The organism is Microbacterium sp. Y356 (assembly GCF_059445355.1).
In genome coordinates this window covers 225,746-282,390 of sequence record NZ_JCAIUE010000003.1, presented here as the reverse complement: position 1 = coordinate 282,390, position 56,645 = coordinate 225,746, and the positions used below count along the sequence as shown (strand labels likewise).

The following is a 56,645-nucleotide window of genomic DNA, read 5'->3' as shown; positions in this document are numbered from 1 at the left end:
GGGCTAGACGGCCTACTCCCCGAAGGGTGCACGCGTGGCAATGACGGTGACCATGCGCTCCAGCGCGAAGATCGGGTCGCGCGCAGCGCCCTTGACCTCGGCATCTGCCCTCGCCGTGGCCTGGATGGCAAGGCCCAGCGATCGCTCATTCCAGCCACTCAGGTCGCGACGGGCTCGATCTACCTGCCAGTCCTTCATCCCGAGGCGCTGCGCGAGACTGCGACTGGGCTCGCGCTGACCAGCCACGCGGGCCATGGTGCGCAGCTTCATCGCGAAGGCAGCGACCATCGGCACAGGGTCGGCGCCGGAGTCGAGCGCGTGGCGCAGTGCCACCAGCGCTTCGCCATACCGGCCAGCGATGGCCGTATCGGCAACGACGAAGGCGGAGATCTCGACGCGGCCACCGTAGTACTTGGTGACGGTGTCTTCACTGATGTCGCCCTCGATATCGCGGATCAGCTGCTGGCAGGCCGACGCCAGCTCGGTCAGATCATCCGCGAAGGCCGATACCAGCGCACGCAGAGCCTGAGGCGCGATCCGTCGCCGAGCCGCTGTGAACTCCCCCGCGGCGAAGTCAACACGGTCGCCATCGCGTTTGATCGTCGGGCACGCGATCTCGATGCCGCCGCCGGTGCCGTTTCGCAGTGCGTCCAGCAGCTTCTTCCCCCGCACGCTCGCGCCAGTGTGCCGCAGCAGCACCGTCGCACCGTCCTGCGGATGCTCAAGGTAGGAGACGGCCTCCTGCAGGAACGCATCCGAGCACTTCTCGACGCCGGACACGCGGACGAGTCGCGGTTCGCCGAACAACGACGGCGAGGTCAGCGCGAGCAGGGTGCCCGGCGCGTAGTCATCGGCTCGCACATCGCTGACTTCGAGAGCCGGGTCTTCCGCACGCAGGTAGTCGCGGATGCCGGCAATCGCGCGCTCTGCACACACTTCTTCCGGACCGAAGACGAGCACGAGCGGGGCCGGACGCGGCTCGCGCCACGACACCTGCGGAACCTTCGTCGCTTTCGCACCACCACGGGCTGAGGAACGAGGAGCGGCCATGATTCGAGCCTACCCGGGGTCGTCGACATCGGCGGCGCCGACCGGGCAGTCATCGCGCTCGGCCCGCACTTTCGGCAGCAACTTCCTGAAGCCACTGCTCCGCCGACTGCGTCCTGCGTCTGGGTAACGCCGCGCGTGGGCCTGCGGCCGCGCACTACAGGCCTCACTCGACGGACAGTGTTCTCGGGACTACTCAGGCGCGGCGGAGGCCGACGGTTCAGGCGTGCTGGCCGGGGGCGCCGTTGGCGCCGTCGGCTCCGTCGGGGCCGGTGGCGCCGTCGGCTCTTGCGGGGCCGGAGGCTGCGTCGGGGCCGGAGGCTGCGTCGGCTCAGGTGAGGCAGGGGGCTCCGTCGGCTCAGGCGAAGCCGGAGGATCCGTGGGTTCCGGCGTGGCCGGCGGATCCGTGGGAGTCGGATCCGGTGTCGGCGTTCCCGGTGGGTCCGTCGGCGTCGGCGTCGGGTCCGGAGTACCCGTCGGAGACGGGGTCGGCGTGCCAGACGGCTCCGGCGTCGGTGTGCCACTCGGCGTGGGCGTGGGTGTGCCACTCGGCTTCGGCAACGGTTTGGGCTCCGAAGACCCGGGAACCTGCGCTGGCATGCCGCCCCCCGGCCTCGGGGTCCACGGTGCGACCTCGACGGGATCGCCTGCGCCGTCGAGGTAACCGCGCGGATCGACGGCCACACCGTTGACCCGTACTTCGAAGTGCAAGTGGTTTCCGAAACTGCGGCCAGTGTTTCCCACGAGGCCGATCGGATCTCCCGCTTCTACCCAGTCGCCCTCTTCGACGACGCGGCTGCCGTAGGTCATGTGTCCGTAGAGCGTCTGCACGCCGTTGACGTGTTGGATGATGACTGCGACGCCATACCCGGAGTGCGACTCGCTCGAGAGCACGACGATGCCGGGCGAGGCGGCAGTGATCGGCGTTCCTCCTGCTGCGGCGAGGTCCATGCCGGCGTGCCGCCCCCCGCGCGTGCCGAAGTTATCCGAGATTCTGGCGTTCGCGACAGGCCAGATAAATTTACCGACGGACGACATTGCGGCATCGTCTTTAAACCGTGAGAGGTCGACATCCATACCCGACTCGATGGCCGACCGGATGAGCGCTTCACGGGCATCTCGACCCATCGCGGCGAGCTCGTTCTTCGTCGTCGCCGAGTAGATACTGGCGGTGCGCGGTGACACCTGGACGAGCGCGCTCTCGGCGAATCGTGTCGCCACGTCGGAGAACCCCGCGGTGGGCGACTCGAGCGCCTCGATGTGATCCGACTCGTCGTGCACTCGTATCGAGGCGGCAGCCTCCGGCGGGTTCTCGTCGGAGTCGATGATGACTATGCCCGCTCCGGTTGCCGCGATGACGAGCGCAGCCGCCGCCACGCACGCATAAAAGACGCGCATCAACCGCTTGACGCGGGTGGATGCGACGTCCTTTTCTCGATTTGATTCGTCCGCCTGCATATTTCCCCTGCACTCATCCTGAGCGCTCCGGGCGGATCGCGCAAGGTCAACAGCACCTCCCGCACGCCGCGGTCGCCCTCCCGGGCGCCCCACCGCTGACTGCGCAGTGTTCGTCACCTGTCCGCATCGGCGGCGTCGTTCAGGCTATCATCGCGCTCGGTCCACACAGTCAGCTCACCATTCTTCAGCCCGATCAAGATGCGTCCCTGCAGATCTGTGCGCACGGTGAGTGCACCTGCGGCCTGTGCGAGCTCTATCGTCTCTGCACGCGGGTGACCGTAGTCGTTGCCCTCCCCTGCGCTCAAGATCGCCACCGCGGGTCTCAGAAGTGCGTACAGGCCAGGATCTTGGTCGGCGCTGCCGTGATGGGCGACCTTCACGACTGCATACGGCCCGTGCAACTGTGGACTGAGCATCCGCTGTGGCACCGCCGAGAGGTCACCGAGGAAGATTGATCGCGGCACGTCTCCGCCTGCGAACTCCATCACGACGCTGGCATCGTTGCCCGCCGGAAAGGCCACCGAGTCTTTGCGCGGCCACAACACGTTCCATGAGGCGGCCCCCAACGTTCCATGCATGCCCGCGGAGGCCGTGACCAACTGGGCGCCAGCCCGAGCCAGGCCTGCCAGCAGTTCCGTCTGCTGCACCGAATCGGTGGGGCCATGCAGCACCGTGCCCACGCGGCCCTCGACAACAGACACCGCGCCGACATGATCGGCATCGAAGTGGGTGAGCACGAGCAAGTCGATCCGGTCGACCTCGAGCGCATTCAGGCACGTCGAAAGCAGATCCGGCTCCATACCGGTGTCGATCAGTGCGATCTGGTCATCAGAGCGCACGAGAAGCGCGTCGCCCTGTCCAATGTCGCACGCCGCGACAGTCCATTCGTTTGGCACCGTCGTTCCGACCAGAGGGCCGGTCAGAAGCATCCGCGCACCAACAAGCGCCATGGCGACAACGAGCACAGCGAACGACGCTCCGCGCACCCACCGAACGGCCGCGAACCTGCCAGTGCACAACACCACTCCGAGCGCCACGCTCAGCACAGTGACGAGCAGCGCCGCGCCGATCCCCGGGATCACGAGCATCGTCGCTCCCGGCAGCCCTGCAGATACCGTCGCTGTGGTCGAGATCCACGCCGCAGGAAGCCATGCGGATGCCGCGAACAGATCCGCCAGCGGAGGAATCGGAGCCGCAAGACACGCGAGCAGTCCGAGGACCGTCGCGATGGGTGCGGCCGGGCCCGCCAGCATGTTGGCCGGGATGCCGATGATCGACTGCTGCTCAGCGAACAGCGCGATGATCGGGCCACAGGCGAGTTGAGCGGCGAGAGGAATGCCGATCGCTAGAGCCAGCGGCTGTGGCATCCATCGGGACAGACCGCGAGACAGCGGCGGAGCCAGCACGATCAGTGCGGCGGTCGCCGCAGCGGAAAGCGCGAACCCCGGGGTTGCCGCCAGCCACGGGTCGGCGATGAGGATGCCGACTACCGCGAGGCAGAGCACACCCACTCCTGCGCTTGGGCGGCCGCACAACAGTGTCAGCATCGCAAGGCCAGCCATCACCCCAGCGCGAATCACGCTCGGCTCTGGAGTGACCAGCACGACGAATGCTGCCAGCGCCGTCAGCGCCAGCACGACGCGCAGAGCGCGGCCACCGCCACACAGCGATACCAGCCAGAACACGGCTCCGACGACTATTGCGCAGTTCGCCCCGCTGACAGCCGTGAGGTGACTGAGTCCTGAGCTGAGCATGGCAGCGTTGAGCTCCTCCGAGACGGCCCTGGTGTCGCCGACCGCGAGTCCTGGCAGCAGGCCTGCGCCGGGCTCAGGCAGTGACCCGGCGCGCGCGACAAACTCCTCCCGCACGTGCTCGGCAAGGCCGAAGACGCCGCGCGCGGGTTCCACGATCTCCACCGTCGTGCCGAAGACGACCAGCGCGGAGCGCTCCCCCGGATCCGTGATCTTCGCCTGTCCGAGGACGCGAATGAGAGCGCCCAGCTCGATGCCGGGGATGCGTTCGACGCCTACACGCATGGGCACGGACAGTGCGTCGGGTGAACCAGGAGTTCCGGCAAACTCGGACTGCACATCGAACCACAGGCGCCCGTCACTGCCCACCGACGATGACGACGAGACTTCCGCCAGGACTTCGATGACGCGGCCGTCAAGTTCTGCCGCTGCGGCACGTTCGGGTCCAGCGAACCCCGCCGTCATGGCAGCCGCAGCCATGGCCAGAGACAACACGACCAGCAATCCGCCCCTCGCCTGGTCCGCTGGCCCTGGCTGGGGTGCGCGCCCGGTCTGTCGAACCATCACGATGAGCATCACCAGCCCGCCCACGGTGATGACCCCCGCGCACCACCACGCCGCTGCAGGCAGGAAAACGCAGACGAAAGCTACGCCCCACACCGCCAGCGCGAGAGGCACCAGGCGCAGGTCCCGCACGCGGGTGGATCCGTTCACACGCGCACCAGGTCTTTCAAACCAGCGAGCATCTTTTCGCCGATTCCCGGCACTGCGAGTAGATCTTCCACCGACTGAAAGCGGCCGTTCTTGTCGCGCCAGTCGATGATGCGCTGGGCCAACGCGGGCCCGATTCTCGGCAGCTCCTCAAGCGCCGCCTGACCGGCGTTATTGAGGTCGATCAGGCCATCGCCGACCTGCGGAGCACCACCGCCTTCTGCAGCTGCCCCGACCGCGGGGACGATCAGTTGCTCGCCGTCGCTCAGCGGCCGAGCGAGGTTCACCGCCTGCAGGTCGGCATCGTCAAGCGTGCCCCCGGCCGCCGCAAGAGCATCGACGACGCGGGCGTCGGTCTCGAGCACGTAGAGCCCCGGATGCGTGACCTGCCCGAGCACGTGCACGTAAAGCTCGCCGGCGACCGACAGCTCATCAGACGATGCGTCGGTCGGAACAGTCTGCACTGGCTGCGCCTGCCCGCGCATGATGCCGAGCCCCACGGCGGCTGACAGCACGACAAGACCGAGCACGACAGCTGCGCCGATACTCAGCCGCAGGCGCGAGCGTGCCGGGACTGCGGGGGCCGGTTCAGTCGCTGACACTCCGCCACGTTAGGCACTTTGACGCCCCGCAGGATGCCGGAATCACGGCATCCGTGCACAACTCACTCCGGCGCTGAGCTGTGCAGACGAAGAAGAAGAACTACCTGCGACAGACTCAGCCCTTGACGGCGAAGCTCACGATCTTCGGAGCGCGAACAATCACCTTCACGATCTCCTTGTCGCCGATCGCGCGGATGACACGCTCGTCAGCACGCGCAAGCGCTTCCAGCTCCGCCTCGCTGATCTTGGCCGACACCTCGAACTGTGCCCGCACCTTGCCGCCGACCTGCGCCACAGCCGTGACCGTGTCTTCGACCAAAAGTGCGGGGTCTGCCTGACGCCAGGTCACCAGTCCGACAGACGGCTCGTGTCCGAGCGCCTCCCACATCTCCTCCGCGGTGTGCGGAGCGATGAGGTCGAGCATCACAGCGATCGTCTCCACCGCTTCGCGGACGGCCGGGTCTGCCGCGCCGGCACCGGAGTCGATCGTCTTGCGGGTGAGGTTCACCAGCTCCATCAGGCGAGCCACAAGCACATTGAACTTTGTCTGCTCGACCAGTGCTGGAGCCTCAGCAAGCAGGTGATGCGTGCCCCGCCGCAGCACGGCATTGCCGTCCTTGAACAGCACGTCGACCGGGCTCGACACCTCGTTACTCAGACGCATTGCACGAGCGAGGAACTTCTGGGAGCCCGTCGTCGAGACGTCCGCCCAGTCCTTGTCATCCTCCACCGGACCGGCGAAAGCGAGGCTCACGCGCACCGCATCGGCCCCGTGCTTGTCGAGTTCGTCCTCGAACAGCACCAGGTTGCCCTTGCTCTTCGACATCTTCGCGCCGTTGAGAATGACCATGCCCTGGTTGATCAGGCTGCTGAACGGCTCTGTGAAATCGATCAGCCCCATGTCGAACAGCACCTTCGTGATGAAGCGTGCGTACAACAGGTGCAGAATCGCGTGTTCGACGCCACCGACGTACGAGTCGACCGGCGCCCACCGCGCGGCCTCGGTCGGGTCAAACGCAAACTGGTCGCTGTTCGGCGAGAGGAAACGCAGGAAGTACCACGAGCTGTCGACGAACGTGTCCATCGTGTCGGCATCGCGCAGCACAGGGTCGCCGCTGACGGGGTCGACCGTGCGTATCCATGACTCTGCCGCGCCGAGGGGCGAGGTGCCCTTGGGCGAGAGATCCAGACCGTCCACGCTCGGCAGCTTCACCGGCAGATGGTCCTCGGGAACCGGAGTGACGTGGCCGTCTTCGTGGTGCAGCATCGGGATCGGCGTACCCCAGAACCGCTGCCGCGAGATCAGCCAGTCACGAAGGCGGTAGTTCTTCGCCGCGCGGCCGGTGCCATTGGCAACCAACTGCTCGATCGCGCGAGCGACGGCATTGCGCTTGGACAAACCGTTCAGGTCGCCTGAGTTGATCATTCGGCCATCGCCGCTAAGCGCGACGCCCGTGACAGACGGATGCTGGTCATCGAAGTTCGCAGCGCCGGTGTCGATCGGCACGCCATCCTCGTCGACTTCGATGACAGGCATCGCACCGGTGACGGGAGCCATGGTGTCGACGACGACCTTGACGGGCAGGTCGAAGGCACGCGCGAAGTCGAGGTCACGCTGGTCGTGCGCAGGCACAGCCATGACCGCGCCGGTGCCGTAGTCGGCCAGCACGTAGTCTGCCGCCCAGACCTGCAGCTTCTCGCCGTTGACCGGGTTGATCGCGTAGCGCTCCAGGAAGATACCCGTCTTCGGTCGGTCAGTGGCCTGACGATCGATGTCGGTCGTCTTCTGCACCTTCGCCAGATACTCCTGGAAAGCCGTCTGCACCGCGGGCGACGCGCCAGCAGCGAGCTCCGTGGCCAGGTCGGCATCCGGAGCCACCACGAAGAACGTCGCGCCGTGCAGGGTGTCTGGGCGCGTGGAGAACACCGTTACCGGTTCTTCGCGTCCCTCGATGAGGAAGTCAACGTCGGCACCGATCGAACGGCCGATCCAGTTGCGCTGCATCTGCAGCACCTTGTGCGGCCAGCGGCCCTCGAGCTGGTTCAGGTCATCCAGCAGGCGGTCGGCGTAGTCGGTGATCTTGAAGTACCACTGCGTGAGCTTCTTCTTCACGACCTCGGCACCGCAGCGCTCACAGCGACCGTCGACGACCTGCTCGTTCGCGAGCACCGTCTGATCATTCGGGCACCAGTTGACCGGGCTCTTCTTCCGGTATGCCAGACCGCGCTCGTGTAGCTGCAGGAACAGCCACTGGTTCCAGTGGTAGTACTCAGGGTCAGAGGTGTGCAGCTCGCGCGACCAGTCGAACGAGGCGCCGTAAGCTTTGAAACTCACCTTCTGCTGGGCGATGTTCTCGTACGTCCACTCGCGCGGATCGGCGCCGCGACGGATGGCTGCGTTCTCGGCGGGCAGGCCGAAGGAGTCCCACCCGATCGGGTTGAGCACGTTGTGCCCGCGGTGACGCCAGAAGCGCGCGACGATGTCGGAGTAGAGGTAGTTTTCGGCATGCCCCATGTGCAGGTCGCCCGAGGGATAGGGGAACATCGCCAACACGTACTTGCGCGGGCGGGTGTCTTCCACACCACCGGCGAGGAACGTCTCGTTATCGGCCCAGTACTTCTGCCACTTGGCTTGGATGGCGTGCGCCGACGGGGACTCGTCGGCGAGCTCAGTGGAGGAAGACAGATTTTCAGACAACGAACGGCCAATCTCAGGAAGCGGACTGCACAGATTCATTTGAACTGCAGAAGTCAGGAACTTCCAGGATATCGGATCACCCGCGGCGCCAGGCCTCTGGTAGTTCTGCACCGAGCGCGGCCAGCGGCGCTCGCGCCTTCGTGGCGACTTCATCGACTTCTGCGCCCGCCACAGAGCCCCAGGTGATCCCGCCGCCCGCGCCGATCACTGCACGTTCCGCGTCGATCAGGATGCTGCGGATCACCATCGCCAGATCCAATGCGCCGTCCACGCCCACATAGCCGAAGCATCCGCTGTACACGCCACGCGGAGCATCTGCCTCGAGCTCGTTCAACACCGTCATCGCCGAGAGCTTGGGCGCCCCGGTCATGCTCCCGGCGGGAAACGCGGCGTCCCACAGCGTCCGAACAGTGAGTCCAGCCGCCGCCTGGCCACTCACCGTGCTGACCAGCTGGTGCACGGCCGGATATGACTCCACCTCCCAGAGCCCGTCGACGCGGATCGTGCCCGGCACGCACACTCGCGAGAGATCGTTGCGCATCAGATCGACGATCATGACGTTCTCGGCGCGCTCCTTCGCACTGTCCAAGAGCTCTGCGGCGAGCGCCGCATCGGTCTCTGCATCCGCTCCGCGGGGACGGGTTCCCTTGATCGGTCGAGTCTGGATGCGCCCACCGGACGCGTGAAGGAATGTCTCCGGGCTGGCGCTGAGCAGCGCTCTGTCACCGATCCGGACGAATCCGCCATGGTGGGCGGGGGTCGCTGTGCGCAGCCGTAGATAGGTCTGCACCGGATCATGACGCCCCACCACGTCGAACCGTGTCGTGAGGCAGAGCTGGTAAGCGGTTCCGGCTCGGATCGCCTCGCGACATCGCTCGATGAGCACCGCGTACTGATCTGGGTCGTGTCGAGCGGTGGCCCGAGTGCGCGCGGGAGCCTTCACCGCAGAAAGCGCCATGTCTCCATCGGATGCCGCCGCCGCGTGCAGCCAGCCCTCGATCTGGATTGCAGAGCCCAGCATCCATGCGGCCCCCGTGGCGTGATCTAGTGCGACAGCACCCTGGACCCGCATCCAAGCGGGACCGCCCTCGGAGGTGGCAGCGGGCGCACCAGCCGCCTCGGCACCGGATTCGTAGTCCAGCCACCCGACCCAGCCGCCGCGGAACGGCGGAGCGTCCTTGAGCCCCGGTGAAGGCACATCAAGCGTCACACCACCTGGGCCCTCGGCATCCATCTCCCCCACCCCGAGAATGCTCCATCCCGTGGCGGCGCCATCCCCGGCATCCAGCCAGAAAACGTCGTTGAACCGGGCCTCGAGAACACCGAATAGCGCTTTGACGTCAACCGGCAAATCCGTACGTCGAAGGTCCAGGGGCAAATGGTGCGGCACCCTCTCAGCGTAAGGTGCGGCCGAGCACGTATTCTCGGGTGCGTGGACGACTTTCTCCAATGGCTTCTCGATGCCGTGCAGGCTGTTGACCCGGTCGCCCGCACACTGATCGCCGGTGTCGCCGTCATGCTGGAGACCAGCATCCTGATCGGACTGATCGTTCCCGGCGACACCATCGTGATCATCGCCTCCATGGGCGTCGAAGGTTGGACTGAGGCGATCGCGATGGTCGTCGCCGTCGTGATCGGCGCCCTCATCGGCGAGAGCATCGGTTTCTGGCTTGGCCGCTGGCTCGGTCCGCGCATCCGACACTCCTGGGTAGGACGGAAAATCGGCGAGAGGCACTGGCAACAGGCAGAGCGATATCTGCAGCGCCGGGGCGGTGTAGCGATCTTCATCTCCCGGTTCCTGCCTGTTCTGCACTCCCTCGTTCCTCTCACCGTAGGAATGAGCACATACTCGTACCGCCGTTTCCTGGCATGGACGGCACCCGCCTGCGTACTCTGGGCGACCGCGTATGTCAGCGTGACGTCACTGGCTGCCGGGACGTTCCGTGAACTCGTCGACCGAGTGCACTTCGCCGGGTACGTGTTCGTCGGCGTCATCATCGTTTTCCTGTTGCTGGTCTTCTTCGGCAAGAAACTGCTTACCCGCTGGGAAGCTCGACACATGCACGTCGGCGATGAGGGCGAGGATGCCGCGTCAGGCATGAAAGACTGAGCTGATGCCTGAAGACAGCGCTAACACCACCAGGATCCACTGGTTCGCGCGCCTGGAGCACCGCCTGCACGTGTGGCGAGAGAGCCGGGCGCGTCGTCGTGGACGCACAGCAACGATGCTGCCGTTCGCCGGCTATGGCGGCAGCGGCTGGGTTCGCGTCGTCGGCCGCGTGCTGATCGTGCCGCCGCAGCGCCACACCGAGAAGGGTGGCCAACCCAGTGTGCGCGGGTGGAGAAGCTTCGTCGGCATCCCGGTGAGCTTCGCCAAGGTGCACGTCACGATCTCCGGTCGCACACACGATGTCATCGCCGACCGCGGTGGCGTGATCGACACAGTGATCAAGGCTGACCTCGCCGCCGGCTGGCAGACGTTCACCATGACCGTCGAGAACCAAGACCCGGTCGAGGCGACCGCATTCATCGTCGGCGATGACGTGAGATTCGGCGTGCTCTCGGACATTGATGACACTGTCATGGTCACGGCGCTGCCTCGTCCGTTCATCGCCGCCTGGAACTCTTTCGTCGTCGACGAGCATGCCCGCCTTCCGGTGCCAGGCATGGCGGTGCTGCTTGAGCAGCTGGTGCGTCAGCATCCAGGAGCACCGATGGTCTATCTCTCCACCGGCGCGTGGAATGTCGCCCCGACGCTCAGCCGCTTCATGAACCGCCACCTGTTCCCCGACGGTTCCATGCTGCTCACCGACTGGGGGCCCACGCACGATCGCTGGTTCCGCAGCGGCCGAGAGCACAAGCTCAGTAACCTGCGCCGACTCGCAACCGAGTTCCCGCAGGTACGGTGGCTGCTGATCGGCGACGACGGACAGCACGACGAGTCGATCTACAGCGAGTTCATGCAGGAGCACCCGGATGCCGTCGCAGGCGTCGCCATCCGACAGCTCTCCGCAACCGAGGCCATCCTGGCCGGTGGTCGCGCCACCGACGACGACCATCCAGAAGGCACCACCCCGTGGGTCGAGGCGTCCGATGGTGCAGGCCTCCGCGAACGGCTGACCGAGGCAGGCATCCTGCGCTGATGTCTGCGTCCTCCCCGCTCGATCGCACGGCCTGGCACCTACGCGAGAGCGCTCATCACGAGCGTGCGGATGCGTTGACCTCCGCGCACCGTGAGCGCGCGGCGCGCGGTGAAAAGCATCCGGTCTGGGACTTTCTGCACACGTACTATTCCTACTCGCCCGCGCAGCTGCGGCGCTGGCATCCCGGCGCCGGAGTGCAGCTGGATGATGCATCGGAGCGGAGCGACTGGCGCTGGTACTCCCCCGGCCTGGTACCGAACTCAGTCATTCCCGACGCCAGCGCATTCGGACGAGAGAAAGCGCAGCTAGCGGAGCTTGTGGAGCGGATACTGCGTCGCACTGCAGCGCGACCAGGACAGTTCGGTTGCTTCGGCTTGCACGAGTGGGCAATGGTCTACCGTGACGATGCGCACCGGCATCCTGCACCCCTGCGCCTCGGTCAGGACGGCACTGACGCTGTCGTCGAGTCGAATGACCTGCGCTGCACGCACTTCGACGCGTTCCGTTTCTTCACACCGGATGCAGTGCCACGCAATCGCCAGCTGCTGAGCCGGGCTGACCAGCCGGAGTTCGAGCAACCTGGATGTCTGCATGCCGGCATGGACCTCTACAAGTGGGCGATGAAGCTCGGGCCTCTCATCCCCGGCGAACTGCTGCTTGATACCTTCGAGCTGGCGCGGGATATCCGCCTGCTCGATATGGAGGCGGCGCCGTACGATCTCTCCGCCTGGGACGTGGTGCCTGTGCCGATCGAAACGGCCGAAGGCAAGGCAGAGTATGTGCGCAGACAGCGTGGTTTCGCCGAGCGCGGCAACGCGCTGCGCACGCGGATGCTGGATGCCTGGCTGGGTTCGGCTCAGGATGCTGGCGCGCAGTCCGCGCAAGGCGACCAGACGGCACTGGATGCTGCGCGCGCCAGCCGCAGTGTCATGACGCGCTCTGCGGCGTCCTGAAGGCGCTCCGAGGGAAGTTCTCCGGTCTCAACGGCAGCGACAATCCCCGCTGTCAACTGCGCTGCGCTCTCTGGCGTGGAGTGCGCGATCGCCAGTACGAGGTCGTTTCCCGCAGCGACTGCTGCCACGGCATTGGCGACAGGATCGGCATACTCCGGGATGCCGGTGGACTGCAGCATCCCCAGGTCATCAGTCACGATGACCCCTTCGAAGCCCAGTTCATCGCGGGCGATCTCATGCCAGCGCGCGGAGAGGGAGGCGGGTGCGGAATCGACCGCGGTGTACGACAGGTGACCGAACATCAGCAGCGAAGCCCCAGCGTCGGTGCCCGCGATGAACGGCAGCGCGTCTGATTGCTGCCACTGTTCGAAGGATTTATCGGTGCTGGGGATCAGCTCGTGCGAGTCACCGGGTGCGGCGCCGTGGCCGGGAAAGTGCTTGAGCGTGGAGGCGACGAACGGCTCTTCAGCCGTGACGGCGGCGGCCACACGATCCGCCGCCGCCGCAGGGTCAGCGCCGAGCGAGCGCCCGAAGATGAACGACGACGTGTCTGCGGTGGTATCGGCGACGACGCCGAAGTTCACATTCGCACCGCCGCGTGCCACCAGTGAGGCTCGCGCGGCGAATGCCGCTGAGGTCTTGGCGGCAGGTCGGTCTTTCAACGTGGATGACGCGGCGAAATCGTCCCATGGCAGACGCGAGACGTAACCGCCTTCCTGATCTATCGCGATCAGTGGGGGCAGTTCCTCATCGACAGTGAGTGAGGCAGTCACCGCCTGCAACTCCGCCTCGCTGCCCGGCACGTTCGCGCCCATGAGGATGAAACCGCCGATACCGGTGCTCGACATGTACGCCGACAGCGCCGAGGGATCGGTCGATGGGATGTGACCCATCACGATGCTCGCGGCTTGCTGTGCGGTGGTCATCTCAGCGACGACTTCCTCCGCCCGTACCGCCGGCCCGCCCGGTTCAGCCGGCTGCACGACTGCCGGCTGCACGACTGCGGGACGGATCTGCGCGACGGGTTGTGTCCGCGCGCTGGCAACGCCCGCTGTCGAGAGAACGACGATGCACGCGAGTGCACCTGCGACCCGGAGCGGGATATGACGGCGCATGCCTCCACCCTACGACGTGCCCTCGCACTGTCTCTCGCGGGATGGGATCCTCAGCGTGCCAGCGCCGTCGCGATGTCCTCGGATGACTCGGCAGTGCCATTTCCGAACCGAATAGTGCGTCCGATGGTGAGCGGCTCGTGCAGAGTTGCGGCAATCACCGCTGCGACATCGGCGCGCGAGACGGCACCATTGTCCGGCGCATCCAGATCGATGCGGCCGGTCGGATCGTCGAAGGTCAGGGTCCCCGGGCCGAGGATGGTGCCCTCGAGCGCTGTGCCGCGCAGATGCTCGTCGGCCGCCCATTTCGCGTCGGCATAGGCGAAGAAGGAGTCTTCAGGTGCAACGCCGTGGTCGGCGGTGGATCCCAGCCAGGAGACCATGACGTATCGTTTGACTCCGGCGAGCGCAGCAGCATCCATCGTGCGGATGGCCGCGTCGCGATCGACCGCGTAGGTGCGTTCCGGCGCCCCACCGCCCGCACCAGCCGACCACACCACGGCGTCATGCCCGCGGATGATCTCGGCGAGTGCCGCCACATCCAGCGTCTCAACATCGGCGACGAGAGCAGTGGCCCCGCCTGCCTCCACATCGGCGACGTGGTCTGGGTTGCGGATGACCGCGGTGACCTCGTCGCCACGAGCGACGAGCAGCGGAGCGAGCAGAAGTGCGATGCGGCCGTGGCCGCCGAAGACGATGACGCGGGACATGATGTTCTCCTTGCTTGTGACGGGGGCGACGCGAGTTACTGCGGCGATTGAGTGGTGTCGATGACGTAGGCCTGAGGGTGCGAGGGAAGGTAGCGGATGACCACCGGTTCACCCGATCCTACGTAAGAGCCTGTGTCCGGATGCACCGATGGTGTGAACGAGTCATTGCGCAGGGTGTACTCGACACCGGCGCTGGAGGTGAAGCTGACCCATCCGCCGTCGACTTCTCCCGTGGTGGGAACTCCGTTGTCGTGGATGTAGCCACGGGTGAGCGGCACACCAGTGGTTGCGAGGATGCCGAGAACAAGAGATACGAGCATCACAAGCCCCAGCGCGCCGAAGATGATGCGTCGGATTCGCGACAGCACCTCGATTCCGGGACGCCCCTGCGACGTGCCCGGGAGCCCTTCGCGTTCGCGGATATCTGCCAATGCGACGGAGACCTTCCGGGAACGCGCGGCCAACATGAAGCATCCGACCATCGAAAACGCAGCGATGAAGGTGATCGCGTAGCCGTGCGTGACCGGAAAATTGACCAGCCAGACGAGCGAGTCGAGCAGATTCATCGGCCGACCTCCTGCTCGATCGTGATGGCAATCGTGTGTGGATCTTCACGCCTGTACATCGCCCACACCGGCGAGCCGACCTGCAACCGTGAGATCGCATCCGGATAGACAAACACCGTGGTGTCGGTCTCCCAGCTCGACTGACCATCCGGGGTCACCAGCACACGCAGCGCGAGCTCGCTCTGCCCTTCTCTGCGAGTACCGGTGGGGCGAGTGCTGAGAATCGAGGCCGGCGACTGGATGCCTGAGGTGCGCGCCCGCACCTGCCGAGGTTCGATCAGACCGCGGCGGATGCGCCAGTCGAGCATCGCGTCCCGTACGACGAGGTCGGTCATGTCGGCGAGCGTGACCACGTCAGGATCGGTCACGCTGTAATGCACTGGCAACGGCATACCCACCTGAAGCATCGCTTCTTCGGCCGGCTCGAGCGTCCGACGCATATGACTGATGAACTCCACCCCGTCGGCGCCAGTGACTCGGAGGTAGATGTCGAACTGCGGCAGGTCATTCACGCGAATGCTGCCCCGGACGAGGTCCACGATCACCCCGACCCCGATCTCCGTGTCGCCACGCGGCGCCGCACGGCGACCAAATGCAGACGCCGCCCCAGCGATCATCAAGATGATGCCCCAGCTGGTGCCGATGATGATCGGGGCAGTCAGCGGGTCATCGCTGTGGAAGGGAAGGATCGACTGCCGCTGGTCTATGCCGAACAGGCTCTCGCCCACCCAGATCAGCAGCCAGACCGACAACAGGAGCCAGATGATCGTGAACAGCGCGCGGATCATGCGTCCAGGCTATCCGGCTGCGGCCACAATGCGCCGTAGAATCTCTTCATGCTCGAGCGTGAGATCACTAATCGTGTGTTGCTCATCGGTGCAGACGGCCGGCTGAACCCGACTGCCCTCGGGTGGACGCGCACCCCGCTGCATGACACCTCAGGCATCCCAGGTCGCGGCCACTGGGGCCGTAACAAGCGGTGGGAGTACTGGGGCGTCATGACGCCCACGCACATCGTCGCGCTCACGGTCTCGTGCATCGACTATCTGTCGTTGCATTCCGTGTGGGTGTTTGACCGGGCAACGGGCGAGGAGATCGACACCACGGTTCTCTCCCCTGGCGGGCGCAGTGCGACACTGCCGGCATCCCTCGGCGATGGGCCGGCGAGGGCGCGCACCGGGAAGGTCACTCTCGACATCGATGAGATCGATGAGGATGCCGGGACCGCGGGAGGTACGCGGCTCCGCGGCACGGCGCCACGAGTGTCGTTCGACATCATTGCGGATCGACCACCCGGTCATGAGTCGATGGGCGTTGTCGTGCCGTGGCGGCGAGGCGACAGCATCCGTCATTTCCAGTACACGGTCAAGGATGTCGCGCGCCCTGCGCACGGCACACTCACGATCGATGGCAAGGCGCTCGACGTGCCCGACGGCAGCTGGGCAGTACTCGACCATGGTCGCGGACGCTGGCCGTATCAGGTGTGGTGGAACTGGGCGGCCGGCAGCGGGGTCGTCGATGGACGCGTGATCGGTCTGCAGCTCGGATCGAAGTGGACCGATGGATCAGGCGCAACCGAGAACGCGGTCGTCGTCGACGGGACGCTGTCGAAGATCAGTGAAGAGTTGGTCTGGGACTACGACTCCGCCGATTGGATGAAGCCCTGGCATATTCACGGCGAGCGGGCGAATCTGACGTTCACGCCGTTCTACAACAAGCATTCGCGGACGAACGTGCTCGTGATCTCTACACGCACAGATCAGTTGTTCGGCACCTGGAGCGGTTGGGTGCTGGATGCCGCCGACGAGCGCGTGCTGGTCGACGGGATCGAAGGCTGGGCCGAGGACGTCCTCAACCGCTGGTGACGCTGGTCGTCATCGTCTCGAGGGCGCGCTGCGCGCCCTTCGCAGCCGTGCGGCCTGCGCGGTTGGCGCCGATCGTGCTGGCGGAAGGTCCGTAGCCGACGAGCTGAATGCGCGGATCCTTGACTGCGGTCGTTCCGCGTCCGTTCCGATCTAATTGGATGCCACCTGATTCGCTGCGCAGGTGCAAAGGTGCGAGGTGTCCGATCGCCGGGCGAAAGCCGGTCGCCCAGAGGATTGCATCGACCTGTTCGAAGGAGCCATCCGCCCAACGCACGCCATCCGCTTCGATCCGCTGGAACATCGGACGACGGTCGGAGTAGGCGCCGAGTCGCTCTGCCTCGCGCTCCTGTTGACGCAGCATGAGCCCGGTGACGCTGACTACGCTCTGCGGCGGCAGTCCCTGCGCAACACGCAGCTCAACGAGGGCGACCGCAGCTGCTCCGGCATCGGGATTGAAGTCATCATCACGCCAGACCGGCTCTCGGCGGGTGGCCCAGAGCGTTTCTGTGATCGGTGCGAGTGCGCCGAGAAACTGAACAGCAGATGCGCCGCCACCCACGACGAGCACCCGCTTGCCCAGAAAGTGGTCAGGACCCGGATAGTCGATCGTGTGCAGTTGGTCGCCGACGAAGGTCTCCATGCCCGGGTAGTGCGGCAGGAAAGGCTGCGTCCACGTGCCGGTGGCGTTCACAAGAGTGCGGGTGCGCCATTCGCGCTCCCCGGCGTGCACGACGAGGATGCCGTCTTCGTCGGTGACATGATCGACGTGCACTGGCCGGACGATGGGAAGAACATTTTCGCGCTCGTAGTCTGCGAAGGATGCTGGCACTGCGACGTTCGCTCGTTTGCCATCGCGTGCCGGCGCCTGCGCATCGGGGAGTTCGGCAACGCCGTGCACGTCGACCATGGTGAGCGCGTCCCACCGATGCTGCCACGCACCGCCCGGAGCATCGTTCGCGTCAAGGACCAGGTGATCGATGCCCAGGCGTTTCAGGTGGTACGAGGTCGACAGACCCGCTTGCCCTGCGCCGATCACGATGCTGTCCACGATCTCCATATCTATGGCAACGCATGCATCCGCAACAATGTTCCACCTCCCTCACGATGAAACACCCGGGCGCTGTGCCCGATTGGCGGACGCCGCTTCGAATGTTGTATTCTTTTCAAGTTGCCCCGTTCATCCGGGGCGCAAAGATGGGTCTGTGGCGCAGCTGGTAGCGCACCTGCATGGCATGCAGGGGGTCAGGGGTTCGAGTCCCCTCAGATCCACCAAAGAGAGAAGCCCCCGGGAAACCGGGGGCTTTTTCTTTCCCTCCGCGATGTCGGCCGAATGTTGAACTGCAGGTAGACGGCTGTCACCCGGGGCACTCTTTTGCGAGGCGCTGTGAGCACGTGTCGTTTGAGCACGGTGCGTGCAGCGTTCACCCGGAGCCGAAGTCAGGCCGCGCCTTCCCGCAGGGGTCTTCTGCCCCGCGTGCAGCTTTCAACCCACCGCGTTGAACCCGAGTGATGATGACTGTGGACCGAAGTGGGGGCGACTTCGGACACTGAAAATCGAGCCATGACTACCTTTGCGCAGCGGGTATCGGTGGGGACATATGACCTGGCGGATGTAACGTTTTCGACGCTGCGGACACTTCAGAGTGAGGGATAACCTCGGAAGTGAACGGAGACACGATGGCGGCGAACATCAAGAAGCGACTCATTGTGGCAGCGATGGCGGGCGCATTCCTCGCCTCGTCGCTCAGTGCGTGCGCTGTGTCAGCGGGTACCGATCCGAGTGTGGCGGAACCCGCGTCGTTGAACAGCGTTGAACTGTTGACGCCTGGTCATCCAGTCACGGTGATCGATCGAGGTGATCGCGCTCAGCTCTGCCTTGGCGGAGTGCTGCAGTCCATCCCTCCCGGATGCGCGGACGGACTCGATTTGGTCGGTTGGGACTGGGACGCGGTTCCGGGTGAATATGACGAGGCAGGGGGGTACCCGATGGGGTGAGAGCGGGCGGTGTCGGTGCGAAATTGGTGCCTCTGGCTTCGTTCGGCCGGCCTCGTTAGTCTCGTGAGGTGCCCCCACTGCGTCATGAAGAGGGTCTTCGCCCGGCCGAGGCCGTGGCCCAACTGCTCGACCCGACGGGAAGCAGAGTGACGTCGGTCGTCCCGCCCGGCTACGAGTCGTATGTGCGCATCCTCAATCCGATCGAGCTTCGCGACGGCTCGACGGTGTCGTGGACGGATGCCGTGAACCGGAGCGGAGTCGAGCCTCGGGCTTGGATGCAGTGGCCCGAGTTCGAGACCGTTGAAGGTGTCGTGCTTCCCGACGGCGACGGGGAACCACGGATGGGAGACCCCCACGCTAGCCTCGCAATTGCGCTCATCGAGGCACTTCACGTGGATACAAGCATTCACTATTTCGCGACTTGGACCGGCTACGCCACGGAGTTCCGGGGGCCGGCAGTGATGTTTTCACCGTATCGGCGCGAGATGGTGCTCTATTCCGGCCCCTTGATCGACGAGGGTCAAGTTCCCCTCGTTCCGGCCACCGTGATCGGGCGTGTGCCGATGTACTGGTGGCCATCCGATCTCCGCTGGTTCGTCGGTCAAGACATCTACGCGCGAAGCCTCATCGTCGGATGTACACAGAGCACAGCGCTAACGATCCTTGATGCTCCCAATCTCGATGCGTATCCCATCAGCGCCTCAGATACCGTCCTCAACGAGGTGTTTTGACGGACAGCGTCAACTTGATCGGCTGTCGCATAACCTCGGTGTCTCGAAACCCATGGGTTTTGAGCGGGCGCGGAAATCGTGACGATAGGGTCGAGGCATCCGCGCGTGCGTGGTGCTGACCGGAGGGAGTACGATGCGGCGTGGTCTGATCGGCGGAGGGGTGCTCGCCGTCCTGTGGTTCCTCTGCGGCTGGGCGCCGCACTTTCTGTACTCGGCCGGCGGAAGTATGGCGACGCTGGCTCAGCTCGTCCCCTCCCCCATGGGCCGCGGGGTCTTCGGAAGCCCAGTCCTGTGGGCGGCCGGCGTTCAGATGCTGATGGCGGCCGTGCTCGTCGCCGGGTTCGCTGTGCTTGCCTCCAGGTTCTCGGCAGGTCATGCTGCCTTCGCGGCCGGTTGGCTCTCCGCGGTTCTGACCGCCTTCGCCATCGGCGCTGCCCTGGATCTTGGAAATTTCGTCTCCTGGGTCGGTGCCTTCGGGGTCCGTGGCGCCGCAGGAACCATGGGTGCCGCACCTCTGACGACCTGGTGGGCCGCCCTGGTGGGGTGGATTCCTGCGCTCGTGTGGGTGCGGTCGGGACGGGTGAAGGACTCGGATTCGACGCCTTCGCGCCGTACCTCCGGTGTGACGGCGTCGACTGCCGTTGTTTCCCTGATCGCGGTCATCGCGCTGATCGGTCTTCCGTTCGCGGCCGTGGCTGGTCACAACGCGACGCAGGAACAGCTACGCGAGGAACAGGCGGCGGCGCAGGGGCAGGCCGATCCGGAAGGGGCGGCTGCCCCGGATCCCTCCGCGGCAGGTGAACCGGTGCCGACCGCAGCGCCCTCCGAAGGCCTGTCGGCCGAAGATGCGTGCACGTCGACGAACACGACGATCCTGGCACCGGCGCCGGATGCCGCCACCGGACACCGAGGGCAGTCGCTGTCGCTCGTGAACGTCTCGGAGAAGGCGTGCGTCGTCGACGGGTATCCGGACATCGTGTACGGAGACCAGAACGAGCACCTTCTCGACGTGGTTGTCGAGCACGGCCGCTCGTTCATGGCGGAGGACCCAGGCGCATCGCCGGTCACCCTCCAGCCGGGCGAGTCGGCCTCGGCTGTGATCGGGTGGGATGCGAACTCGGTACACGGACAGCTTGCGGCCCGCAGTTTGTGGATTGCCGTGCTTCCGGGAGAAGATCGGCTCTCCTGGGATACCCCGTTGGACATCATCTCCGGCGCGACCGTGCATGTGACCGCTTGGCAAGCCGCCATCCCGCCAGGGAGCTGACGCCGCTTCCCGTCATCGAGACCCCTACCGTTGGCCGAGACCGCACTTGGGACAGCGGTGAGATCGATCCGAGACAACAACAAGTCGCCTGCCTCCGTGCTCACAGCCAGCGCACTAACTATGATCGCGATCGCGACCCCAATCAAGATCGCGATCTGCATGACGTTTTATCGTCGGGTCGCTGCAACACCGACGCTCACGAATCCACTGAGAACGGCGATCACCTCGTTCGACGCCCATAGAATTCGAGACCATCATGAACACGACCATCGCACTGGCGGCGTGACTAGAAACTGTCACCCAACCGTGCAGCAGTCCCATTCGTCGCGGGGAGGTTGTGACTATTCGGGCGGCTGCGGACATTATAAAGTGTGGCAGATGATTCGGATGAGATGGTGTGGGTGCTCGTGCTGGCGGGCGATATGCGTCGTTACGGCGTGATTTGGGACCGGCACCGTGACCGTGTCTTCCGTCATCTGATTGCGAGCGGCAATACCGCGAGTGACTCCGAGGACCTGACTGCGGCCACGTTTCTGGAGTTGTGGCGACGCCGGAGAGCGGTGAGATTCGTTGACGGGTCACTGCTGCCATGGTTGATCGTCACGGCGCAGAACGTGTCGCGGAACGCGGCCCGCGCGAGACGTCGCTATGACCGGTTCCTTGCGGCGTTGCCCGCCCCGCCCATCGTGCCCGATCCTGCAGATCAGATCGCGGATCGCGCAGACGAAAAACTGGTCGCGCTGCGGGAAGCGATCGCCGCTGCACGACCAGCTGACGCGAAGCTTCTCGCGATGACTGCCCTGGAAGGCTTTGCGATCCGTGAGGCTGCGACGGTGCTGGGGCTTACCGAGTCAGCCGCCAAAATGCGACTGTCTCGCGTTCGTGCCCGACTGCGATCCGCGGTCTCTCCGCATCCGCTCACTGAAGGAGGGTCATGATGACTAGTTTCACCCCGGAACGCTCCGAGATCATCCGAGCGAACCTCATCAACCACGTCGCCGAGAACCCGGTCCCACGCCGGAGGCGGAGGCTGTGGGCTGCGGGCTTTGTTCTGGTTGGCGCACTGGCAGGTGCCGGAGTATCTGCGGGAGCGTTCGCCGCCTCCGGGATGCTCACCGTCGCGCCGGCGCAACCGTCAGGGGAGCCCACACCCCGCTACCCGGATGCTGTCACGGCGCCCGCAGGCGTGATACCGGGCGCGCCCATCATCTCTCTGCTCGGCGAACCGATCAGCCGAAACGTCGAGACTGCGACGCAGATCTCGCTGCAAGACCGACCGGATGCGGCGACTCACGCCCGCGTCACGATCACGGCGTCGACCCAGGGATCCATCAACTGGGGCACCGATCCGGGCGGGAACAATCCTTCCGCGTCATGGAGCGCCGAGGACCTCTCCGCCGGCCCGAACTCCGCGGCCTGGTACGACTTCCCTTTAGATAGCTCCGTGGACACCTTGTACCTGACGCCCTCCGCGTTCACTGGGATCGTGACTGTTCAGTACGTCACCCACGTGCCCACCAGCCTCGGTATCAACGCGAACGGGCAGACATACGGCATCATGGGCTCAACTCAGGGCGACCCAGACCTGGTCAGCGTGGTCGGCATCGCACCAGATGGCTCAGCCGTCGAGGGATATGCGTTCGCGAACGAACTGAACTCCCCCAGCCCTGACCACGAGGGAATGCCAACGAATCCAGATGAGGCACTGCGCTGGCAGGAAGAAGCCGCCGAGAAGTACCCGAACGGCTGGACGATCCCCGTCTACACCTCCGACGGCGAAACCGGGATCGGAGTCTTCCGTATCGCTGGGTAACGATCAGAACAGTGCCTCCTAGAGCGCTGACCGATGTGTCTCTGAACCTCAGTGCCTGACGCGTGGAGGTGTCGGTGAGTGGGCTCGCCACAAGGAGGCATCCGCGCGGATCGTGTCCCCCGGGACCGTTACCTGGATACCTTGCGACACTGCCTGCCGTGTGAGAGGCGGTTGGTCGATGGTCCGTGACCGCCCGTGAGCCTGGGGAAGGGCTCACCACAAAAATTCGGGACGAACCTCTGCCACACCCTTCAGCTCGCGCTGGAGCTGATCGACAAGCAGCACGCCCCGCTCGCGCCAGCCGTTGGGATCGGCGAGCGGTTCATCCACTTGTCTCGTCAACCACTCCTCGTTCCAATCAAACAATGCAGAGCCCAAATCAGGTGAGATATCGATGGAGCTGACGCCGAGGCGGTATTCGTCGGAGAAGTCCTCCCATAGCGGCCAGCCGCTGATCCACTCGGGGAACACGCGAAGCAGTCGCAGGCCATTGGGTAGGAGTGGTTGCAACCCGCGTTGAGTCCTGGCCAACAGGTAGCGGCTCTGCATCTGTCGGCGGAGCAGCCATTGACGTGCAGTGACAGGAGTGTCGTTGTAATCCATCCCAGAAAGCCAAATCAACCCGCGTGCACCATGCGAGTCGTCATCCACGATCGCCAACGACCAGAAGTGTTGGTCGCCGTTCGAAAGCGCATGCGCGGAATCCATGGCTTCGTCGAGGGTGGCGTCGACGAGGTCTACGGCTGACACTTGGTTGTCAGGGCCCTTGAACACCAGGATGCGGAAGCGAGGGTCGTCACGCTCCCATGTGGAGTCCCGCTCATCGACATACTCGCTGCGCATGAGGACAGAGTACGTGACGGGCTGCCGGCGCTTGAACGGCAGGTGCTGCTAAGGAGGTGCCATAACAGAATCTGGAAGAATGCACCTGTGCCGTCTTGGCCGTTGAGTAGTTGAAAGTTGTGTGATCCCCCTATGAGCTTGCATGTGGATGTCGTCGACCGGATGAATGTCCGCCAGCTCCTCCAATGGAACAGCGTGCTGCGCGATGGGTATGCGGCCGGTCGTCAGCAAGTCTGGTTCCGTAGCGATGACGCAACGCTCGCTCAGTTTCAGAATCCGCACCCGACACGAACCTCGGCACTTCTTATGGCCAAGATCGGTGACGTACCGGTCGGCGCGGCCGAAGCGAGCGTCATTCCGAACGAGCCGGCAGACGTGGAGATCGCTGTCCTGGACAGCTTCCGACGACGTGGCGTTGCCCGGATGCTGCTTAATGCCGTGCGCGACATGCTGCGAGGCACAGCCACCGTCATTCAGACCGAAACCTATTCTGATGCTGGGGTGACATTCGCGCGCGCCGAAGGGCTGAGCATCGGCAATCGCGAAAGTCGACAGATTGTGGATCTCCCTTTCCCGACAGCGCAACTTGCAGCATTTCCGGACGCGCCTGCGGGCATTAACGTGCGTTCCTGGTGCGGGCGTTGTCCCGATGAAATTGTCGAGAACTGGGCCTGGCTGCGCGCAGGGATGTCTGGCGACGTTCCGATGGGCGACCTGAGCCGCATTCCGGCGAACATAGACGTTGATGCAGTGCGCCGAAATGAGCGACGTATGCACGATCAGGGCTACATCCTGGTGCGAAGTCTGGCATGCACGGACGGCGACGGTATTGGCTACACCGAGATCCTCCTTTCGCGTTCAGATCCGGAGATTGTGCATCAGGATGACACTTTCGTCGACAAGAGCTTTCGCGGTCGAGGTATCGGCCGCGCTCTGAAGGCTGCCAACCTCCGTCTGCTCATGAGCCTGCCCGAGAGTGTGGAATCACGATCCCTGCAGACGTACACGGCGCTAACCAATGAGCCCATGCTCGCGCTTAACAAGTCTGTCGGCTTCTACGGAGTGGACACCCTCACGGTCCTGGAGGGGCCACTGAGCTGAGGTACTAGGGAGCGATCACCGGCATTTGCTACCCTCGATATTCAATGACACCGAAGGACGACCTTCGGCAGCTGCATCATCAAGGGGACGGCCCCACCAAGGAGCCCGTGATGTCCCCCACAGATCTCAAGCAGTTGGTCGGAGCGACCGACATCGTCCGCGTCGTGCTCGGCTGGGGCGCATTCGGCGCACTGCTACTCGCCCGCCCCCTGCTCGATGCGCCTGTCCCGGCGCCGCTGCTGCTCATTGCGCTCGCCATAATCATCGGCGTGATCCTGGTCTGCGCGTTCGGAGTTGTGAAACAGGCGGAAGCGCTCGCCCATCGCCTCGGCGATCCGTACGGCTCGCTGGTACTCACCCTCTCGATCGTGCTCATCGAGGTGATACTCATCTCAGCCGTCATGCTTGGTCCTGGCGAGCATGCCACGATCGCCCGTGACTCCGTCATGGCGGTGTCGATGATCATCCTCAACCTCGTCATCGGGCTCGCGCTCCTCGTCGGCGGTATCCGTCACCGAGGGATGACTCACAACCGAACCGGCACCTCGGCATATCTCGCAATGCTCGTCGTGCTCGTTGCACTCGCGTTCGCCCTGCCCGCGCTCATCGGCGAGAACGGCTCGTACACACCGGCCCAGCAACTCCCGATCATCGTCCTCACTCTCGCGCTCTACGTATTCTTCCTGTTCCGACAGATGGGATCGCAAGCAGGCGACTTCATCGAGGTCGACGAACGGGGTACACCTCGACCGCAGCATCCTGCGACAACGGCACCAGAAGCGCCCGGCATCCAGCAGGTGATCCGCGAGCACCGCACCGAGGTGATCGTCCGCCTCGCCCTGCTGGTGGTCACCGTCATTCCGATCGTGTTGCTATCGCACGATATGGCAGCGCTTCTGGACGACGGGCTCGGCCGCATCGGTGCGCCCGCCGCGCTCGCTGGCGTTCTCATCGCCGCCATCGTGTTCCTCCCCGAGTCCATCACTGCCGTGCGGGCGGCGCTGAGCGGCGAAGCCCAACGGGTGAACAACCTCTGCCACGGCGCACTCGTCTCGACTGTCGGACTCACAATCCCGGCGGTTCTCATCATCGGAATGTTCACGGACCAGACCGTAATCCTGGCGGAGTCCCCCGCGAACCTTCTGCTGCTTGGTGCGACGCTATTGCTCTCCGTGACCACGTTCGCTGCAAAGAGGGTGACCGCGATGCATGGCGCGACGCACCTCGCACTCTTCGCCGTCTACGCCATCGTGCTCTTTAGCTGAGTCTGTTTGCGGGGGCCGGAAGGCGCGTGGGCTCGGGCGCGCCAAGACCTTGCTATGGTGTAAAGGATGTTCGTGTCCGCATGAGCAGGGAGCGCGTGTGCGCTCTCACGCGATAAACGCGCCCGACTGCGCGCCGAACGCAACCGATCTACTTCCCATTCGAGGATGCCTCTTAGTTTGGCGCGCCTCGAAACACCCGAACCGAAAGGAGTCGCACCCCGGGTCTCTCGTCTGTGTGCTGCCATGCACCTCAGTGATCCAGGTTCGTTCGCCCTCATGCTGACAGCATCTATGCCCCAAATGTCCATTACTCGCACCGCTTACTTCTCCCCCACTTAGCGCGCACTTTCTCTTTTCGAACAGCGGCTTCTGTCGCATCAAAGACGAGAAAGTGAGACCCGGTGGGCGACCTCCAAACACTGTCAGGACCAATCGTGATCCTGCTCATGCTGCTGTTCTTCGGCGGCAGCCTGTACATGTCCATCCGCATCTCCCGGAAGAAGGAGAACGCCGACGGGTACATGACTGGCGGCGGCAAGATCGGATTCGGCATCTCGGCCGCATCCATGACTGCGACCTGGATCTGGGCATCATCAATGTATGCCTCGGCCACGTCCGGTTACACCTACGGCATCTCCGGCCCCATTCACTACGGGCTCTGGGGCGCGTTGATGATTCTGCTCATCTACCCCTTCGGCCGACGCATCCGCAAGGTGGCGCCAAAGGCGCACACCATCGCCGAGGTCATGTTCGCCCGGCACGGACGCTCCAGCCAGCTCATGCTCGCGGGCTCCAACGTGCTCGGCAGCATCATCAGTCTCACCTCCAACCTGATCGCAGGTGGCGCGCTCATTTCGATGCTGTCGCCGTTCACGTTCACGCAGGGCATCGTCGCAATCGCGATCGGCGTTCTTGCATACACGCTGTGGTCCGGATTCCGCGCGTCGGTACTCACCGACTTCGCGCAGGTTCTGGCGATCTTGGGCGCGGTGGCGATCATCGTCCCGGTGATCTTCTTCGCCGCCGGCGGTCCTGACCTGTTCGTCACCGGTGCGAAAAACCTGACCCCGCAACAGGGCGACTTCTTCTCGTCCGACGCGTTCTTCAACCAGGGTGCGCCGTACATCGCGGCCGTGCTGGCATATGCGATCGGCAACCAGACCATCGCACAGCGCCTGTTCGCCGTGCGGGAAGACCTGATCAAGAAGACGTTCATCACAGCGACGTTCGGCTACGGAGCATCCATCATCGGTATCGGCATGCTGGGCGTCCTCGCCCTGTACGCGGGTATTGAGCCGATGGACGGCGACGTCAACAACCTGATCCCGCAGATGGCGGCGACTTACCTCCCGCCTGCACTGATCTGTGTGTTCTTCGTGATGATCATCGGCTCGCTGTCGTCGACAGCGGATGCCGATATGACGGCGCTCTCATCGATCGCGATGGCAGACATCTATGGTCAGAACATCGCCGGCAAGAAGAACGCCAATCCGAAGACGATGCTGCTCGTGGGACGACTGACGATGGTCGGTGCCACCGTGGCTGCGCTCTGCTTCGCGACGATGCAGTTCAACATCCTCGATCTGCTGGTGTTCGTCGGTGCGATGTGGGGAGCCCTCGTGTTCCCCGTGATCGCAAGCTTCTACTGGAACCGCGTCACCAACGTCGCATTCAGCGTCGCCGTGGCCACTGCCCTGGCTGTGTTCCTGCCTGTGCGCTTCGAGTGGATCGACCTTTCCGGAGGCTTGGGCATCGCCAGCGATGTGCTCTCCGTAATCGGTGTGGGCGTGGTGCTGGCGCTGATGTCGTTCGGATTCTTCGGACTCCGGGTGGCAGTCGTGGTCGGCATCATCTCCACCGTGGCGGTGGCTCCGTTCGGGATCGGCTTCCTGCACACCTACCCGGTGCTGTCGGGTTCGCTGGTTGCCTACGCGGTAAGCACCATCGTCTGTGTCGCGCTGACCATGCTGAACAAGAAAAAGAGGTTCGACTTCGCCCTGATCGCCCAGCGCACTGGCGAATTCGACCCTGTGGATACTGGGGTCATCGATGTTAATGACGCGGATGCCGCCGTCAGCGGCGCATTCGCAGGAAAGGACGCATGATGGAAATCATCATTCTGACCGCATACGTGCTCGTGTGGCCGGTGGTCGTCATCGGTGTACTGGTCGTGATCGTCCGTGCATTTATGAAGGACGCACGCGAAGCGAAGCGTGAGGGTCGTCAGATTATCTGACCCCTCGGAGATCGGAGAGTGCGATGATGAGCGACATGCTGGTCAATCTCCATACGCTGCAGGAACAGTTGCTGTCGACTGCGCGTGAGTCTCATGCGCGCCGCGCTGCTAAGACCGTGTACGGCGGCCGTGAGGCGATTCTGCGGCAGACAGCGATGGCTCTACTCGCCGATCAGGAACTGCCCGAGCATGACAGTCCTCCCGAGGCGACGCTGCAGGTGCTGACCGGGCACCTGCAGCTTCGCGGCCGGGATCGACACTGGGATCTCAGTGCCGGTGACATCATCCCGATTCCACCCGAACGGCACAGTGTCATCGCGCGGGAGGACAGCGTCTTTCTACTGACGGTGCGCCGCTCGGCAGACTGAAAATGGAGTAGTTGGTGGCGCCGGGCGAACAGAGCGGCGCTACCAACTGCGCAGTTGATCTCGGATCGGCGATCCGTAGTCGTTAGACGCCCGGTCGCACCGAAAGATCTGTGACCTGAGCATCGCGCGGAAGATCAAGGACCGTGAGAATCGCGGTCGCGACTGATTCCGGATCGATAAAGCGCTCCGCGTGATACTCGTTGCCCTCTTGATGGTGCACGCGCGCCTGCATCGGTGTCGCTGTGCGCCCCGGGAAAATCGAACTGACCCGCACCCCGTGCTCGGCTTCCTCGTCACGCAGCGCATCGGCGAGAGCCTTGAGACCGTGCTTGGATGCCGCGTATGCCGACCACTCCGCGTGGGCGCGAAGACCGGCGCCGGAGTTCACGAACACCACCTGCCCATGAGACACCCGCAGTACCGGCAGCAGCAGACGCGTGAGCTCAGCTGGCGCGATCAGGTTGACAGCCAACTGCTGCTCCCAGAGAGTCGGAGCAAGGTCTGCCACGCGACCGAGGTCGACAACTCCTGCAACGTGCACAAGAGAGTCAATGCGCTCCGGAAGATTCTGCTTCGACAGCGCCCACGACAGCCGCCCAGGCTGGCTCAGATCACCGACAAGTGTTGAGGCACCAGGGAACTGCGCCGCAATTTCACGGGCGCGACCGATGTCGCGTGCAACCAGCACCAACTCATCACCGCGATCATGCAGGCGGCGAGCAAGCGCGGCGCCGATGCCTGATCCGGCACCGGTGAGCAGGTGCACGCCCACGTCAGGGACGTTCGGTTACGGGTGCGGTCTCGGAGAGCTCGAAGGGCACGACTGGGCAGTCCTTCCAGAGGCGCTCCAAGCCGTAGTAGACGCGCTCCTCCGAGTGGAAGACATGCACGATCAGGTCGCCGAAGTCGAGCAGCACCCAGCGGGCCTCCGCTCGGCCCTCACGGCGCACGCGCTTGTGGCCAGACTCGATGAGTCTGTCTTCGATTTCGTCGGCGATCGCGGCGACGTTGCGCTCACTGTTTCCGGTGACGAGCAGGAAGATGTCGACGAGCGGAAGTGGTTCCGACACGTTCAGTGCGACAAGGTCCTCTCCGCCTTTGGATACTGCGGCGTCTACTGCGAGCTGCAGCATCTCTTCGGCTGTTTCAGGTGACTGCATTAGGAGAGCACATTCATGGTGAAGGCGATGACCAAGGCCGCCGCCAGGACGAGCGCCAGACCACCGGCGGTAATCGCCAGGATCAGCATGAGCTTGTTGCCTTTTTCGGGCGCCGGCGGTCGGATGACCTCGCCGGCAGGTTTGATCGTACTGATCGCAGCGCTGGCTGCGATCGGGGTCGGGGAGGATGCCGGCGGCAGCTCACCGTCAATGAGAACGGCGTCGACTTCCTTGCCGTCTGTAGTACCGTGCGCGTGGCCTTGCGAGCCGATTCCCTGGGGCAGCTCGTAGCTGCCGGTGACCAGCACCTCACCAGTGGACGCGACGGGGCCGGAAAGCGAACGTTCGCCCGCCGACGGAGTAAAGATCAGTGTGTTCGGTGCGAGGTTCTGCGAACCGCCTGAGCCCGAGGTGATCAGATCATCAAACGAAGGGCTGAAGGTGGGCACATCAGACGGCTCATTGATCAGGCCACGGCCGAAGGTCGGGCTGACGATGGGACGCTCTCCGGTGACTACCGGCTCGGCGACGAGAAGTTCATCGTCGGCATCGTCGGCATCGTCGGCGTCTTCAGCAGTGTCAGTGGCGGTGTCACCAGCAGTGATAGCGGCACTGACCGGCGCGACATCGACAACTTCTTCGTCGACGTCATCGTCGTCTTCCACCACAACAAGGTCATCGCTGACCAGCTCATCGGCGACCGGTACTTCTTCGATCGGCTCTTCTGCGATCGGCTCTTCTGCGATCGGCACGGATCCAGTGCGAATCTGCTCCTGCTGACGCACCCGACGGCGGGTCAACGGCGCATCGCTTGACGCGACGTCGGTACCAGGCTGAGGCGCGGGCGGGACATCGGCGGTCTCGGGTGGGCTCGACGGTGCAGCTTCCGCTTCCGCTTCCGCCGCGGCCGCGGCCGCGGACTCAGCCTGAGCCGCAGCAGCTTCATCCTCAGTGATCACCGGCGTGGAGCCGGTGAGACGTATCTCCCGCAGCTGTTTGCGGGTCAGCGGCAGATTTCCCTGCTGATCCGATGTACTCATGCCTTGCTCCGATACAGATGATGCTTCGCTATGTACTGAACGACTCCGTCTGGGACGAGATACCAGACGGGTTGATCGTCGCCCACACGCTCACGGCATACTGTCGACGAGATCGACAGGGCCGGAACCTCAAGTTGGCTGACGTTCTCGCTCGGGAGGCCATCTGTGCTCAGAACGTGTCCTGGACGAGAGACCGCGACGAAATGAGCCAACTCCCACAACTCATCATGGTCCCTCCAACTGAGAATTTGCGCTACGGCGTCCGCACCCGTGATGAAGAAGAGCTCCGCACCGGGACGATCGCGCTTCAGATCGCGCAGGGTATCGATCGTGTAAGTCGGCCCCTCACGCGCGATATCGACGCGACTCACGGTGAACCGTGGATTGGATGCCGTCGCGATCACCGTCATGAGATAACGATGCTCACTCGGGGTGACGTGCGACTTCTGCCAGGGGTGACCGGTCGGGACGAACACAACCTCGTCAAGATCGAAGGAGTGCGCGACTTCACTTGCCGCGACCAGGTGCCCGTGGTGGATCGGGTCGAACGTCCCGCCCATCACTCCGATGCGGGGGGCACGCGTGGTCGTTGTCTCCATGCGCCCTAGTGGCCGTGCCCTGCCCCGTGTCCGTCTTTGCCGTGTTGCTCAGCCCAGGCGTCTGCCTTGGCTGAGTGACGGTTCGCAACGTGACGGTAGGAGAAGGTGACGAGTCCGAGGAGCGCGAAGATCCCGGCGGCGATGAGACCGAACATGAGGGTCTCTGCCTGCACGTTGCCGTGGTGCTCTGTTGCGGCAGCGACCATCGCAAGCTGTGCGACGAGGTTCATCCTGGCTCCGTTTCGTGACCGTGTGCGAGAAGACGCTCACCCATCCTATCGCTCACCCGCGCGTCTGACCTGCCCCACGCGCCAGCCACTTCGTGCTGGTCAACTCGGTAAGGCCCATCGGTCCCCGCGAATGCAGCTTCTGCGTCGAAATCCCGACTTCAGCGCCGAACCCAAACTCACTGCCATCAGTAAATCGAGTCGATGCGTTCGCCATCACCACGGCGGAATCCACCTCCGCGAGGAAGCGCTCTGCGCTGCGCGAATCAGTCGTGACGATCGATTCGGTATGGCCGGTGCTGTACTGCCGGATATGGGCGAGCGCATCATCCAGCGAGTCGACGACCTTCATCGCGATATCGAGGCTCAGATACTCCGTCGCCCAGTCCTCGTCAGTGGCAGCAATCACACCGCTGATGAGCCCTGCTACCGCATCATCTCCGTGAATCGTCACGCCCTCGCTCTGCAGCGCCCCGGCAACCAGCGGAACCAGGCGCGGCGCGGCCTGGCGAAGCACCAACACTGTCTCGACCGCGTTGCAGACACTCGGCCGCTGCACCTTGGCGTTCACGACGATGTCGCGCGCCCAGTCATCCGGTGCGGTTTCATCGAGGACGATATGCACATTGCCTGCGCCAGTCTCGATAACGGGAACTGTCGACTCGGTGACGACCGTTTCGATCAGAGCAGCACTGCCACGCGGCACGAGCACGTCGATGAAGCCGCGTCCGTGCATGAGCGCCTTCGCGCCGTCACGGCCGAAGTCATCGACGGTCTGAATTGCTTCGGCGGTGATGCCGGCTCCGTCAAGCGCATCGCGCATGATCTGCACCAGCACGGTGTTCGAATCGCGAGCAGCACTGCCGCCGCGGAGAACGCTCGCATTTCCCGAGCGCAGCGCCAGCGCCGCGATGTCGACAGTCACGTTGGGACGCGCCTCGTAGATCGCGCCGACCACGCCGAATGGCACTCGCACCTGCTCCAGCGCGACGCCGTTCGGCATGCGGTGCCCGCCGACGACCTGTCCGACCGGGTCGGCCAGCGCCGCCACCTCACGAACCGCAGAGGAAAGTGCTGCAACGCGCTTCTCGTCGAGGCGGAGCCGGTCGATCAAAGACTCGCCAATACCGTTCTCACGCCCGCGTTCGATATCGCGACGGTTCGCATCGATGATGGATGCCGCATTCGAGGTGATTGCCTGCGCGATCGCCTCAAGCGCGCGCGCTTTCTCGTCACTGGTCAGACGCGCGGTCGCGCGTGAGGCTTCTTTGGCGCGCGCAAGGCGGTCCTGCGGGGTCTCAGCGGTCATCCGGTCAGTGTACCGAGCCGCGACCCTGCCGGATCCGCGTGTGACGGTTCAGAGAGCACTGCCGGCCGTTGGAACGGCGGGTTCGAACCAGGTTCCGATGTTCTCACCCTTCAAAGCGCTGTCGACCAGATCTGCGCTGGTGACGAGCACCCCGATTCCGGATGCCGCGGCAAGTCGAGCCGCAGAGGCTTTGGTGGCTGCGCCCCCTGTGCCGACGCTGTTGACGACGGTCGTGCCGAACTCCAGACCGGTGAGGTCAGCGTCAGAGGCGATCACGTTGATCGGCTCAGCTCCGGGCTCGGTCGGCGGCTTCGTGTAGAGCGCTTCGACGTCGCTCAGCAGGACGAGTGCGTCGGCCTGGATGAGCTGTGCAACGAGGGCGGCCAGCCGGTCGTTGTCGCCGAAGCGGATCTCCTGTGTCGCCACCGTGTCGTTCTCATTGACGATGGGGATGACGCGCAGACCGAGCAGCCGATCCATCGCACGACGAGCATTGCTGCGCGACGTAGCGTTCTCCAGATCGCCCGTAGTCAGCAACACCTGACCGGCGACGATCTTGAAGGGTCGCAGCGCTTCCAGATAGCGGTAGACGAGCACGTTCTGCCCCACGGCCGCTGCCGCCTGCTGAGTGGCAAGGTCAGTGGGCTTGGCATCCAGATCAAGAAACGGGATGCCGGTCGCGATAGCGCCAGACGACACCAGCACAACCTCACAACCACGCGCATGCGCAGCCGCCAGGGCGTGCACGATCATCGGGATACGCCACGAGGACTCACCGCTGATCGAAGAAGATCCGACCTTCACGACGATGCGCTCGGCCTGCGCAAGATCCGCACGCGTACGTGCGGTCATGCGTCTTCTCCGTCGAGCTCCTCCTTGGGCGTGACCCGACGCTTGTTGTCTTCTTCGGCGCGGAATGCAGCCCTGGCATCCATCCGCTCGTAGTACTTCTCACGACGCTCGGTGGTCGTGCGACGCGGCATCGGCGCGAGCCGAGGATCAGTGCCTCGGGGCGCAGTCATCAGCTCTGCTGCCGAACGCATCGTCGGCTCCCAGTCGAAGACCCATCCATCGCCCTCGCCGATGACAACGGTTGCGCCGGGGGCCGCGCCGACCCGGAACAACTCGTCCTCAATGCCAAGACGCTCGAGACGGTCAGCGAGATAACCGACGGCCTCTTCGTTCTGGAAGTCAGTCTGCTGCACCCAGCGCACCGGCTTGGCGCCGAGAATGCGGTAGTAGGTGCCGTAGGAGCCGCCCTCGACACGGATAGTGAAGGGCTTCTCCGAGCCGCGCGGTCGGATGATGACACGTTCGGCGGGCACTTCAGCCGCTGTTTCAGCACGGTGCTTCTCGACGATGTCGCCGAGCGCGAAAGTGAGCTGGCGAAGGCCCTCGTGCGAAACGGTTGAGATATCGAATACGCGGAATCCACGCGCTTCGAGCTCCGGGCGAACGAGATCAGCAAGATCGCGGGCCTCTGGCACATCGATCTTGTTCAATGCGATGAGCTGCGGACGCTCAAGCAGCGGAATCTGCCCCTCGGGCACCTCATAGGCAGCAAGCTCAGCGAGGATGATGTCGAGGTCAGAGATCGGATCGCGACCGGGGTCGAGCGTCGCACAGTCCAGGACGTGCAACAGCGCCGAGCAGCGCTCGACGTGGCGGAGGAACTCAAGACCAAGGCCTCGACCCTCGCTTGCGCCCTCAATGAGACCGGGCACATCGGCGACCGTGTAGCGCGCCTCTCCAGCCTGAACGACGCCCAGGTTCGGATGCAACGTGGTGAAGGGATAGTCGGCGATCTTCGGGCGTGCTGCAGACACCGCTGCAACCAGGCTCGACTTGCCCGCCGATGGGTAACCGACAAGTGCCACATCGGCCACAGTTTTGAGCTCGAGGGTGACCACGCCTTCAAAGCCGTCGGTGCCGAGAAGTGCGAACCCTGGAGCCTTGCGCTTGGTCGAGGCGAGAGCAGCATTGCCCAGGCCACCTCTGCCTCCTTCGGCAACGACAACGCGCTGCCCAGGCGTAATCATGTCGACGACGGTTTCGCCGGCTTCGTTCTTCACGACTGTTCCGACCGGAACCGGAAGTTCGAGTTCTACCCCTGCGAAGCCAGAACGGTGATCCCCCATGCCGAACCCGCCGTTATCGGACGAGCGGTGTGGCGAGTGGTGGTACGCCAGCAGCGTGCTGGTCTGAGGGTCGGCAACGAGAACGATATTGCCACCGTCACCGCCGTTGCCACCGTCAGGGCCGCCGAGCGGTTTGAACTTCTCGCGGTGAACGGAGACACAACCGTTGCCGCCCTTACCGGCGCGCAGTTGCAGCGTCACCGTGTCGACAAACGTGACCATGTCTCCCTTTCATTTCCTGTGCGGAACAGGCTCAGCGACCCGCCAAGTGCGGATACGCAGACGGGGCGGGCCGAAGCCCGCCCCGTCCGGATGCTTGTGTGCTGCGAGTGTTACGCAGCTGCAGCGACGACGATGTTGACGACCTTGCGGCCGCCCTTCGCGCCGAACTCGACCGCGCCCGCTTCAAGAGCGAACAGCGTGTCGTCGCCACCACGACCGACGTTGACGCCGGGGTGGAAGTGAGTGCCGCGCTGACGGACGATGATCTCGCCGGCGCTGACCTTCTGGCCGCCGAAACGCTTCACGCCAAGTCGCTGCGAGTTGGAGTCACGACCGTTACGGGTGGAGCTTGCGCCCTTTTTATGTGCCATGTCCTGAGCCTATTCTGTGCTTACTTGATGCCGGTGATCTTGACGCGAGTCAGGTCCTGACGGTGACCCTGGCGCTTCTTGTAACCGGTCTTGTTCTTGAACTTCTGGATGATGATCTTCGGACCACGGAGGTTGGTGATGACCTCAGCGGTGACCTTGACCTTTGCCAGCTGGTCGGCGTCGGTGGTCACCGTGGCGCCGTCGACGAGGAGCACAGCGGGAAGTTCGATCTTCTCGCCCTGGGCTGCCTTAACACGATCGAGCTGAACGATCGTGCCGACCTCGACCTTCTCCTGCCGTCCACCGGCGCGCACTACTGCGTAAACCACTTGATACCTGTTTCGTTGGGGAGCTCAAGGCTCCGAAAATCTCACGGAAAGACTGTGCCTGCGTTCGTCGCAAGTCCGACGGTGCGAGCCCGGCAGTACCGCACCGACTCGTGGAAACGACTCAGTTCGCGCACCAAAGGACTACTTTACCGGATCACGGCCCCACTCGCAAAGCGAGTCCGCGCCGTGTCGCGCGGCCATAGGATCACGGGGTGACCCTACTGATCGATGACCCCATCTGGCCCGCGCACGGACACCTCTGGGCTCATCTCGTCAGCGATTACAGCTTAGACGAACTTCATGCCTTCGCACGCCAGAATGGTCTGCCGGCGCGGTCATTTGACCTTGATCACTACGACGTCCCCGAAGACACACTCCCCCGGCTCCTTGCCGCCGGCGCTGTTCACGTCGGCGGCAAAGAGCTCACGCGAAGGTTGATCGCTTCAGGACTGCGAATCCCCGCTCGCGACCGTAGACGGTGACGAGTTCACAGCAATCGGGGTACCAGTCAGTGCCGCCGTGGTCACCCGGCGACGGTTACGCCCCTGACCTGGTGCCTTAGGCTCCGGCAGAGCATCCAGCACCGAATCCAGCATTTGTTCAGCTTCAGTCTTCGGCGCCGCGTTGCGATCTGATGAACGCTTCTTGCGCGGCTTCTTCGGACGCTCGGTCGCAGCCGGATGCTCGGTCGCAGCAGGACGCTCGGTCGCAGCCGGTTGCGTGGCTTCCACAACGGGGGCTGAGGCAACCGCGGTCGCCTCAGCGACCGGAGCGAGCGTCGAGGCGGCGATCTGCGCAAGCGCGGATTTTGCTCCCTCAGGGATGCCGTGAGCCACGGGGCTTGCTGACTGCGGGCTCTGGCTCTGACCCTGCTGGCCGTTACCGCCACGCTGGCGTCGGTTGTTGTTCGTCTGCCCACCGTTGCTGGAGGTCGAGCGGTGCTTCACAACCGGGTCATGGTGCACCACCACTCCACGACCGGCACACACCTCGCACGCCTCGCTGAAGGTCTCGAGCAGTCCGAGGCCGAGCTTCTTACGCGTCATCTGCACAAGTCCCAGCGACGTGACCTCGGCGACCTGATGCTTGGTGCGGTCACGACTCAGGCACTCGATGAGGCGGCGCAGCACGAGGTCGCGGTTCGACTCGAGCACCATGTCGATGAAGTCGACCACGATGATGCCGCCGATGTCACGCAGACGCAACTGACGGACGATCTCCTCAGCCGCTTCAAGGTTGTTCTTGGTGACGGTCTCTTCGAGGTTTCCACCAGAGCCGACGAACTTGCCGGTGTTGACGTCGACCACGGTCATCGCTTCTGTGCGGTCGATGACGAGAGAACCGCCAGAAGGCAGCCAGACCTTGCGGTCGAGAGCCTTCTCGATCTGCTCCGTGATGCGGAAGGCATCGAAGGGATCGGTGTCATCCTCGTACGGTTCGACGCGCTCGAGCAGATCGGGAGCGACGCTCTCGAGGTACGCACGGATCGTCTGCTGTGATTCTTCGCCCTGAATGAGCATCTTCGTGAAGTCCTCGTTGAAGACGTCACGGACGATCTTCACGAGCAGGTCAGGCTCAGCGTGCAGGAGCGACGGAGCCTGCTGGCTCTCGACCTGCTTGCGGATGTGCTCCCACTGAGCGGTGAGGCGCTGCACATCGCGGGTCAGCTGATCCTCGGTGGCACCTTCAGCGGCCGTACGGACGATGACGCCACTGGATTCGGGCAGCACCTCCTTGAGGATGCGCTTCAGGCGCGCACGCTCGTTGTCCGGGAGCTTGCGGCTGATGCCGTTCATCGATCCGCCTGGCACGTACACGAGGTAGCGGCCAGGAAGCGAGATCTGGCTGGTGAGGCGTGCGCCCTTGTGGCCAATCGGGTCCTTCGTCACCTGCACGAGAACCCGGTCACCGGGCTTCAACGCCAGTTCGATGCGGCGGGGCTGGTTGCCGGTCTCGACACCATCCCAGTCGACCTCGCCGGAGTACAGCACGGCGTTGCGTCCGCGACCGATGTCAACGAATGCTGCCTCCATGCTGGGCAGCACGTTCTGGACGCGACCGAGGTAGACGTTGCCGATCAGCGAAGCATCGAGGTTGCGAGCGACGTAGTGCTCCACAAGCACGGCATCCTCAAGAACGCCGATCTGAGTGCGACCGTTCTTCGAGCGGACGACCATCTTGCGGTCAACCGACTCGCGGCGCGCAAGGAACTCTGCTTCGGTAACCACAGGGCGACGACGACCTGCATCGCGGCCATCACGGCGACGCTGCTTCTTCGCCTCGAGACGTGTGGAGCCCTTGATCGCCTTGGGCTCTGTGATGTACTCGACGACGCGCTGACGCTGACGCGGCTCTTCACGCTGGCGCGGCTCTTCACGCTGTTCATCGCTGTCTGCGCTGCCACCACGACGACGGCGACCACGACGGGCCGAGGGCGAGTCGTCCTGATCGGCGTCGCGCGTTTCTTCGCGATCTTGATCGCGGTCACGACCTGGGCGTGTCGGAAGCGGTGCGATCACAGGCGCATAGAAGTGCAACTGTGTGGAGACCTGCGAGACGAAGACCTCTGGGATCAGCCCGAGCGACACAGCCGTGAGCGGTCCAGGCTGCACCGGCTCAGCGATCGGCGTTTCCACCTCAGGCTCGTCGACATCCGGGGTGTCCGCTACAGCGTCAGCGGGGGTGTCCGCCGCAGTCTCAGCGGGGGTGTCCGCTGCAGCGTCAGCGGGCGTGTCCGCCACAGCGTCAGCAGGCGTGTCCGCCTCCGCCTCAGAGTCCGACGCAGCCTCGGCAACGTCGGCCTCTTCCGAGACGGGAAGGATTTCCTCCGGTGTTACCGGAGCCTCCGCGTTCTCGTCGAGGGTAGGGGTGTTGTTGTCATTGTTTTCATCGGCCATCTCTGGCGTACTCCCTGCGCGGGGCAGCGGGTGCTCCGCGAAATCTCATGCGGCACCCGCGGGTGCCGCGAACTCACTCGGTATGCGACCGGCTCGTAGCTCTGGTCGCGAGGGGCATTGGACCCCAAAGTCTGCGTCGATACTTCGTGCGGCGGTGCCGCGCTATGTATCAAAGGTCATTATCGCACCATGTTGGCCAGTTCGCGGCATCCGAGGCCTGCGACACGTCTTCACGGGGCCGTTCACGCCGCATCCATAGCGATCGCTGAGATAATTCGGAAATGAGCGAGCAGCGCACCCGCCCCGTTTTCTATGCCGTCTGGCTGATCATCGCCGGAGTGGTCGGATGGTGGGCAGCATTCCAGCTCACTGTCGAGAAGTTCACACTGCTCGCAAACCCCGAGGCGACCTTGAGTTGCGACTTCAGTTCGTTCGTCCGCTGCGACGTGAACCTTGATTCCTGGCAGGGATCGGTGTTCGGCTTCCCTAACCCGATCCTCGGCCTCACCGGCTGGATGGCACCGATCGTGGTCGGCGTCGCCGTGCTCACCGGTGCACGTTTCCCGCGGTGGTTCTGGGCAACGTTCGGCGCGGGCATCACCTTTGCGTTCGCATTCGTATGCTGGCTGATCGCCCAGAGCATCTACGACCTCGTCGTGCTGTGCCCGTGGTGCATGGTCACCTGGGCTGTGACGATCCCGACCTTCTTCGCCACCATGTTGCACCTGTTCCGCAACGGCACGTTCAGCCGCTCTGAGAAGGTTCAGCAGCGCGCCGGCCGGCTCATGGCGTGGGTGCCGCTGGCCACGATCCTCGCTTACGCGATCATCGTCGTGATGGCGCAGCTGAAGGGCATTGACTTCCTCGGTGAGATGGCGCGCATCCTCTTCTGAATTCCACCCGAACGACGAAGCCCGCCCACACCATGATGTGGACGGGCTTCGACGTATGCGGATTCAGCTGAACCAGATGCCGAGCTCGCGGGCGGCGGACTCGGGGCTGTCCGAACCGTGCACGAGGTTCTGCTGCACGGCGAGGCCCCAGTCACGGCCGAGGTCGCCACGAATCGTGCCAGGAGCGGCACTGGTGGGGTCGGTGGTGCCGGCGAGAGAGCGGAAGCCCTCGATGACGCGGTTACCGGCGAGGCGGATCGCCACGGACAGTCCGGACATCATGAACTCGAGAAGCGGCTCATAGAACGGCTTGCCCTCGTGCTCTGCGTAGTGCTCCGCAAGGCGGTCACGGTCAGGCTCGACGAGGCGGATGTCGACGAGCGCGTAGCCCTTCGCCTCGATACGGGCGAGGATCGATCCGGTCAGGCCGCGCGCAACGCCGTCCGGCTTGACGAGGACAAGGGTTTCTTCGATGGCCATGTCAGTCACTCTCTGTATGAGTATCGGTTTCGGAAATGTTCGGATTCGCATCGGCGGGACGTGGTGCATCCAACCGGGCCCCCACGATCGTCGCATATGCCAGCATGCCGCCGAAAATCACAACGACGAACAGGATGGCCGGGACGAAGAAGGCGGAGAGCGCCACAACCACCTGCAGCGCCCAGGCCGCGCTGATCGCCCACGGCCTGGTGATCATGCCGGCGACCGCGATCATCCCGAGGGCGACGACCAAGGCTCCGACGATCGCCCACCACTGCGGGATACCCGAGGGCAGCGCTTTCAGTCCGAAGATCGTCAGTCCTGCCAGCAGCACGATGATCGTCTCGAACCCGAGGATGATCGGAACGAGCTTCTGCACCAGCGTGCGAGGGGCACGGGCCCGGCGAGGGGCGGATGCCGAATCGCTCATGCGCGCCACCCTGACTTCCAGTCGTCCTCTTCTGCCAGCACGATCGCTTCGCCGGCGAGTACGACGGATCCTGCGATCACGACAGCACGACGGTCTGATGACGCAGCCCACTCTCGCGCGGCATCCGCGGCCTCCGCGAGGGAGGCGTGCACGCTCGCACGGTGTCCGGTCTGCTCAACCAGATCAGCGATGACATCCGCATCGTTCGCGCGATCTGATGTCGGCGCGGTCGCGAATACATGGGCCGTGGCCGGCGCAAGCTGCGCAACGATGCCCGCGGCATCCTTATCGGCGAGAACGCCGAGCACGAGACCCCACTCATCGAAGTCGAAGCTGTCATCCAGCGACTGCGCGAGAGCCTTCGCCCCGTGCGGGTTGTGGGCCGCATCAACGATCACGGTCGGCGCGATGCCGAGGAGCTGCAGGCGGCCAGGCGAGGTAGCACCCTGCAGACCATCGGTCATGATGTCGTCCGCTATGCGCTGTGAAGCCGCGCCGATCAGCGACTCGACCGCTGCCACCGCGAGCGCAGCGTTGTGGCCCTGGTGCGCGCCATACAGGGGCAGGTACTCCTCGACATATGTTCCGGCAAGACCGCGGACAGTCAGCAGCTGTCCCCCGACGGCGAGCTTCTGCTCGGCGAGACCGAACTCCTCGCCCTCGAAGGCGATCGTGGCATTCTTCTCTGCGGCGACGCGACGCAGCACCAGGGCCACCTCGTCGGACTGCTGCGCGGAGACGACGGCGGCGCCTTCCTTGATAATTCCGGCTTTCACCTGAGCGATCTCAGCAATCGTTTCGCCGAGTCGGTCGGCGTGGTCGATGTCGATGGGTGCGAACACCGCAACATCACCATCGGCCGTGTTCGTGGAGTCCCACTCGCCGCCCATGCCAACTTCCAGCACGAGAACATCGACCGGAGCATCCGCTACCGCAACGAAGGCGAGCACGGTGAGCAGTTCGAAGAAGGTCAGCGGAGCATCGCCTGCCTGCTCGAGCTCAGCATCCACCATCCCGACGAAGGGTCCGATCTCGTCCCACGCGTCGGCAATCGCGCCATCGTCGATCGGCTCGCCGTCGATCATGATGCGCTCAGTGAAGCGGTCCAGGTGCGGACTCGTGAACAGCCCTGTGCGCAGGCCGTGCGCACGCAGCAGACTCTCGATCATCCGTGCCGTGGACGTCTTACCGTTGGTGCCGGTGATGTGCACGACGCGATAGGTGCGCTGCGGGTCATCTAGCAGTTCGAGAATGCGCGCGGTGCGCTCCTTGCGGGGCTGCACCCAACGCTCGCCGGCACGAGCCAGCAGCGCGTCGTAGACAGCATCGGCGCGTTTGCGGTCAGACATTCTTCGCTCCCTCGATGTTCGTATCGATCGTCACGATGATGGATGCCTTGTCCGATCCGAGCGCCGTGGCGCCGCTACGGAAGACGCCGTCACCCGGGCTCGTGACGTTTTTCACCAGCTCATCGATCTCATCGGTCGCCTGAACGGCGAAGCCGACAGCGAGCGTCTCCCCCGCGATCAGCTCGGCGTGCGCCTGCAGCGCCTCCGCCTCGGCAGGCCCCACATTGAGCGCGAGAACAATGCGGTCGCTGACGTCGAGACCAGCGTTCTTGCGCGCTTCCTGAACGACGCGGATGGCGTCGCGAGCCATGCCCTCAGACTCCAACTCCGGCGTCGTCCGCGTGTCGAGCAGCACGAAGCCGCCCGTTGGTACGATCGCCAGTGCTTCGCCCTCAGGACGACCGGTGGTCTCAAGAGCCAGGTCGTACTCCGCGGGCTCCAGTGCGATACCGCCCGCTGTGACAACTCCATTGACCTCAGACCAGTCGCCGCTGCGTGCAGCCTTGATCACGGTCTGCACGTTCTTGCCGAGGCGCGGGCCCGCGGCGCGGGCGTTCACGCTCAGTCGGTGGCTGATGCCGTACTCGGCCGCGGCGGTCTCGGTCAGCGGCACGAGCTCGACGGACTTGACGTTGAGCTCTTCGCGCAGGATCTCCTCGAACTGGCCGAGCGAGGCGGCGAGTGGTGAGACGACGCTGAATCGCGCGAGCGGCAGGCGCACGCGCAGCTTTTCCTTCTTGCGCAGGGCATTGCCGACGCTGGAGAGCTCGCGCACGGCATCCATCGCATCGCGGATGTCGTCAGCGGCGGGGAACGCGGCAGCATCCGGCCAATCGGTCAGATGTACGCTCCGCCCGCCGGTAAGCCCCTGCCAGACACGCTCGCTGATCAGCGGCACGAGGGGCGCAGCGACGCGAGTCAGCGTCTCGAGCACCGTGTAAAGCGTGTCGAAGGCCTCGCGGCTCTTGGAATCGTCTGTGACGCCACCCCAGAAGCGATCGCGTGAGCGACGGATGTACCAGTTCGTCAGCACCTCAGCGAACTCTCGAAGACGTGCTGATGCGGTCGTCGAATCGAGGCCTTCGAGATCTTCTGACACCTCGCGGACGAGGTCGCCGAGTCGGGCCAGGATGTACCGGTCGAGCACGTCAGTGGAGTCGGTGCGCCACTGGGCCTCATATCCGCCCTCACCGGAGGCATTCGCGTACGTCGCGAAGAAGTACCACGAACTCCACAGCGGAAGCAGGAATTCGCGGACACCGGAACGGATGCCCTCCTCGGTCACAGAGAGGTTGCCGCCACGCAGCACCGAGCTCGACATGAGGAACCAGCGCATCGCGTCGGAGCCATCGCGGTCGAAGACTTCACTGACCGCCGGGTAGTTCTGCAGCGACTTCGACATCTTGTAGCCGTCATTGCCGAGCACTATGCCATGGCAGCTGACGCCGGTGAACGCCGGGCGATCGAACAGCGCGGTCGACAGCACATGCATGAGATAGAACCAGCCACGGGTCTGACCGATGTACTCGACGATGAAATCGGCCGGCGAGTGCGCGTCGAACCATTCCTGGTTCTCAAACGGATAGTGCACCTGCGCGTACGGCATCGATCCGGAGTCGAACCAGACGTCGAACACGTCCTCGATACGACGCATGGTCGACTGACCGGTCGGGTCATCCGGGTTCGGGCGCGTCAGATCATCGATGTACGGGCGATGCAGATCGACTTCCCCCTCGGGGTTGCGCGGCAGCGTGCCGAAGTCGCGCTCCATGTCAGCCAGCGATCCGTAGGCGTCGACGCGCGGGTACTCCGGGTCATCGCTCTTCCAGATCGGGATCGGCGAGCCCCAGTAGCGGTTACGGCTGATCGACCAGTCGCGTGCGCCTTCGAGCCACTTACCGAACTGGCCATGCTTGACGTTCTCTGGCACCCAAGTGATCTGCTCGTTGTTCGCGAGCATCTTGTCTTTGATGTCGGTCACGCGGATGAACCAGCTCGAGACAGCCTTGTAGATCAGGGGGTTCCGGCAGCGCCAGCAGTGCGGGTACGAGTGGTCGTAGCTCGCTTCGCGGACCAACCGGCCACTGTCCTTGAGCACGCGGATGAGCGGACGGTTGGCGTCCATCCACAGCTCGCCCGCCACGTCCGTGACGTTCGGGAGGAACCGTCCGCCGTCATCGAGTGAGATGATCGTCGGGATGCCAGCCGCGCCCGCCACACGCTGGTCATCCTCGCCGTAGGCAGGAGCCTGGTGGACGATGCCGGTGCCGTCGGTCGTAGTGACGTAGTCGTCGGCGAGGATGCGCCAAGCATTCTCGGTGCCATAGGTCTCGGCATCCGCGTAGTAGTCGAAGAGGCGGTCATAGGTGACATCCTGCAGCGCTGAGCCCTGATGGGACGCGTCGACTGCTGCGAGAGCATCCGCTGCCGACTCGTAGCCGAGATCCTTGGCATACCCGCCGAGGAGGTCGCGGGCGAGCAGGTAGCGGTGTGCGGCTGCCTCGACCGGCTCGTCCGCGTTGTGCACGTCGGCAGCGCCAGCAGGGCCTGCCGGGAGGACCACGTACTCGATGTCGGGACCGACGGCGAGCGCAAGGTTTGTCGGAAGGGTCCACGGAGTCGTCGTCCAGGCGAGAGCGCGCACGCCCGTGAGGCCGAGCGACTCGGCCTTGGCTCCGGTGAGCGGGAACGTGACGGTGACGGACGGGTCCTGACGCATCTTGTATACGTCATCGTCCATGCGCAGCTCATGCGCGCTGAGCGGCGTCTCGTCGCGCCAGCAGTATGGCAGCACACGGTAGCCCTCGTAGGCCAGGCCCTTGTCGTAGAGGGTCTTGAACGCCCAGAGCACGCTCTCCATGTAGTTCGTGTCGAGCGTCTTGTAGCCGCGCTCGAAGTCGACCCAGCGCGCCTGGCGGGTGACGTAGTCCTGCCACTGGTCGGTGTACGCCAGCACCGACTCACGTGCCTTGGCGTTGAACGTGTCGATGCCCATGGCCTCGATCTCGCTCTTCTCGGTGATGCCGAGCTGCTTCATGGCTTCGAGCTCAGCAGGGAGACCGTGCGTGTCCCAGCCGAAGACGCGATCGACCTTCTTGCCGCGCATGGTCTGGAAGCGCGGGAAGAGGTCCTTCGCGTACCCGGTCAGCAGGTGACCGTAGTGGGGCAGACCGTTGGCGAATGGAGGCCCGTCGTAGAACACCCACTCGTCGGCGCCTTCGCGCTGGGCGATGGAGGCGCGGAAGGTGTCGTCGCTCTTCCAGAAGTCGAGGACATCGCGCTCGATCTCCGGGAAGCGAGGGCTGGGGACGACGGTGGCATCGGCGGCGGGGCCGAAGGCGGAGTTGCGGGGGTAGGTCATATCTGCTCGCAGTGTTCGTCGTGGGCTTCTGCGAGGACGATCCAACCAGGACCGCGGTACCACCTCACGTGCTGCTTCGCCGGGGGCGATGCAACCACTCTCACTGCGGCGATAACGGGCCTGCCCCGCTCGGTTCTAATTGCAGTTGCCTGCGTTCTTCCGAGTGCTCCCCGGTGATGGCCGGATCAAAGCGTGTGCATCCATTGTACGCGGCTCCGCGCTCTCGTGCCGCGTACGTGCGGCCCACTCGCCTGCATGCGTGCGGCTCACTCGCCTGCATGCGTGCGGCTCACTCGCCTGCGTGCGTGCGGCCCACTCGGAGATGTACGCGTTCTTCGGGCGTTCTGCGTGATTTCGTCCGAGGATGCTGCACATCTCCGAGCAAGCGGCACGCGTTCCTCCAGCCGCTGGGGGTCACTTCGCGAGGTGCAGCCCCTGAGCGACCGCACGCATGATCAGATCTTGCACGCCAGCCCAGTCGAACATCATCTGCTGATAGCTGATGCGGATGACGTGATAGCCCATCAGTCGCAGCTCAGCGTCATGGCGGATGTCCTCGCTGCGCTGCGCACCGACGTGAGTTGCACCATCGATCTGGATGACAAGCCGCTCCCCGATCAGAGCATCCACCCGGTGTCCGGCAATCCATGTCTGTATGAGGATTGGCAGTCGTAGCCAGCGCAATCGTGGACGCAGATATGTCTCCAGCCCCGCATCCGCGAACGGCGTGGCATCAGCGAGCAACCTGCGAGCCTGAGGCCTCCAGAGATACCCCGCGAGCGCTGCCAACGTGACAAGCCCCTTATTGAGCGCAGAATCCCAGGTCGCCAGGGCCCGTTCGTAGGGCTCGCACTCCGCCACGAGGGCGAGAACGTTCTCGATCGGGTCTTCCAGAACATCCGGATGCCGCGGCACGAGCGGCTTCGACCAGTGGATGTGCGCTCGTTCCGTCTTTCCACCGGCCCCGTGGGGATCAGCGCCGACGTGAAATACTTCTGGTTCTTCGTGCACCCACAGTTCCAGCCGTGCAGCTTGCGACAGACAGGTGACGACCACGCCGGCACGGGCAGCAGCAACCAACACGGGATCGGCGTCTGGCGTGGCTACCCATCCTCGCTTCACGCGGACGAGTCTGCCGTCGCGCAGCGCGCCGTCGATCGCACGACGCCCGGCCCCCTGCAGTCTCAGATACTCGACGCGCGCTACACCCGCCTGCTCGGTGACGAGCTGGACAAGATCGGGGACCGTGCGCAGCAGCATCCGGTCATTCTCGGACGATTGAGGCTGACGTAGACCCCGAAATCACGCGTTCTGTACACAACTACACCGTGCTCTGCGATGTGCAGAGAGAGTGAGCGCATGCGAGAGCGTGCGCCAGCCTCGGAGATGTGCGCCTTCTTCGGACGGTCTGCGCGAATTCGTCCGAGGAAGCTGCACATCTCCGAGCGGGGCGCACGGTGTCACGACGCACGAGCCCCCGGTGTCAGCCGCGCGATCGCCGCGGCAGCAGCCCGTACACCGCGACGTCGTGCCGAACGTCCCCGACTGGCAACGCGCTGCGCAGCGTTCCCTCATGCTCAAAGCCGAGGCGCTCAGCCAAGCGGATGCTGCGACGATTGTGCGTCGCAGTGCGGATCTCCACGCGGGCGATGCCGCCGGAGAACATGTCGTCGACGAGCGCCTGACACGCGCGCTGCACGATCCCCTGCCCCTCCGCATCTGCGTCGATCCAGTAGCCGAGCTCGCCCGTGGCGGAGTACCGGTCCATCCGCGCCGATACCGACCCGATCGGTCGGCCATCGCGCAGCACGACCGTGGGAATCGCAGTGCCGTCGATGAAACGCCGAAGCTGGTCACGATTCCAGGCATCGTCCGAGCCTTCAGGATCGAAGGAATGAGCCCATGGCTCCCACAACCGAAGACGCTCGATGTTCACGGCTGCGACATCGCGAACCTTACGAGCCATTTCCGGTGTCCGCAGAGCCAGGGTGATCCCTCCGCCGAGATCGCGTTCGAACGCCATCAGCGGTGGTACCCGTGCAGGTCTTCCTGCACGCTGTTGATCCAGACCTCATCGTCGCCGTCTGGATTCGGGATCCGAATCGTTCGCGCGAAGGCCTCGTCGACGATGGATGCGGCGAATCCGGCATCCTGCAATCGCCCAGCCAGCGCGTCGAGGTCGCCGCGCGCCTCGAACGACAGGCCAATCCTGGGCTCGCCCGCGTGCAAGCCCACCATGCCGCCGTCACAGAGCATCTCGATCCAGCCGCCACGATCCGCGACGATGCCGGCCCGGAACCCGAGCGCTTCGAGGATTGCCCGCGGCTCGGCGAGGTCCTCCTGAAACCAGGTCGGCTGCACGGCGATATCGCCGACTCCGCGCTGGACCGCGCCCTCGGATACCGAGATCGAGATACCGGATGCCGCACGCACGATGACCATCTCTCCCACACCATCCATGGTCATGCGCTCGGTCACGAACCCAGACAGAGCGGATGCCGCGGCATCCAGATCCACGACGATGAGGTGGATGTCGGTCGTACCGGGGCGATGGGCAGCAGCGTCTTCCACACCGTGAATGGCAAGCACGCCGTCGGCGTGGAACTCTGCCCATGCCGGCTCCGGTGGGAATGGCGCGACGAAGCCCAGGGACTCGGCCAGCTTCCACCAGGTAGCAGGCTGCTCGGTGTAGAGGATCTGTTGAACGACTGTCATGACTGCTCCTCCAGGTATCCGCGCAGCGCGGCTTCGACGAGCGCAGACAGACTGACGCCCTCATCGATGGCGCGGTGCTTGGCCTCCCGGATCAGATCCGGCGGGAGGTACACGTTGAACTGCGCCTTCTTCTCCGCGGACTCATTTGCTTGCATGCTAGCAATATAGCATCAGCGGGCGGATATCCTTTAGGCATGGCCCGAGCTACCGATTCTCCCGCACCCCCTCGCATCTCCCCGCCGGACCTGCCGCCGCACCTCAAACCCGCCCAGCCCTCCCGCGGTGCGGACCTCCTGCAGTCGGCCCTCGATCTCGCCGGCGATGTCAACCTCGCCCACGCGACGCTCGAGCAGTGCACCGTCACCGCGGATGCGGACAGCATCGACCTCACCGGAGCCACAATCCTCGATGTCGACGCGAAGGACCTACGCGTCGCATCCATGACGCTCCGTAACGCTGGTATCCGCCGCCTGCGCATCCAGGGAGGCCGCATCGGCACCCTCGATCTCAGCGGCACACGCATAGATGAACTCGAGATCCGGGACGTGCGCATCGACTACTTGACGCTTGGCGGCGCGAAGGGGGCCGACATTCTTATTGCGGACTCCACCATCCGCACCTTCGATCTACCCCAGGCAGAGATCACGCGGATGGCGTTCGACGGATGCCGTACGCAGGAGGTCGACCCGCGCGGTCTGCGCGCGAAAGACGTCGACCTACGCGGGCTCGACGCCGAAGCTTTCGTCGACGCCAACAGCCTGCGCGGTACGACTTTGACGACTCATCAAATCGAGCAACTCGCCCCGGTGATCGCTGCGGGGCTGGGCATCCAGATCAAGGATTGAAGCGCGCCGCCGACGTTGGAACCGACGCAAATCGGCGCTGACGCCGGTCAGGGAGCCGGTGGTGCGGCGAGGAGAGAGGCGAGGCTCTCCAGTGCGGCGGCACCCGTGAGTTCACCCGCCACCAGCGGCACCTCCACCAGTGGCACCCCCGGCACCTTTGCCCGGATGGTCTCCAGATGGCGATCCTCCAAGGCGCGACGCTGGAGCAGTAGGTCACCGGCATCGGCGGGAGAGCGACGATTGGCCACGAGCGCGGAGACGTGTACGTGCATCCCGGTCAGAACGTCGACAACCTCGAGAGTCTCAGCCACGGGCAGAGCCTCGGCGGTGAACACCACGACGAAGCCGGTGCGCTCTGGGTCAATGATGGCCTGCTGCAGGTTCTCGAAACGCTCGCGGCGACGTTGCAGCGTTCGTCGCAGCTCAGCCTCGGCATTGGGTGAGGGATCAGCCTTCCCGGTCAGCCCGCGCATCGCCGCAGAGAACCGTTCAGATCGATCCCGGTTTCGCAGGAGCGTCTCGGTCCAGCCCGCAAGCTGCCCCGGCAGCGCGAGCAGTCGCAGAGTGTGCCCGGAGGGTGCCGTATCGAACACGACCAAGTCGTACTCGCGCTCCCCCAACTCGGTGGCCTCGGCGACTCGCTCCAGTACCGCGGCTTCGTGGCTGCCCGGAGCGTGACGAGCACGTTCGAGATGCTCGCGTGCCTGAGTGTGTTGTCGCTCCGGTAACAGCCTGATCATCGTCTGCTCTACGGCGGCCAGGTGTCGCTCGATCGTCGCCTCAGGATCAATCTCCACCCCGTCGAGCACTCCGCCCAGCGCTCCGGGTTCAGCCAGGCGAACCGGCGCGTCCCCGACCTCACGTACCCAGAGATGGCCGAGGTTGTGCGCTGGATCGGTCGAGACCACCAGCACTCGCGCGCCTTCTCGCGCCCTCGCCAGCGAGATCGCCGACGCGAGAGAAGTCTTGCCCACACCGCCCTTGCCACCGATGAACAGGATGCGGCGGCGAGCGTCAGCTAACAGCATGAGACCTGGTCCAGGGGTGAGCGAGGCATCCCCATCCTCCGGTGCCAAGCATGAAAATCTTCGGTCAGCATCGGCATCAACTCTGCACTGTAATAGGCGGCAGGATCTGGCACCCCGAGCGCCTCGCCGAGTACGACCAGGGTGAACAGATCGTCCTCGTCACGGCGCTCACGAGCCAGCGTCTGCCGGTATGGACCCGCGTAGTACTCGGTCAGTCCCTCGCGGAACGCGGCCCAGCGTCGAGACAGACGCTGGGCCGCCGTACCTTGCGTCACGAATCAGACTTCTTCGCGCACCGCCTGCAGACTGGCATCCTCACCCTCCAATTCGGGCGGTTCAATCGCCGCCTTGCGCATCGCGATGATTGCTTCGACCGCCACCCACACACTCGCGATGATGATGATCACATCGAGCACGAACAGCAGCCAGTCGGGCTGGGTCGGGTTCGCGAAGGATGCGAGCTGATCGATCGCCGCCCAGAACGACATGACGAACACGAACACCAGCGGGATAAGGGCCGGCAGCGGATTGCGTCGCTTCCTGATGAGCATCACCGCAATGATCGACAGTGTCAGCGACGCCATCAATTGGTTTGTGGTGCCGAACAGTGGCCAGATCCGCAGCCCCCCGTCTCCACCGAGTCCCTGAGAGAACGTCAGACCAAGACCCACCACGACGACGACGATCGTCGCCGGAACCTTTGTGATCCGAATTCTCATGGAATCACCGATCTCCTGCACGACGAAGCGCAGCAATCGCATGCCGGTGTCCATCGTCGTCGCGGCGAACAGCACCGCCATCGTCGCCAGAACCGTGGCGCTCAAGGAAGCCGGCAAACCGATGCCGGTCTCCAGTAGCCTCCCGCCGCCCTCTACGAATGCGCTGACACCGCCGGCCCCGAACGAGCTGTATACCGCTTCCCACTCGGCCACGGTGCGGAAGCCGCCGATGACCGCGAGGATCGTACCCAGCGCGAGAAGCCCCTCACCAACCGCGCCGAAGTAGCCAACGAAACGCGCATCCGTTTCTTTGTCGAGCTGCTTCGAACTCGTGCCAGACGACACCATGCCGTGGAAACCGGAGATGGCGCCGCAGGCGATCGTGACGAACAGCAATGGCACGAGGCTCGGCGTTCCTGCGGGAACGTCCATATTGATCATCGGCGCGACGATCTCAGGCTTGTCTGCAGCGAACAGCGTGGCAATAAGTACGGCGCCGTACAAAAGACCGAGGCCGACGAAAAGCTGCACGCCGTTGATGTAGTCGCGCGGCTGAAGCAGCACCCACACCGGCAGCAGCGATGCGATCGCCCCATAGACGAACAGCGCGACGATCCAGAATGTCGCCGGGCTCATACCTAAGGTGCTCTCCGGCAGCACGACCGGAATCTGGTCGCCAACCACGATCAATGCGTACAGCGCGACAACCCCGACGATGGTGATCGGCACCAGCGGCCAGCGCAGCCGATAGACCGCCACGCCCACCAGCAGCGCTACCCCGATCGCTCCCCATGTGGGGATCACCGCGGACGGAGTGCTGATCAGCAGGTTCTTGATGACGACCGCGAAGGCCGCGATGACCATCAGTAGAAGGAGGAAGATGACGACCAGGAACAGGTTTGCACCGCGCTTGCCGATGTAACGGGCAGACAGTGCACCGATAGAGCGGCCTTTGTTGCGCGTCGAAGCCCAAAGCGCACCAAGATCGTGCATTCCGGCGAAGAGCACGGTGCCAAGCGTGACCCAGAGAAATGCGGGGAGCCAACCCCAGATCACGGCGATCGCCGGACCGACAATGGGCGCAGCACCAGCGACCGAGGTGAAGTGGTGCCCCCACAGGATGAACTTATTGGTCGGCACGTAGTCGATGCCATCGTTGAGTTCGTGCGCTGGCGTCTTGAATGAGGCGTCGAGCTTGAACACACGCTTCGACAGATACTTCGAGTAGATGAAATAGCCGAGCACGAACAGTGCCAAACCGATGAACATCAGCAGGACGGGAGTCATGAAAGCTGGTTCCTCTCCGGCAGCGACAACCCTGTCACTGCTCTTTACCCACCGTAGCAAACCTGTGAAAATGCTGAAAGGGATGTGCCTCGGAGTCACACGCCCGGGGGCTGTAGCGGCGAGGATGCCGCGAGCAATTCTCGGGTGAACGGATGCTGCGGCGCCGCGAACACCTCGGCCACGGGCCCCTGCTCCACAACCACACCGTCCTGCATCACGAGGACGTCGTCAGCAACCGCCGCGACCACATCAAGGCCATGCGACACGAAGATCATGGTCAACTCGCGCTCGCGCTGCAGGCGCCGCAGCAGCTGGAGCACTTTCTCGCGCACAGAGGGATCAAGCGCCGACACCGGTTCGTCGAGCACCAGCACATCCGGATCTGCGGCGAGCGCTCGTGCGATCGCCGCCCGCTGACGCTGTCCTCCCGACAGTTGGGCGGGACGACGCGTTGCCAGTTCCGGCGAGAGGTCCACCTCAGCCAGCAGATCTGCGACACGCGCTGCACGCGCCGAGCGCGGAACCCCACCCGCCTCAAGCGCTTCCCGCAGTGACCGCCCGATTGTCCACCGCGGGTCGAACGCGCCTAGGGGGTTCTGATGCACGAGCTGCACGCGGTGCTGCCCGTGCCAACGGAGACTCCCGGCGTCGGGCTCCTCAACACCAACGATCATGCGTGCGAGGGTCGTCTTTCCCGATCCCGACTCTCCCACCACACCGAGCGTCTGCCCTTTCAGGAGAGTGAACGAAACCGAGTCGACCACTGGTACGCCGGAGAAGGCCTTGGAGACTTCGACAGCAGCCAGCACTGACTCGCCAAGCCCGAACCGGTCTACACGAGGCTCGTGGATGCTCGCGGCGATGAGCTCCCGCGTGTAATCCTGCTGCGGAGCATCCAGCACATCTGCCACGGTGCCCTGTTCGATCACACGCCCGGATCGCATCACGAGCACGCGATCCGCCACCCGGCGCACAGCCGCGAAGTCGTGGCTGATGAAGACGATGGCGGTCCCGGCATCCGCGATCGAACGCAGCAGTGTCAACACCCGCGCCTGCACGGTGGCATCCAGAGCGGTGGTCGGCTCATCCGCCACCAGCACGGCCGGTTCACCGGCGAGCGCCGAGGCGATCAGCGCGCGCTGACGCAACCCGCCCGAAAGCTCATGCGGATATTGCGCGGCGCGACGAGCGACATCCGGCATCGACACCGATTTCAGCAGGTCCACCACGCGCACTCGGCGCTCGCCGCGTGACAACCGCGTGTGGATCACAAGCGGTTCGGCAACCTCGGCCCCGATACGGCGCAGCGGATCCAGCGACACCAGGGCATCCTGCGAGACCAGACCGATGCGGTTGCCCCGCAGCCCCCGCCAGGCTGCATCCGAGAAGCCCCGCGCATCGACACCATCGACCATCAGCACGTCTGCCGTGACTCGCGCCGAATCCGGAGTCAAACCGAGCAGGGCCGAGCCCGTCAGCGACTTGCCAGCACCCGACTCCCCCACGATTGCCAGGCATTCACCCGGTGCGATCTCGAACGACACGTTCTCGACAAGGAACGCCCCACCGATCGTGACCGAAAGACCTTCGACGCGCAACGCACTCATGAGGTCCTCCCCTCTGCCCGTGCACGCAGCGTGCGGCCGACGATGGTCGCCGACACGACGGTCAGGGTGATCGCAATGCCGGGAAACACAGCAATCCACCACGCCGTCCCGAGAACGTTTCGTCCACCCGAGAGCATGAGACCCCACTCCGGGGACGGCTCAATCGGTCCGAGGCCGAGGAAGCTGAGGCCGGCGGCCGCGAGGATGCTGGAGCCGATCCCGATCGTCCCCAACACGCTGAGCGAACCGAGCACGCCGGGAATCACATGCCGCGTGAACGCCTGCATCGGGCGCACCCCGAGAATGCGGGCGGCCTCTACATGTTCAGCGAGCGCCAGCGAGCGCGTCTGCACTCTCGCCAGCCGCACGTACACCGGCACGGCCGCGATCGTCACGGCGATCGCGACGTTGACGGGCCCCGGCCCGAGGATCGCCACGACCACCAGCGCGACGAGGAACTCAGGAAAGGCGAGCAGCACATCGGTGATGCGCATCGCCGTGGCATCCACCGCTCGCGGCGCGATGCCGGAGAGCGAACCGACGATGAGCCCGATCACCAGTGCCAGGCTCGTCGCGAGCAGTCCGATCCCCACCGAACGCCCCGCGCCGTAGACGACCCTTGAAAAGACATCGCGCCCACTCTGATCGGTGCCGAACAGGTGCGCTGCGCCCGGTGCCTCCAGCGCGGCGCGCACATCGGTGCGCAATGGATCATGGGTGGCGATCAGTTGCGGCACCAGCGCCATCGCCGCCACGACGGCGAGCACAGCCAGAGCAGCCCACAGCAGTACTCGTCGAGAGGTGCTCATACAGATGCCTCCCTCGCGCGGCGCTGCCGCGGATCGAGCAGCGGATGAAGCAACTCGACAACGAGATTCACGATCACGAACACCAGAGCGCTGAACAGGATGATTCCGGTGATGACCGGCAGGTCTCGATCGGTGATCGCCGCGAGCGTCACGCGCCCGAGACCAGGGCGCGCGAACACCGTCTCGACTAGCACCGCACCGCCCAGCAATGATCCGATCAGGTACGCGGTGAGAGTGAGTGCGCCGGCCGCACCATGCCGCAGCGTGTGGTGCGCGGTCAGTCGCACTTGACCCGCGCCGCGAGCGCGTACGGTCGTCGCGAATGGCTGGCGCTCGGCCGCTTCGATGCCGTCTCGCAGCACCTGGCCGAGGAGGGCAGCGACCGGCAGTGCGAGGGTGATCGCCGGTAGCACGATGGTCGCAGGGTTGCGTGTCCCAGACACCGGGAACCAGCCCAGACCGAATGCGAACACGCTGAGCAGCAGGATGCCGATCCAGAACACTGGGGACGACAACACGATCAGTTCGATGCTGGCAACGATGCCGCGCGACACCCTCCCCCGCACGAACAGTGCCACGGTGAGGGCGAGCACCACGGCGATCACGAGCGCGACCGCCGTCAGCTGCAAGGTCGATCCGAGCTGGCGACCGATCACCTCGGTCACCGGCATCCGCAGCTGATATGACTCGCCGAGATTTCCCTGCAGAAGCTGGCCGAGGTACGACAGGTACTGCTCCAGCGGTGGCCGGTCGAGGCCCAACTCCGCCCGGATGCCATCCTTCACGCCCTCACTCACCTGGGCCTGCGGCCCGAGCATGACCGAGACAGGGTCACCCGGTATCACGCGAAAGGCGAGGAACGCGAGCGTCGCCGCACCCCAGAGAACGATGACGACGGATGCCGCGAGCTCCGCGATCCGGATGAGGAGGCGTTTCACTCTGCTAATCAGTTCATGCTGCCGCTCAGTTCACTCGGCTCTCAGCCGACCGTGACCTCGTAGAACAGCGGACGGCCATACAAGTCGTACTCAAGGCCCGAGACGGTGTCGTTCACGGCGGTGATGAGCGAAGGGCTGTAAAGAGGCACGATCGCAGTGTATTCCGCGTTCCACTGCTGCAGCTTCTGGTAGATCGTGGCGCGCTCGTCAACATCGCTCGTGGCCATGCCTTCCTCGAGCAGAGCATCGATCTCAGGGTCGCTCACCTGCGAGGCGTTCTGGAAACCGTCGGTGTGCAGGTGACTGCGCAGCAGGTCGCCGTCGACACCTGAGAAGCCCCAGTCCGTGAGATCGAACGTCTTCGGTCCATACTGCTCGTTGTACGCACCAGGCTCGAGAACTTCACGCACGACCTCGAAGCCGATGTCGGCGAGATCTGACTGGATCGTGTTGCCGAGCGCCGAGTTGTCGTCTGAGACGGGCGTATAGGAGATCCAGCGCACCGAGAGGCGTTGACCGTCCTTCATACGCATGCCGTCACTGTCACGCTCAGTCCACCCGGCTTCGTCCAGCAGGCGGTTCGCCTCATCCTGATCGAATGGCCAACTGCCCTCGAGCGCGGCGTCGTATCCGGGGGTCGCCCCACCGAGGATGCTCCAGGCGCGCGGGAACTGGCCGAAGAAGATCTCTTCCACTGCGGCATCGATGTCAATGCCCCGGGCGAATGCCTGGCGGACCTTCTCGTCGGCGAAGACGCCGTAGGCCTCATTCAGGTACAGCGAGAAGGGGAGGCCTGGATACTCATTCGCATCGATCGTCAGTGTGTCGGGTAGCTCGACGGCGAGGTTCGGCGGCAGGTTGCTGGCGAGGTCTGCCTCGCCACTTTCCACGACACCGGTGCGCACTGAAGCCTCAGGCAGGATCTGCACTCGCAGCGTCTCGAACTGCGCAGCCTCCGCGCCATCCGGTCCCCACGCGTAATCAGGGTTCCTGGTATAGACGAGCTCCTGGTCGGGCGTGTACTCGGTGAGTTCAAAGGGACCGGTGCCGACGTTGATGCCGGGGCCGCCGGCCTTGAGCTGGTCAGCGGAGCTCTCCAGCACCGCAGGTGAGTAGAAGCCAAGCAGCGGTGTGCTCGCAGCCTGAAGGAACGGCGCATACGGCTGCGAAAAACTGACCTCGACCGTGTACTCGTCGATGACCTCGGTGCCGGCGTAGAACTCACCGCCGAGCATGCTCGCCGCCTGAGCGGATGCCGTCTCCGGGTCGGCGATGCGGTCGAAGTTCGCCTTCACCGCTTCTGCGTTAAAGGGCTCGCCGTCGGTGAAGGTGACATCGTCGCGCAGATTGAAGGTGTACGTGGTGCTGTCGTCCGACGTCCAGTCCGTGGCCAACCACGGCGAGAACGAGCCGTCGGCCTCCTGGAACACCAGCGAGTCGAGCACGACGCGCTGCACCATGCTCGACACATCGAGCTGGCTGGTCTGCGGGTCCATGTGACCGGCGGAGAGATTTGCCCCTTCGATCGCCCAGACGACCTCGCCGCCACCTTCTGCGGTGTTCTCACCCGCAGGGCCGGCGCAGGCGCTGAGCGCCAGAGCTCCGGCGGCGGTGAGCGCAGTGATTGACAGAATACGGCGCACGAGTTGAGTGGGCA

General features: G+C 64.4%; 55 protein-coding genes and 1 tRNA gene (1 of these 56 cut by a window edge). 18 read left to right on the top strand and 38 right to left on the bottom strand.

Annotated elements, in window-relative coordinates; genetic code table 11:
- Positions 1–12: 12 nt before the first annotated feature.
- The 6 genes from holA to AC1C2Q_RS16965 form a co-directional block, all read right to left on the bottom strand.
- Positions 13–1,050, bottom strand: coding sequence for a DNA polymerase III subunit delta (holA, locus tag AC1C2Q_RS16990; RefSeq protein WP_495428614.1), 1,038 nt, complete (start codon positions 1,048–1,050; stop codon positions 13–15).
- A gap of 189 nt (positions 1,051–1,239) precedes the next feature.
- Positions 1,240–2,424, bottom strand: coding sequence for a M23 family metallopeptidase (locus tag AC1C2Q_RS16985; protein ID WP_495451092.1), 1,185 nt, complete (start codon positions 2,422–2,424; stop codon positions 1,240–1,242).
- Positions 2,425–2,618: 194 nt separating this feature from the next.
- On the bottom strand, positions 2,619–4,970 hold the full coding sequence (locus tag AC1C2Q_RS16980) for a ComEC/Rec2 family competence protein (RefSeq protein ID WP_495451090.1): 2,352 nt from the start codon (positions 4,968–4,970) through the stop codon (positions 2,619–2,621).
- Complete coding sequence (locus AC1C2Q_RS16975; RefSeq protein WP_495451088.1) at positions 4,967–5,569, bottom strand: ComEA family DNA-binding protein; 603 nt, start codon at positions 5,567–5,569, stop codon at positions 4,967–4,969. The genes AC1C2Q_RS16980 and AC1C2Q_RS16975 overlap by 4 nt, the downstream gene beginning before the upstream one ends.
- 115 nt (positions 5,570–5,684) lie before the next feature.
- Positions 5,685–8,306, bottom strand: coding sequence for a leucine--tRNA ligase (gene leuS / locus AC1C2Q_RS16970; RefSeq protein WP_495451087.1), 2,622 nt, complete (start codon positions 8,304–8,306; stop codon positions 5,685–5,687).
- A 37-nt stretch (positions 8,307–8,343) separates the two neighbouring features.
- Positions 8,344–9,657: an anthranilate synthase component I family protein gene (locus AC1C2Q_RS16965; RefSeq protein WP_495451085.1), complete on the bottom strand. Its 1,314-nt coding sequence runs from the start codon at positions 9,655–9,657 to the stop codon at positions 8,344–8,346.
- Between the two features lie 42 nt (positions 9,658–9,699).
- On the opposite strand from AC1C2Q_RS16965, the gene AC1C2Q_RS16960 reads away from it, so the two are divergent.
- Genes AC1C2Q_RS16960 through AC1C2Q_RS16950 form a run of 3 tightly spaced genes read left to right on the top strand, consistent with a single transcriptional unit; the run spans position 9,700 to position 12,363 of the window.
- Positions 9,700–10,377 (top strand): DedA family protein, encoded by a 678-nt coding sequence (locus tag AC1C2Q_RS16960; RefSeq protein ID WP_495428608.1) that lies wholly within the window; start codon positions 9,700–9,702, stop codon positions 10,375–10,377.
- Between the two features lie 4 nt (positions 10,378–10,381).
- Complete coding sequence (locus tag AC1C2Q_RS16955) at positions 10,382–11,410, top strand: App1 family protein phosphatidate phosphatase (protein WP_495451084.1); 1,029 nt, start codon at positions 10,382–10,384, stop codon at positions 11,408–11,410.
- Positions 11,410–12,363, top strand: a complete 954-nt coding sequence (locus AC1C2Q_RS16950) for a 3-methyladenine DNA glycosylase (RefSeq protein ID WP_495451083.1) — start codon at positions 11,410–11,412, stop codon at positions 12,361–12,363. The genes AC1C2Q_RS16955 and AC1C2Q_RS16950 overlap by 1 nt, the downstream gene beginning before the upstream one ends.
- On the opposite strand, the gene AC1C2Q_RS16945 is transcribed toward AC1C2Q_RS16950, so the two are convergent.
- The 4 genes from AC1C2Q_RS16945 to AC1C2Q_RS16930 are packed head-to-tail and all read right to left on the bottom strand — an operon-like array spanning position 12,267 to position 15,539.
- Positions 12,267–13,478 (bottom strand): glycoside hydrolase family 3 N-terminal domain-containing protein, encoded by a 1,212-nt coding sequence (locus tag AC1C2Q_RS16945; RefSeq protein ID WP_495451082.1) that lies wholly within the window; start codon positions 13,476–13,478, stop codon positions 12,267–12,269. The two genes, AC1C2Q_RS16950 and AC1C2Q_RS16945, sit on opposite strands and share 97 nt — an antisense overlap.
- 50 nt (positions 13,479–13,528) lie before the next feature.
- The gene (locus AC1C2Q_RS16940) at positions 13,529–14,185 is read right to left on the bottom strand and encodes an SDR family oxidoreductase (protein WP_495428604.1); all 657 of its coding nucleotides are present in this window, start codon (positions 14,183–14,185) and stop codon (positions 13,529–13,531) included.
- A 35-nt stretch (positions 14,186–14,220) separates the two neighbouring features.
- Positions 14,221–14,751, bottom strand: a complete 531-nt coding sequence (locus AC1C2Q_RS16935) for a hypothetical protein (protein ID WP_495451081.1) — start codon at positions 14,749–14,751, stop codon at positions 14,221–14,223.
- Entirely contained in the window at positions 14,748–15,539 is a 792-nt protein-coding gene (locus tag AC1C2Q_RS16930) for a hypothetical protein (RefSeq protein ID WP_495451080.1), read from the bottom strand. The genes AC1C2Q_RS16935 and AC1C2Q_RS16930 overlap by 4 nt, the downstream gene beginning before the upstream one ends.
- A gap of 48 nt (positions 15,540–15,587) precedes the next feature.
- On the opposite strand from AC1C2Q_RS16930, the gene AC1C2Q_RS16925 reads away from it, so the two are divergent.
- Positions 15,588–16,616 (top strand): DUF2804 domain-containing protein, encoded by a 1,029-nt coding sequence (locus tag AC1C2Q_RS16925; protein ID WP_495451078.1) that lies wholly within the window; start codon positions 15,588–15,590, stop codon positions 16,614–16,616.
- Here AC1C2Q_RS16925 and AC1C2Q_RS16920 read toward each other — a convergent pair.
- Positions 16,603–17,673, bottom strand: coding sequence for an NAD(P)-binding domain-containing protein (locus AC1C2Q_RS16920; protein ID WP_495428600.1), 1,071 nt, complete (start codon positions 17,671–17,673; stop codon positions 16,603–16,605). The genes AC1C2Q_RS16925 and AC1C2Q_RS16920 overlap by 14 nt on opposite strands.
- A 139-nt stretch (positions 17,674–17,812) precedes the next feature.
- On the opposite strand from AC1C2Q_RS16920, the gene AC1C2Q_RS16915 reads away from it, so the two are divergent.
- The 6 genes from AC1C2Q_RS16915 (at position 17,813) to AC1C2Q_RS16890 (ending at position 22,422) form a co-directional block, all read left to right on the top strand.
- Positions 17,813–17,888, top strand: a tRNA-Ala gene (locus AC1C2Q_RS16915).
- Positions 17,889–18,293: 405 nt separating this feature from the next.
- On the top strand, positions 18,294–18,611 hold the full coding sequence (locus AC1C2Q_RS16910) for a hypothetical protein (RefSeq protein WP_495451077.1): 318 nt from the start codon (positions 18,294–18,296) through the stop codon (positions 18,609–18,611).
- A 68-nt stretch (positions 18,612–18,679) separates the two neighbouring features.
- Complete coding sequence (locus tag AC1C2Q_RS16905; protein WP_495451075.1) at positions 18,680–19,342, top strand: hypothetical protein; 663 nt, start codon at positions 18,680–18,682, stop codon at positions 19,340–19,342.
- Positions 19,343–19,475: 133 nt separating this feature from the next.
- Positions 19,476–20,609: a DUF4232 domain-containing protein gene (locus tag AC1C2Q_RS16900; RefSeq protein ID WP_495451074.1), complete on the top strand. Its 1,134-nt coding sequence runs from the start codon at positions 19,476–19,478 to the stop codon at positions 20,607–20,609.
- 371 nt (positions 20,610–20,980) lie between these two features.
- Entirely contained in the window at positions 20,981–21,547 is a 567-nt protein-coding gene (locus AC1C2Q_RS16895; RefSeq protein ID WP_495451072.1) for an RNA polymerase sigma factor, read from the top strand.
- Positions 21,547–22,422, top strand: coding sequence for a hypothetical protein (locus AC1C2Q_RS16890; RefSeq protein ID WP_495451071.1), 876 nt, complete (start codon positions 21,547–21,549; stop codon positions 22,420–22,422). Before AC1C2Q_RS16895 ends, AC1C2Q_RS16890 begins: the two co-directional genes overlap by 1 nt.
- 213 nt (positions 22,423–22,635) lie before the next feature.
- Here the strand turns inward: AC1C2Q_RS16890 and AC1C2Q_RS16885 are convergent, their stop codons facing one another.
- On the bottom strand, positions 22,636–23,265 hold the full coding sequence (locus tag AC1C2Q_RS16885; protein WP_495451070.1) for a hypothetical protein: 630 nt from the start codon (positions 23,263–23,265) through the stop codon (positions 22,636–22,638).
- Positions 23,266–23,409: 144 nt separating this feature from the next.
- Between AC1C2Q_RS16885 and AC1C2Q_RS16880 the strand changes: the two genes are divergently transcribed.
- The 5 genes from AC1C2Q_RS16880 (at position 23,410) to AC1C2Q_RS16860 (ending at position 28,235) form a co-directional block, all read left to right on the top strand.
- A complete protein-coding gene (locus AC1C2Q_RS16880) occupies positions 23,410–24,366 on the top strand; it encodes a GNAT family N-acetyltransferase (protein WP_495451069.1) in 957 nt (318 codons plus the stop codon).
- A gap of 110 nt (positions 24,367–24,476) precedes the next feature.
- The gene (locus tag AC1C2Q_RS16875) at positions 24,477–25,631 is read left to right on the top strand and encodes a calcium:cation antiporter (protein WP_495428590.1); all 1,155 of its coding nucleotides are present in this window, start codon (positions 24,477–24,479) and stop codon (positions 25,629–25,631) included.
- A 446-nt stretch (positions 25,632–26,077) separates the two neighbouring features.
- Positions 26,078–27,736 (top strand): sodium:solute symporter family protein, encoded by a 1,659-nt coding sequence (locus AC1C2Q_RS16870; protein WP_495431637.1) that lies wholly within the window; start codon positions 26,078–26,080, stop codon positions 27,734–27,736.
- A complete protein-coding gene (locus tag AC1C2Q_RS16865; RefSeq protein ID WP_495451068.1) occupies positions 27,736–27,867 on the top strand; it encodes a putative transporter small subunit in 132 nt (43 codons plus the stop codon). The genes AC1C2Q_RS16870 and AC1C2Q_RS16865 overlap by 1 nt, the downstream gene beginning before the upstream one ends.
- Before the next feature lie 26 nt (positions 27,868–27,893).
- A complete protein-coding gene (locus AC1C2Q_RS16860) occupies positions 27,894–28,235 on the top strand; it encodes a cupin domain-containing protein (RefSeq protein WP_495428588.1) in 342 nt (113 codons plus the stop codon).
- An 82-nt stretch (positions 28,236–28,317) separates the two neighbouring features.
- Here the strand turns inward: AC1C2Q_RS16860 and AC1C2Q_RS16855 are convergent, their stop codons facing one another.
- From AC1C2Q_RS16855 to rplU, 10 genes are all read right to left on the bottom strand, one after another.
- Positions 28,318–29,007, bottom strand: a complete 690-nt coding sequence (locus tag AC1C2Q_RS16855; RefSeq protein ID WP_495428587.1) for an SDR family oxidoreductase — start codon at positions 29,005–29,007, stop codon at positions 28,318–28,320.
- A gap of 1 nt (position 29,008) precedes the next feature.
- The gene (gene rsfS / locus AC1C2Q_RS16850) at positions 29,009–29,395 is read right to left on the bottom strand and encodes a ribosome silencing factor (protein WP_495428586.1); all 387 of its coding nucleotides are present in this window, start codon (positions 29,393–29,395) and stop codon (positions 29,009–29,011) included.
- A complete protein-coding gene (locus AC1C2Q_RS16845; RefSeq protein WP_495451067.1) occupies positions 29,395–30,435 on the bottom strand; it encodes a hypothetical protein in 1,041 nt (346 codons plus the stop codon). The genes rsfS and AC1C2Q_RS16845 overlap by 1 nt, the downstream gene beginning before the upstream one ends.
- Positions 30,432–31,034, bottom strand: a complete 603-nt coding sequence (gene nadD / locus AC1C2Q_RS16840) for a nicotinate-nucleotide adenylyltransferase (protein ID WP_495428584.1) — start codon at positions 31,032–31,034, stop codon at positions 30,432–30,434. Before nadD ends, AC1C2Q_RS16845 begins: the two co-directional genes overlap by 4 nt.
- Positions 31,035–31,039: 5 nt before the next feature.
- On the bottom strand, positions 31,040–31,264 hold the full coding sequence (locus tag AC1C2Q_RS16835; RefSeq protein ID WP_495451066.1) for a hypothetical protein: 225 nt from the start codon (positions 31,262–31,264) through the stop codon (positions 31,040–31,042).
- Positions 31,265–31,316: 52 nt separating this feature from the next.
- Entirely contained in the window at positions 31,317–32,570 is a 1,254-nt protein-coding gene (locus AC1C2Q_RS16830) for a glutamate-5-semialdehyde dehydrogenase (protein ID WP_495451065.1), read from the bottom strand.
- Between the two features lie 48 nt (positions 32,571–32,618).
- Positions 32,619–33,422, bottom strand: coding sequence for a glutamate 5-kinase (gene proB, locus AC1C2Q_RS16825; RefSeq protein WP_495451064.1), 804 nt, complete (start codon positions 33,420–33,422; stop codon positions 32,619–32,621).
- Positions 33,419–34,930 carry a GTPase ObgE gene (obgE, locus tag AC1C2Q_RS16820; protein WP_495451063.1) on the bottom strand — a complete coding sequence of 504 codons (1,512 nt, stop codon included), beginning with the start codon at positions 34,928–34,930 and terminating at the stop codon, positions 33,419–33,421. The genes proB and obgE overlap by 4 nt, the downstream gene beginning before the upstream one ends.
- A 110-nt stretch (positions 34,931–35,040) precedes the next feature.
- Positions 35,041–35,301 carry a 50S ribosomal protein L27 gene (rpmA, locus tag AC1C2Q_RS16815; RefSeq protein WP_495428579.1) on the bottom strand — a complete coding sequence of 87 codons (261 nt, stop codon included), beginning with the start codon at positions 35,299–35,301 and terminating at the stop codon, positions 35,041–35,043.
- A 20-nt stretch (positions 35,302–35,321) separates the two neighbouring features.
- A complete protein-coding gene (gene rplU / locus AC1C2Q_RS16810) occupies positions 35,322–35,630 on the bottom strand; it encodes a 50S ribosomal protein L21 (RefSeq protein ID WP_495428578.1) in 309 nt (102 codons plus the stop codon).
- Positions 35,631–35,842: 212 nt separating this feature from the next.
- Between rplU and AC1C2Q_RS16805 the strand changes: the two genes are divergently transcribed.
- Positions 35,843–36,112 carry a DUF4031 domain-containing protein gene (locus AC1C2Q_RS16805; protein WP_495428577.1) on the top strand — a complete coding sequence of 90 codons (270 nt, stop codon included), beginning with the start codon at positions 35,843–35,845 and terminating at the stop codon, positions 36,110–36,112.
- On the opposite strand, the gene AC1C2Q_RS16800 is transcribed toward AC1C2Q_RS16805, so the two are convergent.
- Positions 36,074–38,527, bottom strand: coding sequence for an Rne/Rng family ribonuclease (locus AC1C2Q_RS16800; RefSeq protein WP_495451062.1), 2,454 nt, complete (start codon positions 38,525–38,527; stop codon positions 36,074–36,076). The two genes, AC1C2Q_RS16805 and AC1C2Q_RS16800, sit on opposite strands and share 39 nt — an antisense overlap.
- Positions 38,528–38,808: 281 nt before the next feature.
- Here AC1C2Q_RS16800 and AC1C2Q_RS16795 point away from each other — a divergent pair, with 281 nt between their 5' ends.
- Entirely contained in the window at positions 38,809–39,420 is a 612-nt protein-coding gene (locus AC1C2Q_RS16795; RefSeq protein ID WP_495451061.1) for a vitamin K epoxide reductase family protein, read from the top strand.
- 63 nt (positions 39,421–39,483) lie between these two features.
- Here the strand turns inward: AC1C2Q_RS16795 and ndk are convergent, their stop codons facing one another.
- The 8 genes from ndk to AC1C2Q_RS16755 form a co-directional block, all read right to left on the bottom strand.
- The gene (gene ndk / locus AC1C2Q_RS16790) at positions 39,484–39,900 is read right to left on the bottom strand and encodes a nucleoside-diphosphate kinase (RefSeq protein ID WP_495451060.1); all 417 of its coding nucleotides are present in this window, start codon (positions 39,898–39,900) and stop codon (positions 39,484–39,486) included.
- Between the two features lies 1 nt (position 39,901).
- Positions 39,902–40,330, bottom strand: coding sequence for a DUF4233 domain-containing protein (locus AC1C2Q_RS16785; protein WP_495451059.1), 429 nt, complete (start codon positions 40,328–40,330; stop codon positions 39,902–39,904).
- Complete coding sequence (locus AC1C2Q_RS16780) at positions 40,327–41,679, bottom strand: bifunctional folylpolyglutamate synthase/dihydrofolate synthase (RefSeq protein WP_495451058.1); 1,353 nt, start codon at positions 41,677–41,679, stop codon at positions 40,327–40,329. The genes AC1C2Q_RS16785 and AC1C2Q_RS16780 overlap by 4 nt, the downstream gene beginning before the upstream one ends.
- Positions 41,672–45,040, bottom strand: a complete 3,369-nt coding sequence (gene ileS / locus AC1C2Q_RS16775) for an isoleucine--tRNA ligase (protein WP_495451057.1) — start codon at positions 45,038–45,040, stop codon at positions 41,672–41,674. Before ileS ends, AC1C2Q_RS16780 begins: the two co-directional genes overlap by 8 nt.
- Positions 45,041–45,454: 414 nt before the next feature.
- Positions 45,455–46,300 (bottom strand): endonuclease domain-containing protein, encoded by an 846-nt coding sequence (locus tag AC1C2Q_RS16770; RefSeq protein ID WP_495451056.1) that lies wholly within the window; start codon positions 46,298–46,300, stop codon positions 45,455–45,457.
- 223 nt (positions 46,301–46,523) lie between these two features.
- Positions 46,524–47,006 (bottom strand): GNAT family N-acetyltransferase, encoded by a 483-nt coding sequence (locus AC1C2Q_RS16765; RefSeq protein WP_495451055.1) that lies wholly within the window; start codon positions 47,004–47,006, stop codon positions 46,524–46,526.
- Positions 47,007–47,062: 56 nt separating this feature from the next.
- Positions 47,063–47,755, bottom strand: coding sequence for a VOC family protein (locus AC1C2Q_RS16760; protein ID WP_495451053.1), 693 nt, complete (start codon positions 47,753–47,755; stop codon positions 47,063–47,065).
- On the bottom strand, positions 47,752–47,910 hold the full coding sequence (locus AC1C2Q_RS16755; protein ID WP_495428567.1) for a YlcI/YnfO family protein: 159 nt from the start codon (positions 47,908–47,910) through the stop codon (positions 47,752–47,754). The genes AC1C2Q_RS16760 and AC1C2Q_RS16755 overlap by 4 nt, the downstream gene beginning before the upstream one ends.
- Before the next feature lie 39 nt (positions 47,911–47,949).
- On the opposite strand from AC1C2Q_RS16755, the gene AC1C2Q_RS16750 reads away from it, so the two are divergent.
- The gene (locus AC1C2Q_RS16750) at positions 47,950–48,600 is read left to right on the top strand and encodes a pentapeptide repeat-containing protein (protein ID WP_495451052.1); all 651 of its coding nucleotides are present in this window, start codon (positions 47,950–47,952) and stop codon (positions 48,598–48,600) included.
- 47 nt (positions 48,601–48,647) lie between these two features.
- Here the strand turns inward: AC1C2Q_RS16750 and AC1C2Q_RS16745 are convergent, their stop codons facing one another.
- The 7 genes from AC1C2Q_RS16745 to AC1C2Q_RS16715 form a co-directional block, all read right to left on the bottom strand.
- Positions 48,648–49,628 carry an ArsA family ATPase gene (locus AC1C2Q_RS16745; protein WP_495451051.1) on the bottom strand — a complete coding sequence of 327 codons (981 nt, stop codon included), beginning with the start codon at positions 49,626–49,628 and terminating at the stop codon, positions 48,648–48,650.
- Positions 49,619–49,903, bottom strand: coding sequence for a cory-CC-star protein (locus tag AC1C2Q_RS16740; protein ID WP_495451050.1), 285 nt, complete (start codon positions 49,901–49,903; stop codon positions 49,619–49,621). The genes AC1C2Q_RS16745 and AC1C2Q_RS16740 overlap by 10 nt, the downstream gene beginning before the upstream one ends.
- Before the next feature lie 3 nt (positions 49,904–49,906).
- The gene (locus tag AC1C2Q_RS16735) at positions 49,907–51,634 is read right to left on the bottom strand and encodes a carbon starvation CstA family protein (protein ID WP_495451049.1); all 1,728 of its coding nucleotides are present in this window, start codon (positions 51,632–51,634) and stop codon (positions 49,907–49,909) included.
- Positions 51,635–51,729: 95 nt separating this feature from the next.
- Positions 51,730–53,241: a dipeptide ABC transporter ATP-binding protein gene (locus AC1C2Q_RS16730; RefSeq protein WP_495451048.1), complete on the bottom strand. Its 1,512-nt coding sequence runs from the start codon at positions 53,239–53,241 to the stop codon at positions 51,730–51,732.
- Positions 53,238–54,050, bottom strand: coding sequence for an ABC transporter permease (locus AC1C2Q_RS16725; RefSeq protein WP_495451047.1), 813 nt, complete (start codon positions 54,048–54,050; stop codon positions 53,238–53,240). The genes AC1C2Q_RS16730 and AC1C2Q_RS16725 overlap by 4 nt, the downstream gene beginning before the upstream one ends.
- On the bottom strand, positions 54,047–54,988 hold the full coding sequence (locus AC1C2Q_RS16720) for an ABC transporter permease (RefSeq protein WP_495451046.1): 942 nt from the start codon (positions 54,986–54,988) through the stop codon (positions 54,047–54,049). Before AC1C2Q_RS16720 ends, AC1C2Q_RS16725 begins: the two co-directional genes overlap by 4 nt.
- A 41-nt stretch (positions 54,989–55,029) precedes the next feature.
- On the bottom strand, positions 55,030–56,645 hold the 3' portion of the coding sequence (locus tag AC1C2Q_RS16715; RefSeq protein ID WP_495451045.1) for an ABC transporter substrate-binding protein. Its footprint extends 1 nt past the window's final position; only the last 1,616 of its 1,617 coding nucleotides appear in the window; only part of the start codon is in view: it crosses the right edge, with 2 bases visible at positions 56,644–56,645; its stop codon occupies positions 55,030–55,032.

Excerpts from the sequence above, each read along its gene's own strand:
- holA (WP_495428614.1), bottom strand. The coding sequence starts at position 1,050 with ATGGCCGCTCCTCGTTCCTCAGCCCGTGGTGGTGCGAAAGCGACGAAG.
- leuS (WP_495451087.1), bottom strand. The coding sequence starts at position 8,306 with ATGAATCTGTGCAGTCCGCTTCCTGAGATTGGCCGTTCGTTGTCTGAA.
- AC1C2Q_RS16955 (WP_495451084.1), top strand. The coding sequence starts at position 10,382 with ATGCCTGAAGACAGCGCTAACACCACCAGGATCCACTGGTTCGCGCGC.
- AC1C2Q_RS16950 (WP_495451083.1), top strand. The coding sequence starts at position 11,410 with ATGTCTGCGTCCTCCCCGCTCGATCGCACGGCCTGGCACCTACGCGAG.
- AC1C2Q_RS16945 (WP_495451082.1), bottom strand. The coding sequence starts at position 13,478 with ATGCGCCGTCATATCCCGCTCCGGGTCGCAGGTGCACTCGCGTGCATC.
- AC1C2Q_RS16940 (WP_495428604.1), bottom strand. The coding sequence starts at position 14,185 with ATGTCCCGCGTCATCGTCTTCGGCGGCCACGGCCGCATCGCACTTCTG.
- AC1C2Q_RS16935 (WP_495451081.1), bottom strand. The coding sequence starts at position 14,751 with ATGAATCTGCTCGACTCGCTCGTCTGGCTGGTCAATTTTCCGGTCACG.
- AC1C2Q_RS16930 (WP_495451080.1), bottom strand. The coding sequence starts at position 15,539 with ATGATCCGCGCGCTGTTCACGATCATCTGGCTCCTGTTGTCGGTCTGG.
- AC1C2Q_RS16925 (WP_495451078.1), top strand. The coding sequence starts at position 15,588 with ATGCTCGAGCGTGAGATCACTAATCGTGTGTTGCTCATCGGTGCAGAC.
- AC1C2Q_RS16920 (WP_495428600.1), bottom strand. The coding sequence starts at position 17,673 with ATGGAGATCGTGGACAGCATCGTGATCGGCGCAGGGCAAGCGGGTCTG.
- AC1C2Q_RS16910 (WP_495451077.1), top strand. The coding sequence starts at position 18,294 with ATGGCGGCGAACATCAAGAAGCGACTCATTGTGGCAGCGATGGCGGGC.
- AC1C2Q_RS16900 (WP_495451074.1), top strand. The coding sequence starts at position 19,476 with ATGCGGCGTGGTCTGATCGGCGGAGGGGTGCTCGCCGTCCTGTGGTTC.
- AC1C2Q_RS16890 (WP_495451071.1), top strand. The coding sequence starts at position 21,547 with ATGACTAGTTTCACCCCGGAACGCTCCGAGATCATCCGAGCGAACCTC.
- AC1C2Q_RS16885 (WP_495451070.1), bottom strand. The coding sequence starts at position 23,265 with ATGCGCAGCGAGTATGTCGATGAGCGGGACTCCACATGGGAGCGTGAC.
- AC1C2Q_RS16875 (WP_495428590.1), top strand. The coding sequence starts at position 24,477 with ATGTCCCCCACAGATCTCAAGCAGTTGGTCGGAGCGACCGACATCGTC.
- AC1C2Q_RS16870 (WP_495431637.1), top strand. The coding sequence starts at position 26,078 with ATGCTGCTGTTCTTCGGCGGCAGCCTGTACATGTCCATCCGCATCTCC.
- AC1C2Q_RS16865 (WP_495451068.1), top strand. The coding sequence starts at position 27,736 with ATGGAAATCATCATTCTGACCGCATACGTGCTCGTGTGGCCGGTGGTC.
- AC1C2Q_RS16860 (WP_495428588.1), top strand. The coding sequence starts at position 27,894 with ATGAGCGACATGCTGGTCAATCTCCATACGCTGCAGGAACAGTTGCTG.
- rsfS (WP_495428586.1), bottom strand. The coding sequence starts at position 29,395 with ATGCAGTCACCTGAAACAGCCGAAGAGATGCTGCAGCTCGCAGTAGAC.
- AC1C2Q_RS16845 (WP_495451067.1), bottom strand. The coding sequence starts at position 30,435 with ATGAGTACATCGGATCAGCAGGGAAATCTGCCGCTGACCCGCAAACAG.
- nadD (WP_495428584.1), bottom strand. The coding sequence starts at position 31,034 with ATGGAGACAACGACCACGCGTGCCCCCCGCATCGGAGTGATGGGCGGG.
- AC1C2Q_RS16835 (WP_495451066.1), bottom strand. The coding sequence starts at position 31,264 with ATGAACCTCGTCGCACAGCTTGCGATGGTCGCTGCCGCAACAGAGCAC.
- AC1C2Q_RS16830 (WP_495451065.1), bottom strand. The coding sequence starts at position 32,570 with ATGACCGCTGAGACCCCGCAGGACCGCCTTGCGCGCGCCAAAGAAGCC.
- proB (WP_495451064.1), bottom strand. The coding sequence starts at position 33,422 with ATGACCGCACGTACGCGTGCGGATCTTGCGCAGGCCGAGCGCATCGTC.
- obgE (WP_495451063.1), bottom strand. The coding sequence starts at position 34,930 with ATGGTCACGTTTGTCGACACGGTGACGCTGCAACTGCGCGCCGGTAAG.
- rpmA (WP_495428579.1), bottom strand. The coding sequence starts at position 35,301 with ATGGCACATAAAAAGGGCGCAAGCTCCACCCGTAACGGTCGTGACTCC.
- AC1C2Q_RS16800 (WP_495451062.1), bottom strand. The coding sequence starts at position 38,527 with ATGGCCGATGAAAACAATGACAACAACACCCCTACCCTCGACGAGAAC.
- AC1C2Q_RS16795 (WP_495451061.1), top strand. The coding sequence starts at position 38,809 with ATGAGCGAGCAGCGCACCCGCCCCGTTTTCTATGCCGTCTGGCTGATC.
- ndk (WP_495451060.1), bottom strand. The coding sequence starts at position 39,900 with ATGGCCATCGAAGAAACCCTTGTCCTCGTCAAGCCGGACGGCGTTGCG.
- AC1C2Q_RS16785 (WP_495451059.1), bottom strand. The coding sequence starts at position 40,330 with ATGAGCGATTCGGCATCCGCCCCTCGCCGGGCCCGTGCCCCTCGCACG.
- AC1C2Q_RS16780 (WP_495451058.1), bottom strand. The coding sequence starts at position 41,679 with ATGTCTGACCGCAAACGCGCCGATGCTGTCTACGACGCGCTGCTGGCT.
- ileS (WP_495451057.1), bottom strand. The coding sequence starts at position 45,040 with ATGACCTACCCCCGCAACTCCGCCTTCGGCCCCGCCGCCGATGCCACC.
- AC1C2Q_RS16770 (WP_495451056.1), bottom strand. The coding sequence starts at position 46,300 with ATGCTGCTGCGCACGGTCCCCGATCTTGTCCAGCTCGTCACCGAGCAG.
- AC1C2Q_RS16765 (WP_495451055.1), bottom strand. The coding sequence starts at position 47,006 with ATGGCTCGTAAGGTTCGCGATGTCGCAGCCGTGAACATCGAGCGTCTT.
- AC1C2Q_RS16760 (WP_495451053.1), bottom strand. The coding sequence starts at position 47,755 with ATGACAGTCGTTCAACAGATCCTCTACACCGAGCAGCCTGCTACCTGG.
- AC1C2Q_RS16755 (WP_495428567.1), bottom strand. The coding sequence starts at position 47,910 with ATGCAAGCAAATGAGTCCGCGGAGAAGAAGGCGCAGTTCAACGTGTAC.
- AC1C2Q_RS16750 (WP_495451052.1), top strand. The coding sequence starts at position 47,950 with ATGGCCCGAGCTACCGATTCTCCCGCACCCCCTCGCATCTCCCCGCCG.
- AC1C2Q_RS16745 (WP_495451051.1), bottom strand. The coding sequence starts at position 49,628 with ATGCTGTTAGCTGACGCTCGCCGCCGCATCCTGTTCATCGGTGGCAAG.
- AC1C2Q_RS16735 (WP_495451049.1), bottom strand. The coding sequence starts at position 51,634 with ATGACTCCCGTCCTGCTGATGTTCATCGGTTTGGCACTGTTCGTGCTC.
- AC1C2Q_RS16730 (WP_495451048.1), bottom strand. The coding sequence starts at position 53,241 with ATGAGTGCGTTGCGCGTCGAAGGTCTTTCGGTCACGATCGGTGGGGCG.
- AC1C2Q_RS16725 (WP_495451047.1), bottom strand. The coding sequence starts at position 54,050 with ATGAGCACCTCTCGACGAGTACTGCTGTGGGCTGCTCTGGCTGTGCTC.